Origin of the sequence: Chengkuizengella axinellae, assembly GCF_030730905.1 — a bacterium.
In the GTDB taxonomy this organism is placed as follows: Bacteria; Bacillota; Bacilli; order Paenibacillales; family KCTC-33759; genus Chengkuizengella; species Chengkuizengella axinellae.
The window spans coordinates 115,343-165,053 of record NZ_JAVAMP010000011.1 but is presented as its reverse complement, the minus strand read 5'-3'; the positions used below and the strand labels follow the sequence as shown (position 1 = coordinate 165,053).

The window sequence follows — 49,711 nt, the reverse complement described above, 5'->3', positions numbered from 1 at the left end:
GCATCTCTTACTTGTTTTGTTGTCGTTGTCTGTTTAACAGCGACTCAACCATCATAACATTTTTGATTGTTTTTTGTCAACCTTTTTTTTGCTCTCATCGTCCGTCTCAGCGGCGACTTGATTAATATACCACGGTTAAGTAGATAAAAGCAAGTACTTTTTTTAAATAAAAATATATTAAGATGACAAATTCCTTATTTCAATAAAAACTACAGCTATTGAAATGTTTGACGATATCTTCGAGAGACTCCGATAGGAGTTTTTGTTCAAAAATATAGTCTGTTTTAATATCTTATACATATTCTATGCAATATGTATTCAAAATATTTGTTTTATATTTGTTTTTTTAAAAACTCCTCAATATATAGATGTCGCTCCTGATCTAAGTTTATAATTTCTCCCCCCACATTAACCCAGGGTCTTGTTGGATTGTTTTGATCGTAAAAAACGATCTCACCAATCATATTATTATTTAATTTCACTATATTTCCGCTTTGAAATTCAGTCATTTTTTTTATGAATGTGTGTACTATACTCGGTTCTAGTTTTCCAAAAGATTGTTCTTGAATTTCCTCCAAAACTACAAATGGAGAACTCTTTTCCTTATAATTCCTACTGGATGTCATAGCATGAAATACATCTGCTACTGCTACTATTTTTGCATATAGATGAATTTGATTTTTATCTGAACCGAGTGGATAACCACTTCCATCACATCTTTCATGATGTTGCAGAGCCGCCAATTTTACACCATCATTAATTCCAGTTACTTCTTTTAACATGTTATATCCATATATAGTATGTCTTCTAACCTCTTTAAGTTCCTCTGATGATAGTTTACCTGCCTTTTGCAAAATCTCCGAATCTACTTTTGTATTTCCTATGTCATGCAATAAGCCTGCAAGGGCAACTTGGACCCAGTCTTTTTGAGGTAAGTGAATCCATTTAGCAATTAGATAAGCAGTCATACTTACCTTGATACATTTTTGAATACAGTAATCCTTGAGATCTGAAACAGGTGGGTCAAATGTTAAAATGTCATATTGATCAATTAATGAAATCACTGATTCCAAGTTAGTACGAATTTCTAACAAAGGTAGCTTGTCTAATGTAGCATTTAAGAAGACTTTCTTTATAAAAGATGCAAGTTCTTCATATGCATACATTAAATCGGTATTGATAATCTTTCTTTCTTCTTTTTCGTTTTGTTGGTCATCTTCTTTTTGTTCTGCTCCAACAACCACATTTCGAATTAAAAAAGCCTTTAGTATCTCGACCTCTCTATGACCCAAAGTAATCCCTTTATTAAATAAAGTGCCACCAAGTTCAGTCTTCACATCTTCTACTAATTGATCTCCGTTATTTATATTCGAGATAGAAACTCTTTTCAATTAAATCACCCTTTTATACCTGAATTTAAGGACAGAATATAGTTTATTCTGTCCTTTGATTTAATCATAGAAATATAAAAGTTATATCTTATTCAGTTGGCTCTGCTTCGTTTTCAGAATGTTCATCATTCGATTCATCATTTTTTTCAACTTGTGTTACTGTGGCTACTTGATCTTCTTCTCTAATATTAATTAATTTCACACCTTGCGTATTTCTACCCATCGTTGAAATTTCGGACATACTTGTACGTATAATAGTACCAAGAGAAGTAATAATCATTAGATCCTCATTATTGTGTACAATTTTCAATCCAGCAACTGAGCCATTTTTTTCTGTGACATTGATTGTTTTTATTCCTTTTCCGCCCCTAGTTTGAGAGCGATATTCAGACATTGGAGTTCTTTTTCCATAACCTTTAGCTGTAACAATCAATACATCATTATCATCATTAACAACGCCCATATCTATGACTTGATCGTTTTCAGAGATGGTGATTCCTTTCACACCTGATGCAGAACGACCCATGGTTCGCACGTCTTTTTCTGAAAATCGAATAGACATTCCTTGTTGCGTTCCCATAATAATTTCCTGGTTGCCATCTGTAAGTTTTACACCAATTAATTCGTCATCTTCACGAATTGTTATGGCAATAAGTCCACCTTTTCGAATATTTTTATATTCTTGAATATTCGTTTTCTTTACAATTCCTTTTTTCGTTGCGAACAACAGGTGGTGATCACTTTCAAAACTTTCGATAGGAAATACAGCATTCACGTACTCACCAGGTTCTATTTGCATTAAATTAATAATTGGTGTACCCTTCGATGTCCTACTTTGTTCGGGAATTTCATATCCCTTCAAACGATATACCTTTCCTTTATTAGTGAAAAACATTAAATAATGGTGGGTATTGGTTACAAACAGATGCTCAACAAAATCATCATCTTTTGTTCCCATACCTATCACACCTCTACCACCACGTTTTTGACTTCGATATGTTGTAACAGGTATACGTTTGATATAGCCAGTATGTGATATAGAAATAAGAACATCTTCTTGCGGGATTAGATCTTCATCTAAAATATCTAAATCTCCAGCTGTGATTTCGGAGCGTCTTTCATCTCCAAATTTGTTTTTAATTTCTAATAACTCATCACTTATGATATCTAGTACTAATTGCTCATCCGCTAATATAGCACGTAATTCTGCAATTTTCTTTAATAATTCCTGATACTCGTCTTCAATTTTATCTCTTTCTAAGCCTGTTAAACGCTGGAGACGCATATCTAAAATCGCTTGTGATTGTTCATGACTCAAATCAAACTGAGTCATTAACCCTTCCCTAGCTTCTTCTGTAGTTCTTGAGGCGCGAATTAATGCAATCACTTTATCTAAATGATCTAATGCAATTCTTAATCCTTCTAAAATATGAGCTCTTGCTTCTGCTTTCCTTAAATCAAATTGAGTACGTCTTTCAATTACTTCAATTTGATGTTGGATATAGTGGTGTAAAATATCTTTTATGTTCAAAACTTTTGGTTCGCCATTAACTAAGGCCAGCATATTTACACCAAAGTTGATTTGCATAGATGTTTGTTTATATAAGTTATTTAGTACGACATGAGGATTTACATCCCTGCGAAGTTCAATTACAATTCTCATTCCATTTCGATCGGATTCATCTCTAAGATCTGTAATACCTTCTATTTTTTTATCTCTAACTAACTCTGCAATTTTTTCTATTAATCTTGCTTTTATAACTTGATATGGTAATTCATTTATTATAATTTTTGCTTTATTTGTATTTTCATTCTCTTCAATTTCTGCTCTGGCCCTCATAGTAACAGAACCACGACCAGTTGCATAAGCCTGTCTAATTCCTTGTCTACCTAAAATATAACCACCTGTAGGAAAGTCAGGGCCACTTATATACTCCATTAAATCGATTGGGGTTAGATCTGGGTTTTTAATTAATTCCAAAACACCATCAATGACTTCCCCAAGATTATGAGGTGGAATATTTGTAGCCATCCCTACAGCTATTCCCGAAACTCCATTTACTAATAAATTCGGGAAACGTGCTGGTAAAACAACAGGTTCTTTCTCTTCACCATCATAATTGTCTGCATAATCAACTGTTTCTTTATTAATATCTCTTAACATTTCCATTGCTATTTTTGAAAGGCGTGCTTCTGTATAACGTTGGGCCGCAGCGGAATCTCCATCTATAGAACCAAAGTTTCCGTGTCCTTCAATTAACATATAACGAAGTGAAAAATCCTGTGCCATTCTCACCATTGTTTCATAAACAGCAGAATCTCCATGTGGATGATATTTACCTAAAACCTCACCTACAATACGTGCAGACTTTTTAAAGGGTTTGTCAGGTGACATCCCCAGCTCAGACATTGCATATAAAATTCTTCGATGTACTGGCTTTAAACCGTCCCTTACATCAGGTAATGCCCGGCTTACGATAATACTCATAGCATAATCCATAAATGAGGATTGCATTTCTGTACGAATATCCCTATTTTCTACATTTGAACGTATTTCATCAGCCATGTTCTCACCATAACTTCCTAATTTAGATATCTATATTACTAACATATTTAGCATGTTGTTGTATAAAATCTCTTCTTGGTTCCACATTATCTCCCATTAATGTATCAAAAATAGCATCAGCATCCATTGCATCTTCAATGGTTACTTGCAATAATGTACGACTTTCAGGATCCATGGTTGTTTCCCACAGTTGTCCAGCATCCATTTCCCCAAGACCTTTGTAACGTTGAATGTTTACTTTTCCACTTAATTTTTCTATGACCTCATTCTTCTGGTCATCATTATAAGCGTATTGAATAACTTTCCCTTTTTCAATTTTATATAAAGGTGGTTGTGCGATATAAATATACCCTGATTCTATAACAGGTCTCATGTATCTATATAAAAAGGTCAATAGTAAAGTTCTAATATGTGCACCATCTACGTCGGCATCAGTCATAATAATAATTTTATGATACCTAGCTTTTTCTATATTAAATTCTTCACCGATCCCTGTTCCTAGCGCTGTAATAATAGCACGTATTTCAGCGTTGCCTAATATTCTATCTAATCTTGCCTTTTCAACATTAAGTATTTTCCCTCTTAAAGGCAGTATCGCTTGAAAATGTCTGTCTCTTCCTTGTTTTGCTGATCCTCCCGCTGAATCTCCCTCGACGATATACAATTCACTAATGGAAGCATCTTTAGAAGAACAATCCGCTAACTTACCCGGTAAGGAACTGACTTCTAATGCACTCTTTCGTCTCGTAGCTTCTCTTGCTTTGCGAGCAGCTTCTCTAGCTCTAGCAGCTTGTAATGATTTTTCAATAATTTGTTTAGCAATTGAAGGATTTTCTTCTAGAAATTCAGATAACTTTTCAGAGAAAACAGACTCAACAATACTTCTTGCTTCACCATTACCTAGCTTCGTTTTGGTTTGACCTTCAAACTGAGGCTCAGGAATTTTCACAGAAATGATAGCAGTAATTCCTTCACGAACATCATCACCAGAGAAATTAGCATCATTATTTTTCAACAATTGATTTTTTTTAGCATAATTATTTAAAATTCTCGTTAACGCACTTTTAAATCCGGACTCATGTGTCCCACCTTCATGAGTATTGATATTGTTGGCAAAAGAATAAATATTTTCACTATAACCATCGTTATATTGCAAAGATACTTCCACGTTAATGTGATCTTTTCCACCTTCAACATAAATAGGAGGTTCATGTATAGGCTCACGATGTCTATTTAGATATTCTACAAATGAAATGATCCCACCATCATATTTATAAGAAGTTTCTTTGTCGGTTCGCTTATCTATTAAGTTAATTTCGATTCCTTTATTTAAAAATGCTAGTTCTCTAAGTCTAGATTGTAACGTATCATAATCATATATTGTGGTTTCTTTGAAAATTTCATCATCAGGTGCAAATGTAGTTTGAGTTCCAGTTTCCTCAGTTTCACCAACTACTTTAAGATCATATTGTGGAGCACCGTAACGATATTCTTGTTGATATATGGTTCCGTCTCTTCTAACTTGAACTACAACTGATTTTGAAAGTGCATTAACAACGGATACACCTACTCCGTGCAATCCTCCAGAAACCTTGTATCCATCTCCACCAAATTTACCTCCAGCATGTAATACCGTCATAACGACCTCTAATGCTGGGCGTTTCATTTTTGGATGTTCACCGACTGGGATACCACGACCATTATCCTTTACCGTTATACTATTATCTTCGTTAACAATAACGTCTATTGATGTACAATATCCGGCCATAGCTTCATCAATACTGTTATCCACTACTTCCCATACTAGATGGTGAAGGCCTTTCACTCCTGTTGATCCGATATACATCCCAGGTCTTTTCCTTACAGCTTCAAGTCCTTCTAGTACCTGAATCTGATTTTCATCATACGTATTTTGTTGTTGATTCAATGACATTTTTGCTTCACCTACTTGTGTAGAATAAAAAACAGATAAAACTTAAAACTTAAATATGTAATAAACTCGCTCTTTTTTTTAATGTAGCTGACGAGATGGGTGAATAGTATATTTTCGTTGTTGAAATAATCAGTGATTTTGGTTTTTCAACAGAGATCATCTCAACCCTGTTATTTTCTTTAGCATGATCAATAAATGGTTCTAAAACAAGAAAAGATTTATCAATGGATAAATCAAATATAGCAACTAATTCGGATGCTTTTAAAATTTTATCTCCTCCAAGGTGAATAAACAACCCCATCACTCCAATCCTAAACCGTTACAGTACCTTCTAAAACATGAAATAGTTTGGCTTCTTTTAATTTAGACAAATTTACACTTTCAACACCTGTAGTAGTTATAAAGGTCTGTACTTTGTTTTGAAAGGTTTCAATAAGCTGAGTTTGACGATATTGGTCAAGCTCTGATAACACATCATCTAATAGAAGAAGAGGATATTCCCCAACTTCTTCATGTATGAGCTCAATTTCTGCAAGTTTTATGGATAGTGCTGTGGTTCTTTGTTGACCTTGGGATCCGAATGTTTGAACCTCTTTATCATTAATTAAAAAAAGAAGATCATCACGATGTGGTCCAATTAAGGTGACTCCTCTTTTTATCTCCTGTTCTCGCATCTTTGTTAACTTTAACATAAATTGATTAAATAAAACAGTTTCATCATCAAATTGATCAATTTCAAAGGAAGGTTTGTAAATCACTTTTAAATGTTCTTTTTCATTTGTAATACCTGAATGAATTTGTTCAGCCCATAATTGTAATTTTCTTATAAAGTGTTGACGTTTTTTTATAATTTTAATACCAAACTCAGCTAATTGCTGATCCCAGATAGTTAATAATTCAATTAAATGCTTATCCTTAGCTGTATGATGCTGTTTTAATAAATTATTTCTTTGATTCAATATTTTTTGATATTGCTGCAAATCATAAATATAGCTGGGTTGAACCTGTCCTAATTCCATATCAATAAATCGACGGCGAATTCTTGGAGATCCTTTTACAATTTCTAAATCTTCAGGCGCAAACATAACAACATTCAATCCACCAATAAAATCGCTAAGCTTGCGTTGTTCAAGCCCATTGATTTTTACTTTTTTCCCTTTTTGGGAAAGATGAATCTCCAATTTATTACTTCCATATTTTCTTTCAACTTCACTGTATAAAACCGTTTCGTCTTTTCCCCAACAAATTAATTCTTTGTCTGTGTTTGTGCGATGAGACTTTGTTAATGCCATAACGTAAATTGCTTCGAGTAAGTTCGTTTTTCCCTGTGCATTGGGACCAATGAATATATTGATGTTATGATCGAGTTTCATTTCAACCGTTGAATAGTTACGATAATTTTTTAATGTTAGTTTTTTTAAAAACAAAATGATTCCCCCAGCGTTACGAATTCACCACTTTGTAAACCTCGTCGCTAATTTTAACTTCATCTCCTGGTACGATTTTTTTTCCTCTTCGATTATCTAAAACCCCATTGATATAAATATCATTTTCTTGTAAAAAAGGTTTGGCTTGCCCGCCAGTGGAGATATGGTTTGTTAGTTTTAAAAATTGTCCTAGTGTAATATATTCGTCTTTAATTTTTACAATTTCCATTTGTGATTTCCTTTCAGTTATTTCTTTAGTTAGTTTGTAGTACGATAAGGTAAAATTAAATGGAGCATATTAGTATCTTCACTAGGTTTAATGATGATAGGACTCATAGTACCTGTGATACCGATTTGAATATTTTCACTATCAATGACTTTTAATGCATCAAGCATGTATTTAGAATTAAATGATATTTGAATTAATTCCCCATCTATCCGTTCCGCTTTTACTTGCTCCGTTATTTTACCAAGGGAAGTTAAACTAGATGTAATTTCTATTTCTTCATGATCTCTAATAATCATTTTTACTATGTTTGTTTGATTTTCTCTAGATAACAAATACGCTCGATCAATTGCTTCTAAAAATAGCTTTGTAGGTACAATAATTTCTGTTTTAAACGTTTGTGGGATAATTTTAGACGTATCAGGATAGATTCCATCTAATATTCGTGTGTAAAAAAGAATGGAATCTATTTTAAACAACACTTGATTATTTGCAAAAACGATGTGAATCATTTGATTTTGATCTGGTAATAATTTATTTAACTCATTTAATGTTTTTCCTGAGATTACAATATTCCCAAGATTTAAATCTTCACTTACTTCTATATTTGAAATTTCTCTACTAGCTAAACGATGGCGATCAGTAGCTACAAATTTTAAATTTTTATTTGATAAATTCCAAAGAATGCCTGTTAATATAGGCGTGCTCTCGTTTGTTGAAATAGAGAATGATGTTTGTTTAATCATGGATTTTAATAAATCACTGGCTAACATAATAGAATTGTTTTCTTCGATAGAAGGTAACACTGGGTATTCTTCGGGATCAAGTCCTATAATTTGAAGTTCTGATGTTCCTGATTTAATGGTTGTTTGAAAGGAGGAATCCACTTTAATTTCCACATATTCTCCTGGTAGTTTTCTAATAATTTCTACAAAAAACTTGGCAGGTAGGACAACATTTCCTTCTCTTATGATTTCAATAACTGGATTGTCTTCTATTTCTTTAGGGATAAAACTTTGGATTGATATTTCAGTATCGCTTGCTGTTAATATGACTTCTTGATCATAAGCATCAATTTTAATACCGCTTAAGATTGGAATTGTTGTTCTGTTTGTTATTGCTTTTGAGACATGCTGAATGGACTCATGCAGTTTATTTTTTAAGATTTTAAATTCCATATTCCCATCTCCATTATTTTCTTAAATATAATATTATATTTCGGTTTTTTGATTCATTTTTGTTAAAGGTTTTAGTATTTTTTGAGGTTATCTATTTATAATATTATTTATTATATTTTATTTAGTATAAGTAGTAGGGGCACTGAATATGTGGATAACCTTATTAGTTGTATAACACACCAGCCTATCCACATGTGAGTAATTTGTGCATAGGCTGGTGATATTATGAAGGGTTTTTAATTTTACTAGTAATATTGTGGACAACTTTATATAATTCCTGATCATTTTTTAGAGATTTAGAAATTTTGTCGTAAGCATGTATGACGGTTGTATGATCTCTGCCACCAAAAGCTTCACCAATTTTAGGAAGAGATAAATCTGTCAACTCTCTAGACAAATACATTGCTATTTGTCTTGGAAATGCTACTGATTTTGTTCTTTTTCTAGCTTTTAGATCCTCAATATTAAGTCCATAATGTGCGCCTGTTACTTTTTGTATATCTTCAACGGTAATTACTCTAGGTCTACTTGATGGAATAATATCTTTTAGGGCATTTCGTGCCAATTCAGCAGAAATATCTTCATTAATTAGCGATGAATATGCCACTACTCTTATTAATGCACCTTCAAGTTCTCTAATATTCGTATCAATCTGATTGGCTATATAAACCATCGCTTCATTTGGTACATCTAAATTTTCTGCTTTAGCTTTTTTTCTTAGAATTGCTATTCTTGTTTCTAGATCTGGCGGCTGAATGTCAGTGATTAACCCCCATTCAAATCTTGATCTAAGTCTTTCTTCTAGTGTAGGTATTTCTTTAGGCGGTCTATCACTAGAAATTATAATTTGTTTGGATTCCTCATGAAGTGCATTAAATGTATGGAAAAATTCTTCTTGTGTTTGTTCTTTTCCCGCTAAGAATTGGATATCATCTATAAGTAAAATATCAATATTCCTATATTTATTTCTAAAGTATTCACCACGATTGTCTCGAATTGCATTAATAAATTCATTCGTAAATTTTTCTGAAGAAATATATAATACTTTCGTTTGTGGATGATGCTCTATAATATAGTGCCCAATTGCATGCATTAAATGAGTTTTTCCTAAGCCCACTCCACCATATAAAAATAATGGGTTATAAGCTTTTGCTGGCGCTTCAGCTACAGCTAATGATGCAGCATGTGCAAAACGATTACCAGAACCGATGACAAACGTGTCAAAAGTATACTTAGCATTTAACATCGGTGGTAAAGACTCTTCACTTGTTGTAATATTTTGCTTTGTCTTTTTTTTAGGAGCTGGAACGATTTCAGGTATGACTTCCTCGTCTTCAATCACTATTTTAACCTCTACTTTTCGGCCTGTACTTTCAAAAACCGCATTACTGATTAACTTTATGTAGCGATTTTCCAGCCACTCCTTTGCAAACATATTTGGTGCGCAAACCATTAATAAGGAATGATTAAATACCTTAACTTTTGTTGATTTCAACCAAGTATCATAACTCGGTTTGCTCACTTTTGTTTGTAATATGGATAAAATTTTCTGCCAAAGCTGATCAGGATAATCTTCCATGAATGTGTTCACTCCTTTAATCCTAAAAAATCTCTGATGGAAGAGCTGTTAGAAAATATATGTTATATCTCATATAATCTTAATTTATTTAAATTATAGTTATTTCAATACTGATTCCCTCTCAAAACAACAAAAGAGTTGTGGATAAAGAATCATCACTTTATTTATAGTAAAACAAGTCATTTCATGTCGAAAAATGCTATTTTACCCACAAAAAAATCATTCTAGGGATAAAATATTCACACTTATATAAGTTGTTCACAACTATATCCACAGAATGTTGATAAATATGATGGTTTTTAATACATATCCACAAGATAGAGCATTTACATCATAGCAAATAAATCTGTTTATTTCAATTGGTTTTTGAACATTATCCACAAGTGCACATCTTGTGTATATTTTTTTATATACAATCCGACATTTTGTGCTTTGGTTGTTGATGAGTCGACATATTTCAAAATTTACATTATTTTTATCCACAATGGCTGTTAGAAAAGAGGGAGAACATTTTCTTTGGATCTGGAATCGTCGCTATTATGCTTATTCACATGTTAGTAAATAAGCAGGGGGAGTATACGAAAATAAAATAAAGATATTGAAGTTGACTTTTGTAATACAAAATGCTTTAATGTATAAGGATTATTATGCGAAATGCAATTCCTTAAGGGGGTGCTATAAATGAAACCAACTTTTCAACCTAACACTAGAAAACGTAAAAAAGTGCATGGATTCCGTAAAAGAATGCACTCAAAAAATGGACGCAAAGTTTTAGCTGCTCGTCGTAGAAAGGGTAGAAAAATTTTAAGTGCGTAAAAAGAACTTTACTAAGTGAAGTGTCCTTTTTGAAGAAGGAGACAATGTAAAGTGTATGAGATGACCACTTACTGTGGTCTTTTTTCTTTTTTATTGTTTAAATTGCTTATGAAGTGTGAACGATATTAACATTTAGAATATATATCTAAATTGAAATGATGCAACATATGGAGCGTTTATTGTGGAGAATAAATTTCGATTAAAAAAGAGGGAAGATTTTAATTTCATTTATCGCTATGGAAAATCAACTGCAAATCATCAATTTGTAGTTTATTACAAACAAAACTCAATTCATCATTTTCGATTAGGTATATCTGTAAGTAAAAAAACAGGAAATGCTGTAGTTAGAAATCGAATGCGCAGAGTAATTAAGGAAATTGCAAGACATCATGAAGATAAAATAAAAGGTGGTTACGATCTAATTATTATTGTGAGAAAACCGGCAGTAATAATGGATTACCATCAGATAGAAAAAAGTATATTACATGTATTGCGTAAAGCCTCGTTAATTAGGAAAAAAAATAGAGGAACTTAGTAGGAAGTAAAAGATTTAACTTATTTATATTTAAACAATAAATAGGGATGGAAAAGGTAACTTTCTATTTAATATAGTTGGAAAGAAAAAGATTTTTTCTAATTAATTGGCATTGTTTATTTGTTGTTTAAACTATGATATAGTTTATATTATTGTGATACTTATTAAGATGTGGATAGTAGGTTAGGAGGAATTTAATTTTGTCTCGTCGTTTGCCATTACTTCTTGTATTATTATCTTTAACAGTTTTACTAGCTGGGTGCAGTATGGAGGACCCCATTGATCCTGAAAACGGATTCTGGGATAAATATTTTGTAAATCCTCTTTCGGTTTCTTTAGATTGGTTTGCTGATCTACCTTATAGCAATTATGGTATATCTATTTTAATTGTAACTATTATTATACGATTATTGATATTGCCACTTACGTTGAAGCAAATTAAAAGCTCTAAACAAATGCAAGAAATTCAACCTGAAATTAAGAAATTGAAGGAAAAATATAAAACAGATCCAAAAAAACAGCAAGAAGAAACCATGAGATTGTTCCAAAAAAATGGGATTAATCCTCTGGCAGGTTGTTTGCCGCTTATTGTTCAAATGCCAATACTTATAGCGCTATATAACGCGATTATGCGTAATGATCTAATATCTAACAGTACATTTTTATGGTTGCAGTTGGGTGAAAGAGATCCATATATATTACCGATTTTAGCTGCGTTTACGACTTATCTTCAGAGTAAGATGATGTCCTCTCAAATGAGTAATCAAATGCAGGGTATGCAAGGGATTATGATGATATTCCCTGTACTAATCTTTGTAATGGCACTAACATTCCCATCCGCCTTACCTTTATACTGGGTGTATGGTAACATCTTTACAATTATTCAATCTTATTTTATATACGGAAACAAAAAAAGTGAGGCTCCAAAAGAGGGAGGTCTTTCTAAGTGAAAAAAATTTCTGTAACTGGTAAAACAATTGAAGATGCTGTTCAATCTGGTTTGGCACAATTAAATACAACTGAAGAGAGAGTTAAAGTGCATATTATTGAAGAGCCTACTAAGGGGTTTTTAGGTATTATAGGTTCTAAGGAAGCGAAGGTTGAGTTAGAGTATATTTCTGATGTAATTGATGAAGCCTTTGAATTTTTAAAAGATATTGTGGACAAGATGAAACTTGATGTCAGCGTAGAAATTGGGCAAAAGAAAGATAATGAAAAATTTCTTAATCTTACTGGACCAGAGGTCGGTATTTTGATTGGTAGAAGAGGACAAACATTGGATTCTTTGCAGTATTTAGTGAATATTGCAGCAAATCGATATGCTAATTCATACCAAAGAGTTTTACTAGATGCAGAAAATTTTCGTGAAAAACGAAAAAAAACACTTGAACAATTGGCTGGTAGAATTGCTGCCCGAGTGATTAGATACAAACGAGAAGTTTCTCTTGAACCGATGCCACCGCAAGATCGGAAAATTATTCATACCTATTTACAAGATCATTCCAAACTAGATACGAAAAGTGAAGGCAATGAACCCAATCGGTATGTCGTTATTACTTTAAAATAAGATGTATTCTTTTTAAAGTTTGTTCAAAGTTAACATAAAACTTGGGATTAGTTTCTGCAATGGCTTATTATTTCATGTAATGAGCCATTGCTTTTTTCCATATAGACTTTATTTTGTCAAGGTGATTATGTTCTTGGTGATCAAAGAGATGAATGTATAGATTAATTGTTGATTGTTGTAGTTTGGTTATAAATATGAGAATGTTAATTAAATAAATAAGGAATAATACGCGATAAAGAGGTGTATTCATGATTTCCGATACGATTGCCGCCATTTCAACTCCACTTGGTGAAGGTGGCATAGCAATGATACGTATTAGTGGACCTGAAGCAGTATCAATAACAGACACTATTTTTTTTGCTAAAAAGAAGTGTTCCGAGATGCAAACTCATACTGTTCAATATGGTTTCATAAAGGAGCCTGATTCAGGCTTAAAAGTAGATGAGGTCTTACTGACAGTAATGCTTGCTCCAAAATCTTTTACAAAAGAAAATGTAGTTGAAATCAGCTGTCATGGTGGGTTAATATCCGTTAAGAAAATATTGGAGTTGTTATTACGATATGGTGCTCGTTTGGCAGAACCAGGGGAGTTTACTAAGAGAGCTTTTCTAAATGGCAGAATAGATTTAACACAAGCAGAGGCAGTTATTGATCTAATTCGCTCTAAATCAGATCGAGCTTATTCTGTTGCTATGAAGCAGGTAGAAGGTTCTTTGTCGGAAAAAATCATCAGTTTAAGAAATATATTGATCGAACTAATGGCTCATATAGAAGTAAACATTGATTATCCTGAACATGATGTTGAGGATCTTACTTATGCTTATATTGCGGATAAATGTAAACAATCAATTCAACTTATCGATGATTTATTGAAGAATGCAAATCAAGGTAAGATATTAAGGGAAGGAATTGTCACAGCAATTGTTGGCAGACCTAATGTTGGGAAATCCTCTTTGCTAAATTTGTTGGCTAGAGAGAATAAAGCGATTGTTACGGATATTCCAGGAACAACGAGAGACGTCATTGAAGAGTTTGTAACAGTTGGTGGAGTTCCTTTAAAATTATTAGATACTGCAGGCTTAAGAGAAACTAGCGATATTGTTGAAAAAATTGGAGTAGAGCGATCTAGAAAATCACTTCTAGAGGCTGAATTAGTATTATTTGTATTGAATCAAAATGAACCTTTGCATTTGGATGAATTCAATTTATTTAAAGAAGTTGAGAATAAACAAGTTATTGTTATTTTAAATAAAACGGATTTACCTGCTCAAATTGAAGTAGAGCAAATAACGAAGCAATTTTCAGAGGAACAAGTTGTAAAAATGTCTATTAAAAATGACAAAGGTCAGTTGGAATTAGAAAAAGTCATTGCAAACATGTTCTTTGAAGGAAAGATAGAGTCAACAGATTCATCCTATGTTAGTAATGTCAGGCATATTCATCTGTTAAATAAAGCGAAAAGGTCATTGGAAGAAGCTCTTAATGGAACACACCATGTTCCAATTGATATGCTTCAGATCGATATTAGGAATGCTTGGGAGGACCTAGGTGAGGTAATAGGTGATTCAGTAAGTGAATCATTGATTGATCAAATCTTTTCACAGTTTTGTTTGGGTAAATAATTTTTTTGTCGTAAAGGAGGTAATATGAAATATGGGATATCAAGCTGGTGAATATGACGTCATTGTCATCGGGGCAGGTCATGCAGGGTGTGAAGCTGCACTAGCTGCTGCTAGAATGGGTTGTCAAACATTACTTGTAACCATTAATTTGGATATGGTTGCATTTATGCCTTGTAATCCTTCCATTGGTGGTCCTGCCAAAGGGCATGTAGTAAGAGAAATAGATGCTCTAGGTGGGGAAATGGGGCGGAATATCGATAAAACCTATATTCAGTTAAGAATGTTGAATACGGGTAAAGGACCTGCTGTTCACGCTTTACGTGCTCAAGCGGATAAGTTTTTTTATCAAAATGCGCTTAAGGAAACGATTGAAAAACAAGAAAATTTAACACTCCAACAAGGAATGGTTGAGGAATTAATCGTTAAAGATGGAGTTTGTCAAGGTGTCATCACAAAAACAGGGGCAGAAATCAAGGGTAAGACCGTAGTTTTAACTACAGGTACTTATTTGAGGGGCAAAGTCATCATGGGTGAGGTGATTTATGAAAGTGGACCAAATAACCAACAACCTTCAATTAAGCTTTCAGACTGTCTTAAATCTTTGGGTTTCGACTTAGTACGGTTTAAAACAGGAACTCCACCTAGAGTTCATAAAGATTCTATTGATTTTTCGAAAACTGAAGAACAGCCTGGGGATGTAAACCCAAAACACTTTTCGTTTGAAACAACAAAAGGAATTGATGAAGAACAATTGCCTTGTTGGTTAACTTATACTTCTGGTGAAACACATAAAACAATTAATAATAACCTGTCAAGAGCACCTATGTATTCTGGTGTCATAGAAGGAACAGGACCTAGATATTGCCCTTCAATAGAGGATAAAATTGTGCGATTTAGTGATAAGCCAAAACATCAAATATTTTTAGAACCGGAAGGAAGATATACTTCTGAGTATTATGTACAAGGATTGTCTACAAGTATGCCTGAGGATGTACAACTGAAAATATTACAATCCATTCCTGGTTTAGAAAAAGTACAAATGATGCGTACTGGATATGCTATTGAGTATGATGCTATTGTTCCGACTCAGCTTTGGCCTACATTAGAAACAAAAAAAATTGCAAACTTATATACTGCAGGTCAAATTAATGGAACTTCCGGATATGAAGAAGCTGCAGGACAAGGAATTATGGCTGGAATTAATGCTGCAAGAAAAGTCCAGGACAAAGAACCTGTCATTATTGATAGATCTCAAGGTTATATTGGTGTGCTTATTGATGATTTAGTTACTAAAGGAACAAATGAACCTTATCGATTATTAACATCACGAGCAGAATACCGATTATTATTAAGACATGATAATGCAGATCTGCGCTTAACACCAACTGGATATGAAATTGGGTTAATTACAGAAGAACGATATGGTAATTTCATTAATAAAAGGAATAATATAGAGAATGAAATACAACGTTTAAAAACTATAAAAATCAGACCTGAACCTCAAGTGCAAGATGTTTTAACTGAGTTAAATACAGCACTTCTAAATAATTCTGTAGATGCTGCTTCTTTATTGAAAAGACCTGAGATTGTATATAAACATATAGAGATGTTTTCTCCTTCTGAATTGGAGTTAACTGTTGAAGAGAAAGAACAGGTTGAAATTCAAATTAAATACTCTGGTTACATTGAAAAACAACTTCTTCAAGTTCAACGTTTAAAGAAAATGGAAAACAAAAAGATTCCATCTGACATTGAATATGATGATGTTCAAGGTATAGCAATGGAGGCAAAACAAAAACTTTCAAATATACGACCAATCTCGATTGGGCAAGCATCAAGAATATCAGGAGTTACTCCTGCAGATATTTCAATCTTGTTAGTTTATTTAGAGCATTATAATAAAGTTGTGGCTGCGAGAGGTTAATATGAATTATGAACATTTTTCTTTATTGTTAAATAACAAAAGCATTAAGATTTCTTCTATTCAGTGGGAAATGCTTGAAATATATTTTGAAACTCTTGTTGAATGGAATAAAAAAATGAATTTGACTGCAATTACAGATAAAGAGCAGGTATTCATTAAACACTTTTATGATTCTATTTCTTTATCTTTTTATCAATCTATATCAGATATTGAGTCTATTGCTGATATTGGTTCTGGAGCTGGCTTTCCGAGTATTCCTTTAAAAATAATGTTTCCTCATTTAAAGGTAACCATTATAGACTCTTTGAAAAAAAGGATTCATTTTTTGGAACATTTAACAAATGAGTTAAAGCTCAGTAATGTTTCTTGTGTTCATGGAAGAGCAGAGGAGCTTGGCAGGAAGCCTCAATATAGGGATCAGTTTGATCTCGTAACCGCTAGAGCTGTTGCTAGATTAAATGTATTAAATGAATACTGTCTTCCTTTTGTGAAAAAGAGTGGTTTTTTTGTTGCGATGAAGGGTGTTAATCCTACTGATGAAGTCAATGAGGCGAAATACAGTTTGATTGAGTTAAAAGGTTCTCTATCTAATGTTGTTTCATGTCAGTTGCCAGATCTTTCAGATAGAAATTTCATATTCATTCAAAAAACTGATCATACACCCAAAAAGTATCCGAGAAAAGCAGGTACTCCTTTAAAGAAGCCTTTGTTTTAGTTTATAGTATTAAGTGATCCAATAGATGATTTGTATCTGTGTATGTTTCACGTGAAACATACACAGTGTAAATTTTGAACATAGTGGCGAATAGTTTAACCACTTTTAGCAAAAACCTAATTTTAATCCTAGTCATACATTTCTTTCAGTTGTTTGTTATGATCATTGTATTAAGACTTGAATATTACATTATCTTTGTTATTAAAGTATTTTTAGTTTTTTTTACGGCAGGAAAATCAAGCTGAATGGAGAAGTTAGTATTATAAATATTTCTTACATAAGAAGTGATTCTTATTCATTGGTTCTCTTATTTGATATTTGATCATTTGTCAGAGAATCACTTCATCTTGTTCTTATATATGAATTAGTTAAGTATCTAATTCGTATTTTATTTAACATCATAGATTATTGAAAATTAGTTATAGTTTTTTGGAGAGATAGGTGGTAATTAACGATGAAAGATCAGTTTTCAAAGTTGCTTGGTATATCAGATCGAAATGGCAGCGAAGAGGTTAAGGAAATTTCAGTTGAGGAAATTGTTCCTAGTCCATATCAACCAAGAGAAGTATTTGATGATGATAAAATTGATGAATTGTGCCAAACCATTAAAACACATGGTGTAATTCAACCTATTGTAGTTCGAGTCAGAAATAGTAAATTTGAAATTATTGCTGGCGAGCGAAGATTTAGAGCCGTAAAAAAATTAGAACTCGATACAATACCAGCTATTGTTAAAGAGTACAATGATTCTCAAGCAGCTTCTATTGCACTAATAGAGAACTTACAACGTGAGGGTCTAACATCTATTGAAGAAGCATCTGCATATCAGAAGTTGATAGAATTACATGAATTAACACAAGAAAGCTTGGCACAAAGAATTGGAAAAAGCCAGTCTACTATTGCTAATAAGCTACGTTTATTGAACCTTTCAGAACCTGTAAAAACAGCTTTGTTAACTAGAGCAATAACCGAGAGACATGCAAGAGCTCTTCTTTCATTAGATAGTGAAGAGTTGCAACAAAAGTTGTTAGAAGAAATATTAAAAAAAGACCTGAATGTAAAACAGACAGAAGCTAGAGTTAATCTTTACAAAGAAATTTCTAAATCAAAAAAATCAAAACGAATTTCTTTCTCAAAAGATATTCGATTGGCGTTAAATACGATTCGTCAATCTTTTGACATGGTTGTTGATTCTGGTTTAAAAATTACTAAAGATGAAAAAGATCATGATGACTTCTATGAGATATCATTTAAAATTCCAAAAAAATAATGTATTCAATTAACAGATTTTATTTGTTTTTATAACATATAGCAAAAAGCTTCCATTTCACTCAAGAGTGGGAGCTTAATTTTTTGCTCACACATGATTTCCACAATAAATTGTTCTCCAAATCAACTACAATCAAAAAAACTGCAGACGAATACACTCATTTTTGTAATTGTTTAAATATTTGAAAATTAATTGTTTTTAATACAGTAAGTTCTAATATATAATATAACTGTAGTAGTTTTTAATAGTATAATAGAGTTAGCCCATATTATTTCAAGAACTTTTATAAAGTTGTGATTATTAATTTATATTTTTTTTTCTTTTTTATAACTTAAGAATTTATTTAAATTCAAGTTTTAAGAAAATCTTTATCTGAAGGATTAGACGACTTTTTCGAAGGTCAATGATAAACGATGTTCTTATCACTTAAGGATAATTAAAATTTTAAATTCTAAGTTTCAACAAAAACTACCTTTAAAGAAGGATTCGACGACCTCTCTGAGAGGGCTCTTATAGGAGTTTTTGTTCATATTGTAATCAAATATTTTGTAATTATACTAATGATTGAAGAGTTTTGTTCACTCATAAGAAAGATTTTGAGTTTTTCAGTAAGATATATTCAATTATTTCTTTGATTGATCATTGATGAGTAATATGGGGAAAAGTGTTTGTTAATTTTTTTATGAGGTGAAAGAGCATTGTCAAAAATAATTGCAATTACAAATCAAAAGGGTGGGGTTGGAAAAACAACAACCTCCATTAATTTAGGTGCCTCTTTAGCTACATTAGGGAAAAAGGTCTTATTAGTAGACATAGATCCTCAGGGGAATACTACAAGTGGTGTAGGTATTAATAAAGCGGATGTAGTCCATTGTATTTACGATGTCATTATTAATGATGTACATCCTAAAGATGCGATCTGCAAATCTGAAATTGAAAACCTAGATATTATCCCAGCAACTATTCAATTGGCAGGTGCTGAAATTGAATTGGTTCCTACTATTTCTAGGGAGATTAGATTAAAAAAATCGATACAACTGGTTAAGCATTTATATGATTATGTATTAATAGATTGCCCGCCTTCATTGGGTATTTTAACAGTTAACTCATTAACTGCTGCTGATTCAGTGATAATACCTATTCAGTGTGAATATTATGCTTTGGAAGGATTGAGTCAACTTTTAAACACGGTTCGTTTAGTACAGAAACATTTAAATACTAACTTACAAATCGAAGGTGTACTACTGACAATGTTAGATGCAAGAACAAACCTTGGAATTCAAGTGATTGAAGAGGTTAAAAAATATTTTCAGGAAAAGGTTTATCAAACGATCATTCCAAGAAATGTTAGACTTAGCGAAGCACCAAGTCATGGAAAACCTATCATTACATATGATGCAAAATCAAAAGGAGCAGAAGTGTATCTGGATCTTGCTAAGGAAGTGATTACAGTTGACTAAACGTTTAGGGAGAGGATTAGATGCTTTAATCCCAGCTCTTGATGTAAAAGAAGATGACAAGGTTATTCAGATTGGTTTAACTAACTTAAGACCAAATCCGTATCAGCCAAGAAAAAACTTTCAGGATGATAAAATAGATGAACTAGCTGCTTCAATTAAAGAACATGGTGTCATTCAACCGATAATAGTAAGACAAGTTTTAAAAGGTTATGAGATTATAGCTGGTGAAAGAAGATGGAGAGCATCAAAAAAAAGCGGATTAAAAACGATACCTGCAGTCGTTCGATCATTTTCAGATCAACAAGTTACTGAAATTGCATTAATCGAAAACTTACAACGTGAAGATTTGAATCCAATGGAAGTTGCTGTTGCTTATCAAACTTTAATTGATCAATTTCAATTAACTCAGGAAGAATTATCTGTTAAGGTCGGTAAATCCAGGTCTCATATAGCGAATTTCTTGCGTTTAATTCAACTACCAAGTGAAATTAAACAATATGTTTCACGTGGAACAATTTCAATGGGTCATGCAAGGGCAATTGTGGGACTGAAAGATAATGATTTAAAAAAAGAGATGACGAACTTAACCATTAAAAACGAGTGGAGTGTAAGAGAGTTAGAAAAAGCAATTCAGAACAGTCAGGAAATACAACCTAAGAAGAAGAAATCGAAAAAAACAAACAATCCATTTATTATACAGGTTGAAGATGAATTGAGAAATAAATATAAAACAACAGTGAAAATAAAAAACAATCAAAATGATAAGGGAATTATAGAACTTTCATATTTTTCTAAAGATGACTTGCAAAGGTTACTAGATTTATTGTAAAAAAAACAACATATAAAAACATACCATTTCATTCTGAAAAATCTTAGGTTTGTAATGAAAAATGGTATGTTTTTTTATACCATTATAATTGGTCCACTTCAATATTATAATAAAGGTGATTGGAAAGTATTTGATTACATCAGAAACTCTAAACGGAGTTTTTTCTAAAATAGGGAAGTTTAAAACAGATGTAACTTTTATTTTAAATAGAATTAGCAGTTAGATGATTATGAAAGGGTATAGATATTTAGAGAAAGTGAAATATTCCTTTGATTATATTATGATAAAAAATAATGAAAAATGAGAGGGGACTCGATATATGATCTCATTGAAATATTTTGATAATGCAGCATCGTCCTGGCCTAAACCTAAACAAGTTGTTGAGGCAATGACTGAAGCTGTTATGCTATATGCAGCTAATCCAGGAAGAGGTAGCCATCAAATGGCTGTACAAGCTAGTAGAATAATTTTTCAAACTCGTGTGAATTTAGCCAGTTTGTTTCAAATTGATGATCCTAATCACATTTCGTTTTGTTTAAATACTACGGAAGCCCTAAACTTAGCCATCAAGGGAATATTAAAACCAAAAGATCATGTGGTTTGTACGAGTGTAGAACATAACTCTGTTAGAAGACCCTTAGAATATTTAAAGAAAAATTCAGATATCGAAGTTACATATGTGAAAACTAATAAATTAGGAGAAATCAATCTAGAGGAAATCGAAAATGCCATTCAAACAAATACGAAATTAATGATTTGCAATCATAGCTCAAATCTTATTGGTAGTATTTTACCTATTGATCAAATCAATAAGATTGCAAAGAAACATGGATTAATTACTTTAGTAGATGCTGCTCAATCAGCTGGTCTTATCCCGATAGATGTAGATGGAATGGGAATAGATATATTGGCATTTCCAGGACATAAAGGTTTATTAGGCCCACAGGGGACAGGAGGTATATATATTCATCCAGATATAGATGTGGAACCTTTAATGCATGGAGGTACAGGTAGTCAGTCTGAAAAGATAGAGCAACCTACAATTAGACCTGATCGATATGAATCAGGAACACAGAACACACCTGGAATAGCTGGATTGAATGAAGGGGTTAAGTTTGTATTAAATGAAACAGTAGAGAAGATTCATGCAAAGGAATGGGAACTTACCCAACGATTGATGCTAGGGTTATTAAACATACCACAAGTGAAAATATTAGGCCCAAAATTAGGGGATAATAAAACTGGAATCACTTCATTCAATGTTGAAACTATAGAAGCTTCTCAAGTAGCCTTTCGTTTAGATCGAAAGTATAATATTGCTGTAAGATCTGGATATCACTGTACTCCTTTGGCTCATGAGACCGTTGGAACTGTAAAACTTGGAGCCGTCAGAGCTAGTGTAGGTTATTTTACTACCACAGATGAAGTCGATGAATTCATAGATGCAGTCCAAAATATTGCAAATAGATGAAAAAAAGATCATATTGTAAAGCATATATTATTAATGTATATCATAATAACAAGAGTTCAAAATTAAAAAATACATAATGGTGATTCTAATGTGATAATTAAATTAGAAAATAGGTTCATTTATTGTGGTTTTTTTCTTTAAACTGTATGGTTAACTGACTGATGTCCAAAATAACGAGTGGAAAGTTGGATAGAATCTGCAATGATTTTTGACATGTTTACAACTAAATTTAATCGAGTGTTTTGCAATACAAAATACTCCATAAATCCGCTAACATTCACTATACCAGTTACATGTATATCACCTACTGCAGGTAAATTTTTATTTACTCCTGCACCAGGTTTTAAAGGACCATCTCCAATTTGGATATGACCAACACTTGTTACTTTCCCAAGACATGCATCCACTGCAATGATGAAAGGATTGTGATATTGATTTTTAATTTCAGTTATTTTATCATTTAGATTTACAGCATGAACAGGCTCATCTAAGGTTCCAAAAATTTTGAAACTACTGTTTTTAAATTGGCTGAGATGATAACCAACTAAAGGACCCAAAGAATCTCCAGTAGATCGATCAGATCCAATACATAATACGATTATTTTTCGGTTTGAAACGTTGGATAACATCTGGTATAAGCCATTGGTAAGATATTTAGTATGATTTGGATCATTGTGGGCAATCTTATAATACTTTGTATCAACTTTAGTGTGTTTAGAGCCTAATCTCATAATAGTCCTCCTAAAATATAAAGATAAAGCAAACTGTTACCTATGAAACTGAAATGTAGTTACTTTACTAGTATATGAATGTAATCTATGATTTATACTACTTATTTAAAAAATGAGGTTGTTTTTAATGGATATGTTGATTGCGTTTGATTCAACTCAACAAGCTTTAAGAGCAGAAATGCTTTTAGAATATGCAGATATTGATATTGATACTTGTCCAACTCCAAAAGAAATTACAGCAGGATGCGCCCTATCAATAGAATTTAGTAGGGAAGAATTGCAAGAAGTGAAAGAGATAATTATTTCTCAAAAGGTAGAAATAAAAGGTATATTTGAAAGAAAAGAAAAACATTATGTAGAAGTGAAATAGATTAATGAGAGAGGTAGGGGAAAAAAGGATGGATAATAACACTGAATTTCAACTTGGTGATGTAGTACAAATGAAAAAACAACATCCTTGTGGAACCAATGAAATGGAAATTATCAGGATGGGGATGGATATTCGAATTAAATGTTTAGGGTGTCAGCATAGTGTACTCATGCCAAGAAGCAAGTTTGTAAAAAGAATGAAAAAAATTTTACGGTCTAAGGATGAGGCGTGAATCTCTGAAAAAAGAAAATCCAATATTAAGAAAATAAAAACTCCTACGACCTTGATAAATTAGTAGGAGTTTTAGTTATTAAACAGGTTTGAATTTTACGGGGGAAGATAAGTTAACTAAGGTAGAAGGTTGGCCAAACTCCATAGATGCATCAATAAATGATTCAAGATGATTTACAGACTCGGTTATTATTTTAACCAAATAACTATATTGTCCTGCAAGGCGGTGACATTCAACAACAATAGGCTGTTCTTTACAAAATTCTCTGAATTGATCACATTTATTTGATTCAAAAAGGATAAAAGCAGTCAAGGTTTTATTTATATTCTCCGGATTAATAATTGCTCTATACCCTAATTATGAGTATGAAACAAGTCAGATGATGAATTTTATTCGACCACTTAAACATGAGATTATCATTTCAAAACAAACAAATAGTGCATTCATTGGCACCAACTTAGAAGAAACTTTACATAAAATAAATTGCGAAAATATAGTGATAACAGGTTTGACAACGAATCATTGTGTAGAAACAACAACACGAATGGCTGGAAATTTAGGGTTCGATACGACCCTTGTATCTGATGCAACAGCAGCATTTGATCGAATGGGAATATATGGAGGACACATTATTCAGCAGATTTAATCCATAAAATATCTCTTGCCAATTTGCAAGATGAGTTTGCTGAAATATCAAACACCAACTCTATTATGGAAAGAATGAATTCTATTATTTCAGAGAAAAAGATATAAATAAAGTAAGTATAATAAGTAGGGGGAATGATAATATGGCATTAGAAATGAGAACAAAATGTGAGAAGTGTGAGGCTGATATTCAAAAGGACGGTTTAGCATTTATATGTACACATGAATGTACATTCTGTGAAAAATGTGCTGAAGAAACAGAACATGTATGTCCAAATTGCAGTGGAGAATTAGTAAGGAGGCCGAGACCTAATAAGGCATTTCCGCTTAGTTAATATATATCACTATAATTTAAATAAACAAATTATTGGGTGTTTAGAAGTACAAAATATTATTCTTATTATACATTTACTGTAATTGAATAAAGAAGTAGTTTTAATAAATAGAGAGAATCTATTAATTGATCCCTGAAGAAGATATCCAAAAGATTCGTAAATGGTGGGTATAATAATGAATTGTTGTCTTTCTATCACCCGGAGAGGGATTTAAGGTTAGGAATTTTACTTTAAATGAAGCTCATAAAAATGTTTTTTCTTGCCTAGTTCAATTATAGATTGGTTGTACAAGATGAAAATTGTTGTTTCCTGTGGTTATTCGATTTGAAGATGAGCCTGTCGGGTCTTTTTCAGGGTAAACACGAAGGAAAAAATTGGAAGGGTTGGAGTTGAATTAGTTATGAGTTTGCTTAGCGGAGAACAAATAATATGATGCTAAAGAATTAAACAACGTTTGAGAGGAAATTAAATTTTCATGTTTTCTCACTCAATTGTAAATCTTTGAATAACATTAAAAGTAAGAATATGATTGAGGGAGAACCAGATGAAAAATCCAGAAAATAATAAAACAAAGAAAGTTCCGAAAATTCACATCTTAGCATATATGGCAGGGGTAATTTTGGGATACGTCGTAGGGTATTTACAACATTCTTAGCATGAGGTTAAAAAACCGATAAAAAGGATATCGGTTTTTTAATGGGTTTTAACTATTTTTTGAAGCTCGGCTCCATTTTCGATTATCATTTTTCGTACCTGGAAAATGATCTCCTTTTTGTAAATTTACAATCTTGGGGTCAGTGATTCCCATATGAAAGGATTTCTCGCCTATTTCAATATATTTTCCGTCATTAGGGACTTTATCCCCTGGTTCAAATTCGGTTTTTTCTCCCATCGTTTAATCCCTCCAATATTTAAGATCATTTATAATTTTCCCATTCTTTTTAAATTTATAAATAACTAAAATATCCATATTAAAAAAACATGAAATGATGAAATTAATTAATCATATGAAGTGAGTATTTAAACTAAAGCTGGATGAAGCAATCAAATAGGTTGAAATTTCTATGGAGTTTGAGAAAAGATTTAAACTTGTTGAATTAAATTGTTATTTTTGATATATTAGTCTAAGTGCGAGTATTTAAGCTAGTCTCGCTCCTTGCTCCTTTATATAAGGGGCCGTTAGTCCAAGAGGAGGTGAAATAAACATGCGCAAGTATGAATTAATGTACATTATCCGTCCTGACATTGAACAGGAAGCAGTAGATGCAACGGTAGAAAAGTTCCAAGGTATCATTAATAATGGTGGCGGTGAAATCTCTAAACATGATGTGATGGGAAAACGTCGTTTAGCGTATGAGATCGATAAATTCCGTGATGGATTCTATGTTCTTGTAAACTTTACTGCTGAATCAGCAGTTGTAGATGAACTAGATCGCGTGATGAGAATTTCGGATGAAACTGTCCGTCATTTGGTCGTTAATGATGTTGTTGAGTAAATTTTACGTGAAATCTGAGAGGGGGTTACGCTGATGAATCGTTCTATTCTAATAGGTAGATTAACAAAGGATCCTGAACTTCGTTACACACCATCTGGTGTTGCAGTGACACAGTTTACTTTAGCAGTGGATCGTCCTTTTACAAATGGTCAAGGTCAGCGAGAAGCGGACTTTATCAATATTGTAACTTGGAGGAAGTTGGCGGAAACATGTGCAAATTATTTGCGAAAAGGCCGTTTAACAGCAATTGAAGGAAGAATTCAGGTTCGAAATTATGAAAACAATGAAGGAAGACGTGTTTATGTCACTGAAATTGTTGCAGATAATGTTAGATTCCTTGAATCCGGAAATACACCACGCGATGATCAGTATAATCAAGATCCTGGAATGCCAGTTGAACCTTCTAGAAAACCAATGAATCAAGATCCTTTTTCAGATGATAGTAAACCTATCGACATATCGGATGATGACCTACCATTTTAATTAAAAGAACATACCTTGGAAGGAGATGAAAAAGAATGAGCGAAAACAAAACTGAAGAACGTAATGAACAACGATCCGAACGTCCTGAGCGTCCTGAACGCAGAGAGCGCAAATTTGGCGGTCGTAGAGGTGGAAGAGGCAAGCGCCGTAAAGTTTGTTATTTCACAGTAAATAAAATTAAACACATTGATTATAAAGATATAGATACATTAAAGAAATTTATCAGTGAAAGAGGCAAAATTTTACCTCGCAGAGTAACTGGTACTTCTGCTAAGTATCAACGCGAATTAACAATTGCGATCAAACGTGCTCGTCAAATCGCATTGTTGCCATACACAACTGAATAAGTTAGTGGTTATAAAAAAGACAATAAGGATATCCTTACTGTCTTTTTTTATAACTTAAGCATAATGGCAAGTCGTTGATTCAACGAGATCTCAGAGAGGCTTACACAGTAGTTTTTGTATAGCTAGTCAAGCAAAATACCATATTTATGATATAATATAATAATCCATCCTGGTACACTAGATGGTTCAAAAAGAGAAACTGCATGAGGTGAAGTGTTTTGTCAAAGTACAGCTGGAAATCATTAATATGGAGTATAGCCTTCATTTTAATATTAATATCCTTAATAACACCTTTAAGTATTTTTACATTCAGTATGATGTTAGTTCCAGCCATTGTCTTATTTGTTATCCTAGAACGAAAACATTTTGTTATTCAATATATCGTCAGCATAATTGGAACTTGTTTATTGTTCCCAGATCTATCTATTGGGATCGTGCTTTTATCATTATTTATAAGTATTCCTTCTGTTATTATGGGGAGTTCTTATAAAAAAGGCTCTGCCGGAACTGCCTTATTTATGGGGATAATCAGCGTATTGGTTTTATTTATTTCAACTTTGTTTTTAGGTTCTTTACTAGGATTTAATGCCGTAAAAGCTATGGAAGTAATCGTTATAGAGGTTACGAACGAATATCCCGAATTCAGTCAAATTGCAACAGAAGAAACATTGTTGTTATTGAAAAATATGCTACCATTTTATCTAATTATGAGTGCCAGTTTAATTGTAGCTGCATCTCACTTCATAAGTCGATTGATTCTTCAAAAAATGGATATACATATCCCTAAACTGAAGTCGATCAAAGATTGGAAATTACCAAAATCGTTAGTGTGGTACTATTTTGCTGCATTGCTTTTGCAATTAATTATGAATCCAGAAGACGGTTCTTATGCGTTATTAATCACGGTTAATTTAATACCGTTATTATCGTTTGTTTTTTGTTTGCAAGCTTTTTCATTTTTGTTTTTTATTGCTGATAAAAAAGGTTGGAAGTTTCTCCCTTATCTAGGTATCATCTTGTCACCATTTCTAACACCTATTTTTAGTTTTATTGGAATGTTAGACATTGCATTCGATATAAGAAAAGGAATGACCTCGAGATAACAGACAGAAATATTTGAAAAAAACACGAGGAGCGATATTACTATGCCTAAGTTTCTTATGAATCGATGGCAAAACCTTCATACCATATTTAGTTACATTTTATTTTTTGCACTCATCATTGTTATGTTTGTTTATGAATGGATCATTGCTGTCGTAGCTTTAGTAATTGGATGTGTACTGTTACTCTTGTCAATAAGAGCAGATAAAACATTTCATAAGGATCTACATGATTATGTAATGACACTTTCACATCGAGTAAAAAAAGCTGGTAACGAGGTCATACATGAATTGCCAATCGGAATGGTTTTATATGATGAGGAAAAAAAGATTGAATGGCACAACCCTTACATTGCTCAAATGTTAAACAAGGAATCTGTCATCGGCGAGTCAGTAAACGATATATTTCCTGTGTTTGAAGAAGAAGATGAAAATGCAGAATATGATGTTTTCATTCATGATCAGCACTATCAAGTATTGAAAAAGAATGAGGAAAGATTAATTTATTTTACAAACATTACAGATTATAAAAATCTAATCGTAAAACATGAAGAAGAAAAACCAGCTATGGGTATCATTATGATGGATAATGTTGATGAAGCAACACAAGGAATGGATGATAAAACTAGAAGTTTAATTTTAGCTAAAGTCATCAGTGAACTGACAGAATGGTCCAATCAATATGGGTTATACATGCGAAGAATATCTTCAGACAAGTTTTTAATGATGATGAACCAAAAAATATTAGAGGCTTTAGAAGGTTCACGATTTGATATATTAGATACGGTTCGCGATATGACAGCTGATCTTAAAATTCCTCTAACATTAAGTATTGGAATCTCATCTGGAGAAGACCATTTAGTTGAGCTTGGTTCCATTATGCAAACCAGTTTAGATATCGCGCTAGGTAGAGGTGGAGATCAGGCTGCAATTAAATCAGGCCAAAATCTTAAGTTTTATGGTGGAAGGTCAAATGCAGTTGAGAAGGGAACTAGGGTTAGAGCAAGGGTCATTTCTCATGCACTTAGGGAATTAATAAGAGAAAGTGAAAATGTAATGATCATGGGACACATTTATCCTGACATGGATTCTATAGGTGCTGCTATTGGATTGCTTAAAGCAGCAAGACTTAGTGATAAACAAGGTTATATAGTGTTGGAGGATGTGAATCCTGCCATTCAGTCGTTAATGGATGAAGTAGAAAACCATGAATTATTGAAGCAAAGCTTTATTTCACCTGAACAAGCTTTGCAATTGATAGATAAACAAACTTTAGTTTGTGTAGTTGATACTCATAAAGCTTCGATGGTTCCAGAACCAAGATTATTGCAAATTGCTCAACGTATTTTTGTAGTTGACCATCATAGAAGAAGTGAAGAATTCATTAATGAACCTACTTTAGTTTATATCGAGCATTATGCTTCATCTACTTGTGAATTAATTACTGAAATTCTACAATATTTCCATGATAAAATCTCGCTTGATAAATTAGAAGCGACTGCAATGTTAGCGGGGATAGTTGTAGATACTAAAAGCTTTTCTCTTCGCACTGGAGCAAGAACATTTGAAGCGGCATCATTTTTACGTAGAAATGGAGCCAACTCCTCCACTGTACAGAGAATGCTAAAGGAAGATTTACACGAGTATTTACAGCAAATCGAAATTATAAAAAATGCAAAAATTGTATATGATCATATTGCTATAGCGGTTGCAAAACCAAATCACAAAAATTCACAGTTGATCATTGCAAAGGTTGCTGATACATTGTTAAATATGACAGATGTAATGGCTTCTTTAGTTATAAGTGAGCGACCAGATGGAAAAGTGGGATTAAGTGCCAGATCCTTAGGAGAAGTTAACGTTCAAATCTTGATGGAGCGAATGGGTGGCGGTGGTCATTTTTCCAATTCAGGAGCTCAAATTGAAGGTAGTGTAGAGGAAGTCAAAGAACGGTTGGAACAAGTATTGTCAGAAACAATTAAGGAAGAGGGGTTATTAAAATGAAAGTAATCTTTTTACAAGATGTCAAAGGTCAAGGGAAAAAAGGTGAGGTTAAAAATGTATCAGAAGGTTATGCTAGAAACTTTTTAATCCCTAAAGGATTAGTGAAAGAAGCTACAGGATCTAATGTAAAACAATTGGAGCAAAAGAAGAAGTCAGAACAGAAAAAGAAAGATCAACAGAAAGCAGATGCAGAATTATTAGCTAAAAAAATAGAATCAACTACAATAGAGATGAAAACAAAAGCCGGTGAAGGTGGACGTTTATTTGGTTCCATTACGAACAAACAAATTGCAGAGGAACTTAAAAAACATAAAATTGTAGTAGATAAAAGAAAGATTGAATTAGATTCTCCTATTCGCAACCTAGGCGTTACAAAAGTACCGATTAAATTACATCCAGAAGTAACAGCAGTCGCTAAAGTACAAGTGACAGAAGAATAATCGAAATAGACTAAAGGGGAAGTTCAAGATGAGTGGTGAAGCGTTTTTTGATCGTATACCTCCACAAAATATTGAAGCAGAACAAGCAGTCATCGGAGCTATTTTATTAGATAGTGAAGCACTGATCACAGCTTTGGAGATCATAAAAGAAGATGATTTTTATAAAACCTCCCATCAGAGGATTTTTGAAGTAATCGTATCCTTAGGGGAGGAACAAGAACCAATAGACTTAGTTACTGTCACAGCCAGATTACAGGATAAGCAGTGGCTAGAAGATATTGGAGGCGTCAGTTATTTATCAGAACTTGCAAATGCAGTTCCTACCTCAGCAAATGTTGATTATTATGCAAAAATCATAGAGGAAAAATCGATCTTACGCAGATTGATTCGAACAGCAACTCAAATCGTGAGCAATGGTTATACTAGCTCAGAGGATATTAGTAATTTGCTAGGTGAGGCAGAGCAAAAAATACTGGAAATTTCAAATCGAAGACAGAACAATGGATTTATTGCCATAAAAGATGTGTTAATGGATGTGTTTGAACAGGTCGAGTTTCTATATAATCACAAAGGAGGACTCTCAGGTGTTCCTTCTGGATTTACGGATTTAGATAAGATGACAACAGGGTTTAAACCAAATGATTTGATCATCGTAGCCGCAAGGCCTTCAGTAGGTAAAACGGCCTTTGCCTTGAATATTGCTCAAAATGTTGGTGTTCGATCAAAAGAGACTGTCGCTATTTTTAGTCTTGAGATGTCAGCCAGCCAGCTAGTCCAACGTATTATTTGTGCCGAGTCAAATGTTGATGCAGGTCGTTTAAGAACAGGTGCTTTAGAAGAAGATGACTGGGAAAAAATGACCATGGCCATTGGAGCTTTATCTGAAGCAAAAATCTTTATTGATGATTCACCTGGTTTAACGGTTTCTGAGATACGCTCTAAATGCCGCAAGCTAAAAAAAGAACATGGTTTAGGCATTATTCTTATTGATTATTTGCAATTAATTCACGGAAGAGGGAATGGAGATAATCGACAACAGGAGGTTTCAGAAATCTCTCGAAACTTGAAGGCTTTAGCTAGAGAGTTAGAGGTGCCTGTCATTGCATTATCTCAGTTAAGCCGTGGTGTAGAGCAGAGACAAGATAAGAGACCTATGATGTCTGATTTACGTGAATCGGGATCTATAGAGCAGGATGCAGATATCGTGGCCTTTTTATATAGAGATGATTATTATGATAAAGAATCAGAGAAGAAAAATATTATTGAAATTATTATTGCAAAACAACGTAACGGTCCAGTTGGGACGGTAGAGCTTGTATTTATGAAACATTATAATAAATTTGTTAATTTGGATCGATCTCACGAATTACCAGATGCTGTAGGCCAGTAACTCATAAATGAATAGATTTTCACATTTCCGAACAATTTTATTTTATCATATAGAATTGTTCGTTTTTTTATTGACTTTAATAGCTTACATTGCTAAACTTAGGTTGCTGATTAATCAAAATCATAAATTTTTCTAGATTAGTAGTAAGTTTTACTCTATATGAGTAACTTAAATATATTGGTATATCATCTACTGGGAGGTAGTTATTTATGTCTACTGTAGTTGTTGTTGGAACGCAATGGGGAGATGAAGGAAAAGGTAAAATAACGGACTATTTAGCTGAAAGTGCTGAGGTCGTTTCTAGATATCAAGGTGGTAATAACGCAGGGCATACGATTATTATTAATGATCATAAATATAAACTGCATCTTATACCTTCTGGAATTTTTTACAATGATAAAATTTGTGTAATTGGAAATGGAATGGTTATTCATCCTGAGGCTTTAATTGAGGAAATCAACTATATACATGAAAATGGATTTAAGACGGATAATTTAAAAATTAGTGATCGTGCACATGTGATTATGCCGTATCACATCGTTTTAGATAAACTAGAGGAAAAACGTAAAGGCGATAATAAAATCGGTACTACAGGTAAAGGAATAGGCCCTTGTTACATGGATAAAGCAGCTCGAAATGGGATTCGTATTTCCGATTTAATGGATGATCAACTTTTTGAAGAGAAGTTAAGAAGACTGGTAGTGGAGAAGAATCAAGTGATCCAAAGTGTTTATGGAGACCAACCTTTAGATGTTGAATCCATTTTGACACAGTATAAAGATTTTGCAGATAAAATTCGCCCTTATGTTACGGACACTTCCGTTGTACTGAATGATTTGATTGATGAGGATAAAAAAGTACTGTTTGAAGGTGCCCAAGGTGTAATGTTAGATATTGATCAAGGAACCTATCCGTTTGTTACTTCCTCAAATCCTAGCGCAGGTGGTGTCTGTATAGGTTCAGGAGTTGGACCTACAAAAATCAATCAAGTGATTGGAGTAGCTAAAGCTTATACTACTAGAGTAGGGGATGGACCTTTTCCAACTGAATTAAACAATGAAATCGGGGATTTGATTCGTGAAACAGGTAAAGAGTACGGAACGACTACCGGAAGAGCAAGAAGAGTAGGATGGTTTGACAGCGTAGTAGTTCGGCATGCAAAAAGAGTAAGTGGAATTACTGGTTTATCATTAAACTCAATAGATGTTTTAACGGGATTAAAAACATTAAAAATCTGTACAGGTTACAAATATAACGGTGAAATCATCAAACATTATCCTGCAAATTTAAATATGTTGGCTGAATGTGAAGCGGTATATGAAGAATTACCAGGATGGGATGAAGATATCACAGGAGCCAAATCATTGGAGGACTTGCCAAAAGAAGCTAGACAGTACCTGGAAAGAATAGAATCTTTAACAGGAATATCTATTGCTATTTTCTCTGTAGGACCTAATCGAGAGCAAACTAATCAAATTAAAGATATTTATTAAATCTAATTAAAATGAAGTTCGGCGTATGCCGAACTTTTTTTATGATATGGAATTTACCTCTGAAAGATCACCGCTAGATGATTTTCTTATAACTTATGAATTTATAAATTAATGTTATGTTGTTTATAGAAATTGTAAACAGAGAAGCTTTTTTAGATTATTGAAGAACGCCGATAGGCGTTTTTATTATGAAACAGAATAAAATATAATGAAATAAACTAGATTATAGAGGATGAACGAAGTAGGTGGATTGATTTGATAATGAAAAATAAATATGTCATTGGATTAGATATCGGCACAACAAGTGTAAAGGCGGTTTTATTCGATTTAATAGGACAGGTTATTTCAGAAAAGGAGATAGAATATCCATTGCATACACCAAGAGAGGGTTGGGCAGAGCAAGATCCTTTGGAAATAGAAAAAGCCACAATACAAGTTATATATAAAGTTATACATGAAAAAAATATAGACAAGTATCAAATATTAACCGTTGGATTATCATGTGCCATGCATTCATTGATTTGTATGGATGAAGAAGGTGATCCACTATCTCCATCTATTACTTGGGCGGATGGTCGAAGTATGGATCAGGCAGAAAGGCTGCGAAATGAGAGACTTGGTATAGACCTCTACAAAAAAACGGGTACGCCAATCCATCCAATGTCTCCACTTATGAAGTTAATGTGGATGAAGGAAAACCAATATACTCCATATCAAAAAGCATCTAAGTTTGTATCGATCAAAGAATTTTTGCTGTATCGTTGGTTTGGGCAAGAGGTTGTTGATTATTCCGTTGCTGCTGCAACAGGTTTATTTAACTTTTCAGAATTAACATGGGATCAAACTGCATTAAAGTTAGCAGGTATTACAGAAGAGCAGTTATTTTTTCCCAAACCCCCATCACATGTTTTGTATGGAATGAAAAAATCCATTTCCGAAAAGATAGGATTTGGTAAAGATATACCTTTTGTCATAGGAGCCACTGATGGACCTTTAGCTAATTTGGGCATTGGTGCTATTGAACCGGGTGAGATGGCCATTACAATTGGGACTAGTGGAGCCATTCGTCAAATGACACAACAACCAAAAATAGACTCAAAACAAAAAACATTTTGTTATGCATTTACTGACCAGTTATCACTCGTAGGGGGGCCAGTCAACAATGGAGGTATTGTATTAAAGTGGTTAAAGGATTTATTAGGTTCAAATACTGATTATGATCAATTAACACAATTATGCAGCAACGTACAGCCTGGAGCAGAAGGTATTATTTTTTTACCTTATTTAAATGGGGAAAGAGCACCGATTTGGAATCCACAAGCAAAAGGAAACTTATTTGGATTAACAATAAGACATGGAAAAGAGCATATTATTCGGGCAGGATTGGAGGGTGTTGTTTTTAGTATTTATCATGTGAGTGAAGCATTAGAAAAAATAGTTGGTCAAGGAACTAAGCTTTATGCAAGCGGTGGGTTTGCCAGATCGGATCTTTGGATTCAAATATTAGCGGATATGTTTAATCAAGAAATTCATGTTCCGCAAAGTTATCAAAGCTCTGCTTGGGGTGCAGCTTGGATGGGTCTTTATAGTATAGGAGAAGTTTCTAGTCTATCAGAAATCAAACCATATATTCCGATGAAATCAAGTTGTCTACCGAATCAAAAACACCATGAGATTTATAAAGAAAGATTTGCTGTTTATAAGCGTTTAAATGAAACTCTATCCCCCTTATATATAATGTAGGAATTAATCAGTTAATAAATTTCTTACTTTAACCAAAACGATCGTATTTTTATTTCATAGATTCTCTTCCTTATAAAAAAATGTTTCATCGTTCATGACAATTAAAAGAAAAAGTTTTAAAAATATAGGAATGAAAATGACTCAATATAGTCAATACTGTCAATTATATAGTTTTAAATACAGCATTGGCAGGAGGATGAATATGAAGTTCATAGTTTGGATAAGTAAGACATTGTTTCAAACCGTTTTAATTAGTAGTTTAACTTTGTTTATCGTATGGTTTATGGTTAATTTATATGTTGATCGGCTCATGGGTCAATTTGATGGAGAAAACACATTGCCAAAAGTACAAATATCGGATGTCCTTTCCTATTTTGTGAATCAAGAGAATCTTACAAATATAAATTCTGAGGATAAGGGTAACTCTTCATTGGAAGAATTCATCAACGAGCATGAAAAGCAGAACTCAGAACCAACTCAAGATAACATATATGATGATTATACTGATGTAGAAGAGAGTGATGATATAGATGCTGTAGAAGTGTGGAATCAGCAAGAATATTCTATAGAGGAGCAGGGATTGGCACCAGAAGAGGTTTTATTTACAGCAGAAGCGTTTACAAGCACAAAAGACTTGCTTTCTGATGAGGATAAGATGACTATTTTTTCACTCATCATATCCAACTTACCTTCAGGAGAGCTTCAAAAACTATCTACTATAATGGAAGAAGGGGTAACTGTAAATGAACTATTAGAAATAGAAGCAACGATGAAAGAGCATTTAAGTGAGGAAGAATATCAACAAATGCTCACAATATTGGAAAAATATTAAACTAGCAATAAGTTGAAAAAGAAAGGTAAGCTATGGTAAAGTAGAAAGAAAATGATATGAGGGGACTTATGTATGAAGTTAAAATTGGGGCGAAATAAAGAATCAGGCCCAGAGTTAGACAGAAAGTCGAATCATAGAATTCAAGATGTTGTATCGATTGCAAAAAATGAAGTGAACAATTTACACTTTTGGTTGATTGCAATCGTTGTCGCAGCTCTTCTTATTTCTATAAGCATAGCTTCTATTTATTTTTATATACATAAAAATACGAATCAAATCTATCATGTTTACTTTGGGGAAGAAAAAGTAGGTACGGTTGTGGATCAGCAAAAAATTAAAGATTTGATAGCTGATACACAAGACAAACTGAATCAGCAAAATCCCGATTTTGAAGTGAAGTTAAATGACGAGCAATTTAGCTTTAAACGTGAAAGTGGGTATAAACTCGAAAGTAATGACGAGGAAGCGTTAGCACAAGTTTCAAGGAGATTGGAATCTCACATTGTAGGTATTGAATTGGTAGTAAATGGTGAGATAATTGCAATTGTGAAGGACGAAGAAACAGCACAACAAATATTAGATAAAATTAAGAATAAATATGTACCTGAAGAAAGAGTTGAAGGTGAAGCAGCTATTTTATCTGATGATGCGAAATCTGCGGATGAAACAAAACAAGAGTCTACTTTAAAAGAAGTTAACTTTAATGAAGAGGTTGAACTTAAACAAGTTGAAACTCAACCAGAAGAGATTGCAAAGCCAGAATCAGTTGTTACTTCATTGGAAACAGGCGATGTGGTGTTGGATAAGTATATCGTAGAAGAAGGAGATTGTATCACTTGTATCGCACAAAAGTTAGATATTCCTTCTTATGTAATCTATGAAAATAACCAATTGAGTGAAGATAGTATATTGAATATCGGTGATGAGCTGAACGTGACAGTATTAAAGCCTACACTTTCTGTTGAAACAATAGAGGAAGTAGTAGAAGAGAGAGATATTCATTTTGATACAGAATATATAGTTGATGATACACTTAAGTTAGGTAAAAATGAGGTTATTACACCAGGTAAACCAGGAAGAATAGAAGTGGTTTATGAAGTTGTTAAATTAGATGGTAGGGTTCAAGAAGAAAGAAAAAAAGTAATTAGTGAAACTATATTACTTGAACCTGTTACTAAAGTAGTTAAAAAAGGAAGTAAAGTCGTTCCAGGTGAAGGAACTGGTAACTTTAGATGGCCGTTAGTAAGTCCTTCAATTACTAGTTATTATGGATACAGATGGGGAAGTTTGCATGCTGCACTAGATATGGTTTCTGGAAATCGTAAAATTCTAGCATCGGATACAGGAAAAGTGATTTATGCGGGTTATAGTGGATCATATGGCAATAATATCATTATAGATCATCAAAATGGATATAAAACACTTTATGCTCATTTACAATCGATTCATGTGTCAGTTGGTATGAATGTTGAAAGAGGAGAACAAATCGGTGTAATGGGTAGCACAGGAAATTCTACTGGACCTCATCTACACTTTGAAATCATTAAAAACGGTGTTCAACAGAACCCATTAGTTTATTTAAATTAATATGAATTAAGATATAATTAAAGGTAGTGAGGAGCATATATGTTTTCGCACTATCTTTTTTTTATACATTGGAACAAAGGCAGGTGTCTCATATGTTTGGAAAAATATTGGTTGTTGATGATGAACAGCCGATCGCAGATATTTTAAAATTTAATTTGGAAAAAGAAGGATATCAAGTAATATGTGCTTTTGACGGTAATGCAGCAGTGAAAATGGCATATGAAGAAAATCCAGACCTTGTATTGTTGGATTTGATGCTGCCAGGAAAAGATGGAATGGATGTATGTCGTGAAATTAGAATGAAATTGAACACACCCATTATTATGCTTACAGCAAAGGATACAGAACTAGATAAAGTGTTAGGTCTTGAATTGGGAGCAGATGATTACGTAACTAAACCTTTTAGTACAAGAGAGCTGTTAGCTAGAGTAAAAGCCCATCTAAGGAGACAATCTAAATCTGTTAACCAAGAGAGCAATCAAAAGCAAGGGTTAAAAATTAACGATTTATTTATTGATACAGAAATGTATGTTGTATATAAAGATTCTTCACCTTTGGATTTAACTCACAGAGAGTTTGAGCTTATTCATTATTTAGCTAAAAATAAAGGTAAGGTCATGACTAGAGAACATTTATTACAAGCCGTATGGGGTTATGAATATTTAGGGGAAGTTCGAACGGTAGACGTTACAATTCGTCGACTAAGAGAAAAAATTGAAGATGATCCCAGTAAACCAGAATACATCATTACTAGAAGAGGTTTAGGATATATTATGCTTAATCCCCAAACAGGAGGTTCCTAATGAATGAAAGGAACACGTTTCTTTCAAACGATCCAAGTTAAATTAATTATTATCTATGCACTGCTAATTTTAATTGCAATGCAGTTGATTGGTATTTATTTTATTCGAACGATGGAAAACACCTTTATCAACAACTTTACTGATTCATTAATCAGTCAGGTGAACTTGTTATCTAATACGGTTCAAACTTATTTAGAGTCGGGTAATGATGATACAGGACTAAATGAAGAGGATCTCCATACGATAGTTAAGAATATAAGTACACTCAATGGATCCGAAATTCAAATCATTAATGATGAGGGCATTGTTATGAGCTCTTCTAACCAGCCTAATATCATTGGACAAAAGATTACGCAATCTGAGGTTATTCAGTCTATAAATGGTATTCAGGTCCCGTTATGGGATGTTACGGACAGTAGCAACATTCAGAAGAAGGCGATTGCTAAGCCTGTCAAAAATGATGATAATAAAGTCATTGGTGCTATTTATATTAAGGCTTCTACTAAGGAGTTATTTGAGACAATTAATAACATTAAACAAATTTTTATAGCAGGTACGATTATAGCGCTTGTATTAACGGTTATGCTAAGTATTGTATTGTCAAATACCATCACACATCCTATTAAAATGATAACAAAAAAAGCAAAGGCAATGGCAGACGGGAAGTATAATCAACAGGTGGAAATCCGCAGCAGTGATGAGATAGGACAGCTAGGTTATGCGTTTAATTATATGGTGGAGCGGTTAAAGGATGCTCTTTCTTCAAATGAAGAGGAAAAAAACAAAATAGCCTCCATTCTTTCTAATATGAGTGATGGTGTGATAGCGACAGATGATATGGGAAAAGTTATAGTTATTAATTTAAGAGCTGAGCAAATGCTGGATATTCGAGAAGAGGATGTAGTTGGAAGAGAAATAGCAGAAATATTGGGTACTTCTAAAGAACAAATTGGACGTTATGTTCTGGGAGAACAAAACTCTGCCATGATTGAATTGCCACGAATGGATGGAGGGGAGTCTCTTCAGGTTAAGGTGACTTTTACTCCTATCCAGCGAAGAGGTAAAGGAGTCACAGGTACAATCATCGTCTTGCAGGATGTTACGGAGCAGGAAAAGCTTAATCAGAGTAGGAGAGAGTTTGTGGCTAATGTATCGCACGAATTGAGGACTCCTCTGACAACCATCAAAAGTTATTTGGAGGCATTAGAGGATGGGGCTCTAAGTGATGCTGATCTAGCGAAACGCTTCGTAGGTGTAACTCGCAATGAAGCGGATCGAATGATTAGACTTGTTAGTGATTTGCTCCATTTATCACGATATGATTCGAATCAAACGGTTGTTATGAAAAGAGAAACTGAAATTAAACAAATGTTAGAGGATGTAGTGGATCGGTTTTCTTTTCAATTAAATCAAAGAGAAATTGAAATGAAGCTAACCGTGGATAAATCTATAAAAACGATGATGGTTGATCCGGACAAGTTGGATCAAGTATTAGACAATTTAGTATCCAATGCAATTAAGTATACTCCAGATAAAGGAATTATCATGATTAACTGTAATAAAAAACAGCAGGATTGGATTAAGATTTCTATAGAGGATAACGGTGTAGGTATTCCTAAAAGAGATATTCATCGCATATTTGAACGATTCTATAGAGTGGATAAAGCTAGATCGCGTAATATGGGAGGAACTGGTCTAGGTCTTTCTATTGCTAAAGAAATCATTAATGCGCACGGTGGGGAGATTATGTTAGAATCAGAGCTTCATAAAGGAACAAAAGTGACCTTTATCTTGCCTGCATTTCATCAGGAAGGTGAACCGCAATGATGGAAAAAATAAAATCGGTCATACTCACTTTATTGGTTTTTGGCAGTTTGTTTCAAAGCTATTTATTGGTATACAGCAAACCCGATTTTAATCCAGCCGTTCAGGATGAATACATTGATACAAGGTTAAATGGAAATCATGAAAATGTTGAAAATATGATTTTTCCAAAACATATTGTTTTACATTTTGGTGAAGACAAACATACGATGCTGTATCCTAACTTTAAGTTCTATAATGACATTTATGAAAAAATAACTCAAAGAACCTTTGAAAATTTTAGACCTGTAACCATACCTTCTCTTGAAAGAATAAAATTAAAAGAATATCAAGGAATTGAGTTAGAATTTATGGACGGAATTCCAATACAATGGTTGCAAAACACGATGCAAGTAAAACCTGAGAATATCAATCTAGATGTAAGTGTAGATAAAATATGGATATATGTGACGGAAACTCAAGAGATCAGAGCCTTATTTTTTGTTGATTCTGGATTACAAGTATTTGAAGCAACTAAGGTAGACTTAAAGGTAGAGGATTTATACGAGTTTGTGGGTTATGGTGAGTTTCTGTCAACGTATCATACAACCAATAACGGAAAATATTATTTACCTGATGAGCCTATAGAAGTCGTTAGATTGACCGTAAATTATAATGATTTTGAAAGAGACCAGTTGGTTGCAAGCCTATTTGTAGATCCAAGTATTACAAGTACTGCGGTAGACAATGATGGGAAAGAAATTATATTAGATGGTGCTTCTGTATTGGAGATGAACCATAAGCAATTTTGGATGAGTTATAATGACTATGAAACGCCTGTAGAAAGTTCTTCAGAGCTACTAGATGATTTATTAACCTCTATTCAGTTTGCAAATCAACATGGGGGCTGGAGCAGGACTAATTTAATAAGCAAGATTCCTGAACAGACTGAACAGCAAATTTTCAGGTTTCAACAATATGTGAAGCCTGCACCTAATGTTGTAGCATTACCAATACTTCCTACTGACAGTTTTAAACTAGGTTATACTGAGATTACAATGAAAGAAGGAGTAGTCACGAACTATGATCGTTCATTGATTAATCTGAGTAGCGTTACAGTAAATAGAGAACCTTATACGCTGCAGGGTGGGGAAGCTCTCGAACAGCTCGTTCTAGAGAAAGAGAAAAACCTTAACATTATTAATATTTTTCCTGCTTATTATCCTATAATTGATGAGTATATTTTACTAATTCCAAGCTGGGCATATGAATTATCAGATGGAACGTTAGGTTTTCTTAAATAATTTTCTTAAAAGAAGTTTTTGTTGTAAGGGGTGAATCCATATGGAATGGGGAAGAGCAAAATCAATCTTAATCATTACATTTTTATTATTGAATCTACTATTAGGTTATCAATTATGGATCAGTAATATTAATTTGTTAAACCCATTCTTTGGTGGAAATGAAATGATTCAGGAAACACGAAAACTCCTAGAAGAAAAAGGGATTGAAATCAGGGGTGAAATTCCAACAGAGAAGTTAAATCTGAATCAAATTACAATCGATTTCGATGAAAAGGTACAAAAGGATATAAGTTTTGAATTAATCTCACCTGTTGATGTTGATGAGATTATCTCAGGAGAAGTAAATAAAACGTTTTTAGATGAAATTGAAGATTTTGATCAATATCAATATGATGAGGTCGTCAGTGATGAGAATCAGCAAGTCTTTAATCAATTGTATGAAAATTTACCGCTATTTGATGTACAATTAAAATTATATGGAAGTGAAGGACAACTTACTCATTATGATCAACAGGTTGCTATAGTTACACCTGATATTACAGAAGAAGAACAGGAAGTATTATCTGCTCCTTTAGTAATTCATCTTTTAGCAGAAGACTACCTGAAACAGGGAGAGGTCATAGAAGATATTCAACTAGGGTATCAAGGTTTTGAAAGCAATCCACAAGCATTATTTCCAAAGTGGAGAATTGCATTAGGGAGTGGAGATATTTATTATGTGCATGCTTTCACTGGGAAAGTGGAGGTTATACAATCAATATAATCATCAATAATGACAGCAGGTAGAAGGAGCAGTAAATTAATATGGGGATCAAATTCAGTGTACTTGCAAGTGGTTCAACTGGTAATGCCATGGTTGTACAATCAAATGAAACACAAATTCTTATAGATGCAGGTTTAAGTGCCAAAAAAATTGAAAGTTTGATGCAGGAAAGAGGGGCAACCTGTGCAGACTTAGAAGGTGTTTTGGTAACACATGAGCACTCTGACCACATTAAGGGTTTGGGGGCTTTATCTAGAAAATATAAGCTACCGATCTATGCGAATCAGAAAACTTGGGACGCATTAAATAAGTCCGTTGGAAAGATTGAAGAACATCATCGGAAAGTGATACAAACAGAAAGTCAGGTTGATTTCGGTTCGTTAAAGGTAGACTCCTACTCGATATCTCATGATGCAGCTGAGCCCGTAGGTTATTGTTTTTGTGAGGATGATCAAAAGTTAAGCTTAGTCACTGATATCGGTTATATGAGTCAAAATGTGAAAGATAAAGTAGTAGAATCAGATGTGATTATTATTGAATCCAATCATGATATTGAGATGTTGAGAATGGGCAGATATCCATGGAATATAAAAAGAAGAATTCTAGGAGATTTAGGGCACCTCTCCAACGAAGCGGCAGGAGAGGCTTTATGTGAAATAATGTCTACAAGAACAAAGCGAGTTTATCTAGCTCATTTAAGCAGAGATCATAACCTTATGGATTTAGCTAGGTTAACCGTGGAAAATGTATTAAATGAAAATGAAATTAGCTTAAAGGAACGCAAGATCAAATTGAAAGATACTTATTTTGATCGAGCTACCGAATGGGATGACTTAAGTACAGGTTAAATTCTTTGAGGATGTTGTTCCTCTTCATCTAATTGCTTCATTTTCAAAATAATTTCATCATAAGATAAAATGTCCTTCTCCAATAGCAGCTCCATCATTGAATTAATAAGCAATGTATTTTTATAATGTTCTTCTTTTAAATCTGCTAATTTGCCAATCATGTCTATTTCATCTAAGGGGGAAAGCGTTTTATTCATAAAATAAACTCCTCTCTTTAATCGGATCGAGGTGTGTAATGAATATACACGTTTCGATCCATTTAACATTCCTATATAAGTACTATAGTTATATTTTAGACTCAAATTTTGGAAATTATTCCTACCGGGTAAACTGAATTAAACTCATGAATGAGCAGGTGTATTATTAAAGATACACGAACAAACATTCTTAGTCAATCATTACCTTTTGATATTTACATTACTCCATCCATATCCTTTTTTCCTGCTTACAGATGAAAAATAATGTGGGAGTAGACGAGAAATGATATATGTAGTGAGATATTATTATATTGTTAAAAAAGAAGATTGATGGGCTTGTCCATACATTATACATACGAAAGAAAGGTTGAAATTAGAACATGCAAATTCAAATTGTGACCGTAGGGAAATTAAAGGAAAAATATTTTGTACAAGGGATTTCAGAATATACGAAGCGGTTACAGGCTTATGCAAAAATCAAGATTATGGAAGTTCCAGATGAAAAAGCACCTGAACAATTAAGTGAATCGGAAGGAAGGCAAGTAAAAGAAAAAGAAGGTAAGCGAATCCTAGCACAAATTAAACCTGACCACTATGTATTTGCTTTGGCAATCAATGGACAAATGTGGTCGTCAGAGCAACTGGCTGAGAACATTGAAAAACTAGCTACATATGGTCGAAGTCAGCTCACCTTTGTTATTGGAGGGTCTCTAGGGTTGTCTGATGAAGTGTTGAGTAGGGCGGATCAGAAAATTTCATTTGGGAAAATAACTTATCCTCATCAGTTGATGAGATTGATATTGGTGGAGCAGGTTTATCGGGCGTTTAAGATTAATCGGGGGGAACCTTACCACAAATAAGTGAGTTTTTTGACAGGGGTAGTGTGAGCCTCGCCTCTGCTCTCCAAAATACACCACTTTTCGGAAGAGAAGATGGTGGGTTTTATTGTACAAAAAATGTTATGTACCGAGTAAAGGGGCTTTTGTGATGAAATGTACTTGATTTAAAGACCATCCCTTAATGAGATGGTCTTTGATCTACATGAGTTTGTTAGAAAGTTGGATTGCTATTTTTTATACTTCCTCCTGTCATTAAGAACAACAGTCTTGAGAAAGTATCAATTGGTTGGATTGCGTCCCAGTGCTCTACCAGTTTTCCATCTTTTAATCGAAATGTATCGGTAATAATGAATCCTTTTTTCTCATTGCCCCTGTGCTTCGCCATCAATGTGGTATGGCTATGCAATAGAATGAAATCACTATCAGCATATATTCGCTTCACATCAAAAGAATACTCAGGGAATCTCTTGGTCATTGTTTTCACATAGCCAACAAGTCCTGATATTTCATTTGGTATAGCTCTGTTGTGTTGTGTGTACGAACCATTCCCATATTTTTTCATTGTGTAGTCAAAGTCATGTTCATTCATTAAATGTTGAAAAAAGTCCACGACGATCTTTGCATTTTCTGTTTCTTGTTCAGTCCAATTATCTTGCAAATGTTTATCTATGTCTATTATTGGATATTTCTGCGATTGACTCATTATAAGCCTCCCATTTTTATTTATTTTTTTTAGATTAATATAGTAACCTTTTTCTATTACTAGACCAGTCTACTTATATCATGGCAAAAATATAACTACTTCAACTTATTATAAGTAAAACTAGACCAGTTTACTTTTAATTTATTTTAATTTATTTATTATTCATTGTCAATGAGAATTGTATAGAGTTTCATTGACAATTAGCGAAAGAATAAGTAGTGTTAAGTAAACTGGTCTAATATTTATTTAGGAGGAAATATGTCAAAATACAATAGAGAGGAAATTTTGCAATCTGGTGTTGAAATTCTAATGATGAAGGGGTTTTCAGGGTTAGGCGTTCAGCACGTATTAAAAGCTTGCGGGATTCCCAAAGGATCCTTTTACAATTTCTTTGAAAACAAAGATGCCTTTGTTATCGAAGCAATAAAGCTTTACAACAGAAAAGTAAAATTTACTTTGGAACAGATAGATAATGATAGCACTCAGAATCCGATTGAGAAGATTACGAAGTACTATTCTATTTCGAATGATTTCTTTTTCAATAACGGCAATCTTAGAACATGTCCATTGATGAATATTGTTTCAGATGATGTTGAAAATGAGGCCATTATCGAGTTAATTCATATCAGTATGAATATGCACAAAGGTTTCATAGCAAAATGGATTGAGAGCGCAACGACCTTGGAACTCATCTCAAATCAAATAGATCCTGTTCGATTGACACATATGATTTATGATAACTATCATGGTGCAGTATTGAGGATGAAATATGAGAATTCAGAGTTGCCACTCAACAACTTCATTAGTAATGTACTACCATTTTACTTAAAGTAAAGTGGTTATATTTTCTGAAATTTAAGTAAATCGGTCTAAATAATGTTGAAATTAGATTTTTATTTGTCACTAATATTCTAATTGAAAAGATATTGACATCGAATAATATCTTTGATATTATTTGTTCGTAACCGAACGAATGTAAAAGAGGTATTTGTATGAGACACGAAAGTCTACTTGGTAAGATAAATGAGATAAATTCGTCATCAAGTTCTTATATAAGTAAGAGACTAAAAGAAGAGAACTTTCCTTTGTTGAGAAATCATTTACCATTATTTTTTATTCTTCCTCATAATGGTGAGATGATGCAATTTAATGAAATTGCATCAAATTGGAATATTTCTAAATCATCTTTATCAGATGTTTTGGCAAAATATGAGGAGTTAGGATTCATAAAAAAGTCTCAATGTGATTCAGATAAAAGAATTACTAATATTGGTTTAACGCAAGAAGCTTATCCAATATTAGATAAATTGAAAAAAATTGGAACCGACTTAATTAACATTTTATTATCTGATTTTGAAACAGAAGATCGTGAGATCTTTGAAACTTACATCAACAAGGTTATATCAAATATAGATAAAGCGCTATAAGTGCTTTTTTTTACCAATATAGTTCGGTCGCGAACGAACTATATTGGTGGAAGTTCACTTATATTGAATATCTCAAAATAAAAAAGATAGATGACCTAGTGGAAAGTCAATAAATTAATGCTAATAAAATTGAATCAGGAATGAGTCAGAATGAAGTCAGTGTATAGGAATACCTATAAAAAGAAAAGGAGTAAACTTATGAAGTTACTAAAATTAAAAGGGTTATTTAAAAAAACATTTTTGGAGGTTGCATCAGTAGTTAACCCTTACGACGACTACTATTTAATTAAATTAAAATTAAAAGAGAATACAAAATGGATACCTGGTGAGCATGCAATTTTTACTTTACCTGATAGAGTAGTCGATGGTAAGAAGTGGAGATCGTTCAGTATTGCTTCAATTGAAAAAGAAGGTCACATGTTAATTGGTATACGAACAGGTCGAAAAGCTAGCAGTTTTAAAAAGAATCTAATTGAGATGAAAGAGGGAGAACGTGTTGGTGTGAGAGGTCCATTTGGCGGATTTAAGATTTCAGATACTTCTTCACCATTGGTGCTAATAGCAAGTCGTGTAGGGGTAACACCTATAAGAAGTTTACTTAAGGAAATTGAAAATAAAACCAAACGTCAGGTTAATATTGTCTATACATCAACAAATTATCACTTGTTTAGAGAAGAATTAAACGAGATTGCAGAGAAAAATTCAAATATTAATCTGTATATGATGGATGGTAAGAAACCTACTCAAACTAAAATTAAACATTTAGCAAAACAATTTGGTAGTGACGCTTATTACTATATATCTGGTAGTATGCCTATAATTAAATCAGTAAAATCGCTGCTAAAAGAAGAAGGTATTAAAAAGAATAAAATTATTAATGATCCATTTTATGGATATTAAAACAATGTTAATTAGCTACTGACTGTATGATTTGAATATAGGTTAGAGTAGTATTGATTATTTAAACATGTGAGCTGTGTTTAACAAGATAATAAAAATCGAATGAACAGAGTAGGAGGAGATATATCTTACTCTAGTTCAGTACGATTACCGTATCATAAGTAATGGTAGTTTTTGGTAGAATGTTTGAGTGAGAAAATAACAAAGACCGATGAGATTAACCGGTCTTATAATGGCGCAGATTCAATTTTGATTATAACATTAGTGACGTATATAACTTAAGACCGCTTTTCTAGCATTATCCTGAAATGTTTTATTATTAAAAACATCAAATATCATGCCTTGATCCCCGACATCACCAGTAACACCTTTTTTGCTGGCATAAAAAACGGCACTTTTATAACGTAAATCAGTTAACCCATCAATGTAACGTCTGGCTCCAACGTCAACTCTATGCATTTTACCTAACAAGACACTGACTTCAAATAAGGACTTTGTAAACATTCTTTTAAAGGTTGGCATACTGCTTGTGCCTTCAGTACCGGCCGTTCCACCAGGACTCATTGACAGAAGACGTACTTTGGGATATTTTCTAGCCAAGGATGACATCCACATAACGCCCATAAGTTTGACATACCCATAAGGTATCATTGCATCTGTAATATCTTTTTCCCAGAATGTCCCATTAGCAATGGAGGTAAACTCTCCAACAGAACCCTGCTTAAGCTCAGGTCTCTTAGCCATTCCCTTAACGCCTCTAGACACCTCCGTACCAACAAAAATACCTACGGAGGTTAATTTACTTTGTTCCAGTAATCTTTCCAAAAGCATAGCGTGGCCCAATACATTTACCGCATATATACGTGTTGTACCTTCAGGCGTAAGACTCATAAAATCTGAACCACCAAATCCCCCAGCATTCATTACAATGCCATCAATCGGTTCTTTCATATGATCTACAACATGACGAACGGAGTCTAAGTTTGAAACATCTATCATTATAATTTCAAAGATTTTTCTTCCTGTGACAGACTCTAGTTCTTTTTTGGCTTCCATTGCTTTCTTTTTATTTCTACAACCAAGATAGATCTTCTCAATAGTTGGATCCTCGGCTAATTGTCTTGCACTTTCTTTACCTAATCCACTATTGGCACCAGTTATTAATACTTTCTTTAACATCAAATCACTCCTAATCTGATTTATGAAATCTTTCAATTAATGATATATAAACTGTATCATGGTTTATTTCATTAAGACTTCTCAGATTAGCTCAATCATTTCTCAAAAAAGGTTTAAATGGTTAATTCACGTTCATTCTTCTTTTGTTTTCTAAATTCTGAAGGCGTTAGCTTATAGTGTGACTTAAAGTTTCGATTAAAGGTACCTAGTGAGTTGAAGCCGCTTTCTAAAGCGATATCCATAATGCTTCGATCAGTTTGAACCAATAATTCACAGGATCTTTCAAGTTTACGTTCAGTCAAGTATTTCATAGGGGATGAGCCATATATTTCTTTGAAAATCCGTTTAAAAGTAGCCAAACTTACCCCTGTTAAATGAGCCCATTCTTCAAGGGACAAATCAGAGTATAGATTGGCAACGATGGTTTTCTTAAAATCAAGCGTATGACTTTTAAATAGAGCAGATAAAAACTCATTTAGGTTAGGTGCTTGTCCCGAGTAGACCATTAATAGAACAAATTCTATGAGTTTCGTTTTGATCATAAGCTCATTTGCCAGTCTTGGATTGTCAAAAAGATATTGCAGACTTTCTTTAAAGTTTGTAATTATATTATCTATAGGAACACCAGAACCATAAAAATTCTCAACAAATTCTGATTCAATCGTTTCAAATTTCATGACCTCTTGAATCATCTCAGGATAAAGAAATACACCAACTAATTCAATGGATGAGTTCATATGTTGCTTGCTAGGGCTTTCAAGGAAGTAGTCCATACATTTAAGAAGTACCCCTTGGCTCTTATTGACTTCATACAGGTGATATGGTGACCTTAAATTGAAAGCACCCTGTTCAGCAAAAATAAAACATGCTTCGTCTTGAAAATAACCTTTGGGAAAACGGTGAAAGCGATCAAAAGTGAATCGACTAAAAACGGTATAGCCTTTGTAGTTCAAAAAAGACGGTTCACCGATGATTGCAGGCTTATTTTTCTTCAGTGATTCGTTTATTGGAATCAACTCCTTTGGGCATCTCCTAAGTATACAATATCATTTATGGTTGATTACATCCAAAGGCAGTGCAAGATATAAGGGATTGACATTGACGTAAAGTTCAAGTGATATACTAATTATATAAATCTAGTTAGGAGGCGCTGTAGATTTTAAAGGGAAAGAAGGGAGATATGTAAATAAGTTCTCAAAATATTGAAA

At 33.2% G+C, this 49,711-nt stretch carries 49 protein-coding genes and 1 pseudogene; 35 read left to right on the top strand and 15 right to left on the bottom strand.

Going from position 1 to position 49,711, the window contains the following annotated elements:
* Nucleotides 1-332: 332 nt before the first annotated feature.
* The 8 genes from Q5Y73_RS18475 to dnaA form a co-directional block, all read right to left on the bottom strand.
* The gene (locus tag Q5Y73_RS18475; protein ID WP_305993391.1) at nucleotides 333-1,391 is read right to left on the bottom strand and encodes an HD-GYP domain-containing protein; all 1,059 of its coding nucleotides are present in this window, start codon (nucleotides 1,389-1,391) and stop codon (nucleotides 333-335) included.
* A gap of 88 nt (nucleotides 1,392-1,479) precedes the next feature.
* Nucleotides 1,480-3,957: a DNA gyrase subunit A gene (gyrA, locus tag Q5Y73_RS18470; protein WP_305993390.1), complete on the bottom strand. Its 2,478-nt coding sequence runs from the start codon at nucleotides 3,955-3,957 to the stop codon at nucleotides 1,480-1,482.
* 22 nt (nucleotides 3,958-3,979) lie between these two features.
* Complete coding sequence (gyrB, locus tag Q5Y73_RS18465) at nucleotides 3,980-5,884, bottom strand: DNA topoisomerase (ATP-hydrolyzing) subunit B (protein ID WP_305993400.1); 1,905 nt, start codon at nucleotides 5,882-5,884, stop codon at nucleotides 3,980-3,982.
* Between the two features lie 55 nt (nucleotides 5,885-5,939).
* Nucleotides 5,940-6,185: an extracellular matrix regulator RemB gene (gene remB / locus Q5Y73_RS18460; RefSeq protein ID WP_305993399.1), complete on the bottom strand. Its 246-nt coding sequence runs from the start codon at nucleotides 6,183-6,185 to the stop codon at nucleotides 5,940-5,942.
* Between the two features lie 16 nt (nucleotides 6,186-6,201).
* Complete coding sequence (recF, locus tag Q5Y73_RS18455) at nucleotides 6,202-7,317, bottom strand: DNA replication/repair protein RecF (protein ID WP_305993389.1); 1,116 nt, start codon at nucleotides 7,315-7,317, stop codon at nucleotides 6,202-6,204.
* 16 nt (nucleotides 7,318-7,333) lie between these two features.
* On the bottom strand, nucleotides 7,334-7,546 hold the full coding sequence (gene yaaA / locus Q5Y73_RS18450; RefSeq protein ID WP_305993388.1) for a S4 domain-containing protein YaaA: 213 nt from the start codon (nucleotides 7,544-7,546) through the stop codon (nucleotides 7,334-7,336).
* A gap of 29 nt (nucleotides 7,547-7,575) precedes the next feature.
* A complete protein-coding gene (dnaN, locus tag Q5Y73_RS18445) occupies nucleotides 7,576-8,721 on the bottom strand; it encodes a DNA polymerase III subunit beta (protein WP_305993387.1) in 1,146 nt (381 codons plus the stop codon).
* A gap of 223 nt (nucleotides 8,722-8,944) precedes the next feature.
* Nucleotides 8,945-10,300, bottom strand: a complete 1,356-nt coding sequence (gene dnaA / locus Q5Y73_RS18440; protein ID WP_305993386.1) for a chromosomal replication initiator protein DnaA — start codon at nucleotides 10,298-10,300, stop codon at nucleotides 8,945-8,947.
* A gap of 681 nt (nucleotides 10,301-10,981) precedes the next feature.
* Between dnaA and rpmH the strand changes: the two genes are divergently transcribed.
* The 11 genes from rpmH (at nucleotide 10,982) to Q5Y73_RS18385 (ending at nucleotide 22,509) form a co-directional block, all read left to right on the top strand.
* Nucleotides 10,982-11,116, top strand: coding sequence for a 50S ribosomal protein L34 (gene rpmH, locus Q5Y73_RS18435; RefSeq protein WP_305993385.1), 135 nt, complete (start codon nucleotides 10,982-10,984; stop codon nucleotides 11,114-11,116).
* A gap of 181 nt (nucleotides 11,117-11,297) precedes the next feature.
* A complete protein-coding gene (rnpA, locus tag Q5Y73_RS18430; protein ID WP_305993384.1) occupies nucleotides 11,298-11,651 on the top strand; it encodes a ribonuclease P protein component in 354 nt (117 codons plus the stop codon).
* 200 nt (nucleotides 11,652-11,851) lie between these two features.
* A complete protein-coding gene (locus Q5Y73_RS18425) occupies nucleotides 11,852-12,601 on the top strand; it encodes a YidC/Oxa1 family membrane protein insertase (protein WP_305993383.1) in 750 nt (249 codons plus the stop codon).
* Nucleotides 12,598-13,218 carry an RNA-binding cell elongation regulator Jag/EloR gene (gene jag, locus Q5Y73_RS18420; RefSeq protein ID WP_305993382.1) on the top strand — a complete coding sequence of 207 codons (621 nt, stop codon included), beginning with the start codon at nucleotides 12,598-12,600 and terminating at the stop codon, nucleotides 13,216-13,218. The genes Q5Y73_RS18425 and jag overlap by 4 nt, the downstream gene beginning before the upstream one ends.
* A gap of 248 nt (nucleotides 13,219-13,466) precedes the next feature.
* Entirely contained in the window at nucleotides 13,467-14,840 is a 1,374-nt protein-coding gene (gene mnmE / locus Q5Y73_RS18415; protein ID WP_305993381.1) for a tRNA uridine-5-carboxymethylaminomethyl(34) synthesis GTPase MnmE, read from the top strand.
* Nucleotides 14,841-14,871: 31 nt separating this feature from the next.
* Entirely contained in the window at nucleotides 14,872-16,764 is a 1,893-nt protein-coding gene (gene mnmG / locus Q5Y73_RS18410) for a tRNA uridine-5-carboxymethylaminomethyl(34) synthesis enzyme MnmG (RefSeq protein WP_305993380.1), read from the top strand.
* Between the two features lies 1 nt (nucleotide 16,765).
* Nucleotides 16,766-17,479: a 16S rRNA (guanine(527)-N(7))-methyltransferase RsmG gene (gene rsmG, locus Q5Y73_RS18405; RefSeq protein ID WP_305993379.1), complete on the top strand. Its 714-nt coding sequence runs from the start codon at nucleotides 16,766-16,768 to the stop codon at nucleotides 17,477-17,479.
* Between the two features lie 454 nt (nucleotides 17,480-17,933).
* Entirely contained in the window at nucleotides 17,934-18,749 is an 816-nt protein-coding gene (gene noc / locus Q5Y73_RS18400; protein ID WP_305993378.1) for a nucleoid occlusion protein, read from the top strand.
* Between the two features lie 698 nt (nucleotides 18,750-19,447).
* Nucleotides 19,448-20,209 (top strand): ParA family protein, encoded by a 762-nt coding sequence (locus Q5Y73_RS18395; protein ID WP_305993377.1) that lies wholly within the window; start codon nucleotides 19,448-19,450, stop codon nucleotides 20,207-20,209.
* Nucleotides 20,202-21,038, top strand: coding sequence for a ParB/RepB/Spo0J family partition protein (locus tag Q5Y73_RS18390; protein WP_305993376.1), 837 nt, complete (start codon nucleotides 20,202-20,204; stop codon nucleotides 21,036-21,038). Before Q5Y73_RS18395 ends, Q5Y73_RS18390 begins: the two co-directional genes overlap by 8 nt.
* Nucleotides 21,039-21,357: 319 nt before the next feature.
* Nucleotides 21,358-22,509, top strand: a complete 1,152-nt coding sequence (locus Q5Y73_RS18385) for an aminotransferase class V-fold PLP-dependent enzyme (protein ID WP_305993375.1) — start codon at nucleotides 21,358-21,360, stop codon at nucleotides 22,507-22,509.
* Between the two features lie 137 nt (nucleotides 22,510-22,646).
* Here the strand turns inward: Q5Y73_RS18385 and yyaC are convergent, their stop codons facing one another.
* Nucleotides 22,647-23,240 (bottom strand): spore protease YyaC, encoded by a 594-nt coding sequence (gene yyaC, locus Q5Y73_RS18380; RefSeq protein ID WP_305993374.1) that lies wholly within the window; start codon nucleotides 23,238-23,240, stop codon nucleotides 22,647-22,649.
* A 133-nt stretch (nucleotides 23,241-23,373) separates the two neighbouring features.
* On the opposite strand from yyaC, the gene Q5Y73_RS18375 reads away from it, so the two are divergent.
* Nucleotides 23,374-23,610, top strand: coding sequence for a putative Se/S carrier protein (locus tag Q5Y73_RS18375; protein ID WP_371320236.1), 237 nt, complete (start codon nucleotides 23,374-23,376; stop codon nucleotides 23,608-23,610).
* A 28-nt stretch (nucleotides 23,611-23,638) separates the two neighbouring features.
* Nucleotides 23,639-23,842, top strand: a complete 204-nt coding sequence (locus tag Q5Y73_RS18370) for a DUF951 domain-containing protein (protein ID WP_305993372.1) — start codon at nucleotides 23,639-23,641, stop codon at nucleotides 23,840-23,842.
* A 78-nt stretch (nucleotides 23,843-23,920) separates the two neighbouring features.
* On the opposite strand, the pseudogene Q5Y73_RS18365 reads toward Q5Y73_RS18370, so the two are convergent.
* Nucleotides 23,921-24,193 (bottom strand): annotated as a pseudogene (locus Q5Y73_RS18365) (Lrp/AsnC family transcriptional regulator); the annotation flags it as partial.
* 28 nt (nucleotides 24,194-24,221) lie between these two features.
* On the opposite strand from Q5Y73_RS18365, the gene Q5Y73_RS18360 reads away from it, so the two are divergent.
* Together Q5Y73_RS18360 and Q5Y73_RS18355 are read left to right on the top strand one after the other, a co-directional pair.
* Entirely contained in the window at nucleotides 24,222-24,488 is a 267-nt protein-coding gene (locus Q5Y73_RS18360) for an isochorismatase family protein (RefSeq protein WP_371320233.1), read from the top strand.
* A 142-nt stretch (nucleotides 24,489-24,630) separates the two neighbouring features.
* Complete coding sequence (locus tag Q5Y73_RS18355; RefSeq protein ID WP_305993371.1) at nucleotides 24,631-24,822, top strand: DUF1272 domain-containing protein; 192 nt, start codon at nucleotides 24,631-24,633, stop codon at nucleotides 24,820-24,822.
* 703 nt (nucleotides 24,823-25,525) lie between these two features.
* Here the strand turns inward: Q5Y73_RS18355 and Q5Y73_RS18350 are convergent.
* Nucleotides 25,526-25,714: a YjzC family protein gene (locus tag Q5Y73_RS18350; RefSeq protein ID WP_305993370.1), complete on the bottom strand. Its 189-nt coding sequence runs from the start codon at nucleotides 25,712-25,714 to the stop codon at nucleotides 25,526-25,528.
* Between the two features lie 313 nt (nucleotides 25,715-26,027).
* On the opposite strand from Q5Y73_RS18350, the gene rpsF reads away from it, so the two are divergent.
* From rpsF to Q5Y73_RS18270, 16 genes are all read left to right on the top strand, one after another.
* A complete protein-coding gene (rpsF, locus tag Q5Y73_RS18345; RefSeq protein ID WP_305993369.1) occupies nucleotides 26,028-26,318 on the top strand; it encodes a 30S ribosomal protein S6 in 291 nt (96 codons plus the stop codon).
* Between the two features lie 30 nt (nucleotides 26,319-26,348).
* Nucleotides 26,349-26,801, top strand: coding sequence for a single-stranded DNA-binding protein (gene ssb / locus Q5Y73_RS18340; protein ID WP_305993398.1), 453 nt, complete (start codon nucleotides 26,349-26,351; stop codon nucleotides 26,799-26,801).
* A gap of 35 nt (nucleotides 26,802-26,836) precedes the next feature.
* On the top strand, nucleotides 26,837-27,148 hold the full coding sequence (gene rpsR, locus Q5Y73_RS18335) for a 30S ribosomal protein S18 (RefSeq protein ID WP_305993368.1): 312 nt from the start codon (nucleotides 26,837-26,839) through the stop codon (nucleotides 27,146-27,148).
* A 218-nt stretch (nucleotides 27,149-27,366) separates the two neighbouring features.
* A complete protein-coding gene (locus tag Q5Y73_RS18330) occupies nucleotides 27,367-28,251 on the top strand; it encodes a DUF2232 domain-containing protein (protein ID WP_305993367.1) in 885 nt (294 codons plus the stop codon).
* A 42-nt stretch (nucleotides 28,252-28,293) separates the two neighbouring features.
* A complete protein-coding gene (locus Q5Y73_RS18325; protein ID WP_305993366.1) occupies nucleotides 28,294-30,252 on the top strand; it encodes a DHH family phosphoesterase in 1,959 nt (652 codons plus the stop codon).
* The gene (gene rplI, locus Q5Y73_RS18320) at nucleotides 30,249-30,692 is read left to right on the top strand and encodes a 50S ribosomal protein L9 (protein ID WP_305993365.1); all 444 of its coding nucleotides are present in this window, start codon (nucleotides 30,249-30,251) and stop codon (nucleotides 30,690-30,692) included. Before Q5Y73_RS18325 ends, rplI begins: the two co-directional genes overlap by 4 nt.
* Before the next feature lie 28 nt (nucleotides 30,693-30,720).
* Nucleotides 30,721-32,082, top strand: a complete 1,362-nt coding sequence (gene dnaB, locus Q5Y73_RS18315; RefSeq protein ID WP_305993364.1) for a replicative DNA helicase — start codon at nucleotides 30,721-30,723, stop codon at nucleotides 32,080-32,082.
* Between the two features lie 209 nt (nucleotides 32,083-32,291).
* On the top strand, nucleotides 32,292-33,575 hold the full coding sequence (locus Q5Y73_RS18310; protein ID WP_305993363.1) for an adenylosuccinate synthase: 1,284 nt from the start codon (nucleotides 32,292-32,294) through the stop codon (nucleotides 33,573-33,575).
* A 261-nt stretch (nucleotides 33,576-33,836) separates the two neighbouring features.
* Nucleotides 33,837-35,318, top strand: a complete 1,482-nt coding sequence (locus Q5Y73_RS18305; protein ID WP_305993362.1) for a gluconokinase — start codon at nucleotides 33,837-33,839, stop codon at nucleotides 35,316-35,318.
* 202 nt (nucleotides 35,319-35,520) lie between these two features.
* Nucleotides 35,521-36,150 carry a hypothetical protein gene (locus Q5Y73_RS18300; RefSeq protein ID WP_305993361.1) on the top strand — a complete coding sequence of 210 codons (630 nt, stop codon included), beginning with the start codon at nucleotides 35,521-35,523 and terminating at the stop codon, nucleotides 36,148-36,150.
* A 72-nt stretch (nucleotides 36,151-36,222) separates the two neighbouring features.
* A complete protein-coding gene (locus tag Q5Y73_RS18295; protein WP_305993360.1) occupies nucleotides 36,223-37,737 on the top strand; it encodes a peptidoglycan DD-metalloendopeptidase family protein in 1,515 nt (504 codons plus the stop codon).
* A 92-nt stretch (nucleotides 37,738-37,829) separates the two neighbouring features.
* Nucleotides 37,830-38,540, top strand: a complete 711-nt coding sequence (yycF, locus tag Q5Y73_RS18290; protein WP_305993359.1) for a response regulator YycF — start codon at nucleotides 37,830-37,832, stop codon at nucleotides 38,538-38,540.
* Nucleotides 38,541-38,543: 3 nt separating this feature from the next.
* Nucleotides 38,544-40,367, top strand: a complete 1,824-nt coding sequence (gene walK, locus Q5Y73_RS18285; protein ID WP_305993358.1) for a cell wall metabolism sensor histidine kinase WalK — start codon at nucleotides 38,544-38,546, stop codon at nucleotides 40,365-40,367.
* Nucleotides 40,367-41,647, top strand: coding sequence for a YycH family regulatory protein (locus Q5Y73_RS18280; RefSeq protein ID WP_305993357.1), 1,281 nt, complete (start codon nucleotides 40,367-40,369; stop codon nucleotides 41,645-41,647). Before walK ends, Q5Y73_RS18280 begins: the two co-directional genes overlap by 1 nt.
* Before the next feature lie 40 nt (nucleotides 41,648-41,687).
* The gene (gene yycI, locus Q5Y73_RS18275) at nucleotides 41,688-42,410 is read left to right on the top strand and encodes a two-component system regulatory protein YycI (RefSeq protein ID WP_305993356.1); all 723 of its coding nucleotides are present in this window, start codon (nucleotides 41,688-41,690) and stop codon (nucleotides 42,408-42,410) included.
* 41 nt (nucleotides 42,411-42,451) lie between these two features.
* The gene (locus Q5Y73_RS18270; protein WP_305993355.1) at nucleotides 42,452-43,258 is read left to right on the top strand and encodes an MBL fold metallo-hydrolase; all 807 of its coding nucleotides are present in this window, start codon (nucleotides 42,452-42,454) and stop codon (nucleotides 43,256-43,258) included.
* Here Q5Y73_RS18270 and Q5Y73_RS18265 read toward each other — a convergent pair.
* Nucleotides 43,255-43,455, bottom strand: a complete 201-nt coding sequence (locus Q5Y73_RS18265) for a hypothetical protein (RefSeq protein WP_305993354.1) — start codon at nucleotides 43,453-43,455, stop codon at nucleotides 43,255-43,257. The two genes, Q5Y73_RS18270 and Q5Y73_RS18265, sit on opposite strands and share 4 nt — an antisense overlap.
* 380 nt (nucleotides 43,456-43,835) lie before the next feature.
* Here Q5Y73_RS18265 and rlmH point away from each other — a divergent pair, with 380 nt between their 5' ends.
* Nucleotides 43,836-44,315 carry a 23S rRNA (pseudouridine(1915)-N(3))-methyltransferase RlmH gene (rlmH, locus tag Q5Y73_RS18260; RefSeq protein WP_305993353.1) on the top strand — a complete coding sequence of 160 codons (480 nt, stop codon included), beginning with the start codon at nucleotides 43,836-43,838 and terminating at the stop codon, nucleotides 44,313-44,315.
* Nucleotides 44,316-44,505: 190 nt separating this feature from the next.
* Here the strand turns inward: rlmH and Q5Y73_RS18255 are convergent, their stop codons facing one another.
* Nucleotides 44,506-44,997, bottom strand: a complete 492-nt coding sequence (locus tag Q5Y73_RS18255; RefSeq protein ID WP_305993352.1) for a nuclear transport factor 2 family protein — start codon at nucleotides 44,995-44,997, stop codon at nucleotides 44,506-44,508.
* A gap of 258 nt (nucleotides 44,998-45,255) precedes the next feature.
* Between Q5Y73_RS18255 and Q5Y73_RS18250 the strand changes: the two genes are divergently transcribed.
* The 3 genes from Q5Y73_RS18250 to Q5Y73_RS18240 all read left to right on the top strand — a co-directional run bounded on the left by Q5Y73_RS18250 (nucleotide 45,256) and on the right by Q5Y73_RS18240 (nucleotide 47,324).
* Nucleotides 45,256-45,831 carry a TetR/AcrR family transcriptional regulator gene (locus tag Q5Y73_RS18250; RefSeq protein ID WP_305993351.1) on the top strand — a complete coding sequence of 192 codons (576 nt, stop codon included), beginning with the start codon at nucleotides 45,256-45,258 and terminating at the stop codon, nucleotides 45,829-45,831.
* A gap of 158 nt (nucleotides 45,832-45,989) precedes the next feature.
* Nucleotides 45,990-46,424, top strand: a complete 435-nt coding sequence (locus tag Q5Y73_RS18245; protein WP_305993350.1) for a MarR family winged helix-turn-helix transcriptional regulator — start codon at nucleotides 45,990-45,992, stop codon at nucleotides 46,422-46,424.
* A 198-nt stretch (nucleotides 46,425-46,622) separates the two neighbouring features.
* Nucleotides 46,623-47,324 carry an FAD-dependent oxidoreductase gene (locus tag Q5Y73_RS18240; protein ID WP_305993349.1) on the top strand — a complete coding sequence of 234 codons (702 nt, stop codon included), beginning with the start codon at nucleotides 46,623-46,625 and terminating at the stop codon, nucleotides 47,322-47,324.
* 261 nt (nucleotides 47,325-47,585) lie between these two features.
* On the opposite strand, the gene Q5Y73_RS18235 is transcribed toward Q5Y73_RS18240, so the two are convergent.
* Both Q5Y73_RS18235 and Q5Y73_RS18230 read right to left on the bottom strand, forming a co-directional pair.
* Nucleotides 47,586-48,503 carry an SDR family NAD(P)-dependent oxidoreductase gene (locus Q5Y73_RS18235; protein WP_305993348.1) on the bottom strand — a complete coding sequence of 306 codons (918 nt, stop codon included), beginning with the start codon at nucleotides 48,501-48,503 and terminating at the stop codon, nucleotides 47,586-47,588.
* Between the two features lie 113 nt (nucleotides 48,504-48,616).
* Nucleotides 48,617-49,519 (bottom strand): helix-turn-helix domain-containing protein, encoded by a 903-nt coding sequence (locus tag Q5Y73_RS18230; protein WP_305993347.1) that lies wholly within the window; start codon nucleotides 49,517-49,519, stop codon nucleotides 48,617-48,619.
* Between the last annotated feature and the right edge of the window lie 192 nt (nucleotides 49,520-49,711).

What these genes read in the sequence shown, in the direction of transcription:
- Q5Y73_RS18325 (WP_305993366.1), top strand. Translation starts at nt 28,294, where the DNA reads ATGCCTAAGTTTCTTATGAATCGATGGCAAAACCTTCATACCATATTT.
- Q5Y73_RS18305 (WP_305993362.1), top strand. Translation starts at nt 33,837, where the DNA reads ATGAAAAATAAATATGTCATTGGATTAGATATCGGCACAACAAGTGTA.
- Q5Y73_RS18360 (WP_371320233.1), top strand. Translation starts at nt 24,222, where the DNA reads ATGATGAATTTTATTCGACCACTTAAACATGAGATTATCATTTCAAAA.
- mnmE (WP_305993381.1), top strand. Translation starts at nt 13,467, where the DNA reads ATGATTTCCGATACGATTGCCGCCATTTCAACTCCACTTGGTGAAGGT.
- rlmH (WP_305993353.1), top strand. Translation starts at nt 43,836, where the DNA reads ATGCAAATTCAAATTGTGACCGTAGGGAAATTAAAGGAAAAATATTTT.
- Q5Y73_RS18270 (WP_305993355.1), top strand. Translation starts at nt 42,452, where the DNA reads ATGGGGATCAAATTCAGTGTACTTGCAAGTGGTTCAACTGGTAATGCC.
- Q5Y73_RS18250 (WP_305993351.1), top strand. Translation starts at nt 45,256, where the DNA reads ATGTCAAAATACAATAGAGAGGAAATTTTGCAATCTGGTGTTGAAATT.
- dnaA (WP_305993386.1), bottom strand. Translation starts at nt 10,300, where the DNA reads ATGGAAGATTATCCTGATCAGCTTTGGCAGAAAATTTTATCCATATTA.
- Q5Y73_RS18255 (WP_305993352.1), bottom strand. Translation starts at nt 44,997, where the DNA reads ATGAGTCAATCGCAGAAATATCCAATAATAGACATAGATAAACATTTG.
- rpmH (WP_305993385.1), top strand. Translation starts at nt 10,982, where the DNA reads ATGAAACCAACTTTTCAACCTAACACTAGAAAACGTAAAAAAGTGCAT.
- Q5Y73_RS18385 (WP_305993375.1), top strand. Translation starts at nt 21,358, where the DNA reads ATGATCTCATTGAAATATTTTGATAATGCAGCATCGTCCTGGCCTAAA.
- yycF (WP_305993359.1), top strand. Translation starts at nt 37,830, where the DNA reads ATGTTTGGAAAAATATTGGTTGTTGATGATGAACAGCCGATCGCAGAT.
- Q5Y73_RS18245 (WP_305993350.1), top strand. Translation starts at nt 45,990, where the DNA reads ATGAGACACGAAAGTCTACTTGGTAAGATAAATGAGATAAATTCGTCA.
- rpsF (WP_305993369.1), top strand. Translation starts at nt 26,028, where the DNA reads ATGCGCAAGTATGAATTAATGTACATTATCCGTCCTGACATTGAACAG.
- noc (WP_305993378.1), top strand. Translation starts at nt 17,934, where the DNA reads ATGAAAGATCAGTTTTCAAAGTTGCTTGGTATATCAGATCGAAATGGC.
- Q5Y73_RS18265 (WP_305993354.1), bottom strand. Translation starts at nt 43,455, where the DNA reads ATGAATAAAACGCTTTCCCCCTTAGATGAAATAGACATGATTGGCAAA.
- Q5Y73_RS18240 (WP_305993349.1), top strand. Translation starts at nt 46,623, where the DNA reads ATGAAGTTACTAAAATTAAAAGGGTTATTTAAAAAAACATTTTTGGAG.
- dnaN (WP_305993387.1), bottom strand. Translation starts at nt 8,721, where the DNA reads ATGGAATTTAAAATCTTAAAAAATAAACTGCATGAGTCCATTCAGCAT.
- Q5Y73_RS18280 (WP_305993357.1), top strand. Translation starts at nt 40,367, where the DNA reads ATGGAAAAAATAAAATCGGTCATACTCACTTTATTGGTTTTTGGCAGT.
- Q5Y73_RS18235 (WP_305993348.1), bottom strand. Translation starts at nt 48,503, where the DNA reads ATGTTAAAGAAAGTATTAATAACTGGTGCCAATAGTGGATTAGGTAAA.
- yycI (WP_305993356.1), top strand. Translation starts at nt 41,688, where the DNA reads ATGGAATGGGGAAGAGCAAAATCAATCTTAATCATTACATTTTTATTA.
- rpsR (WP_305993368.1), top strand. Translation starts at nt 26,837, where the DNA reads ATGAGCGAAAACAAAACTGAAGAACGTAATGAACAACGATCCGAACGT.
- dnaB (WP_305993364.1), top strand. Translation starts at nt 30,721, where the DNA reads ATGAGTGGTGAAGCGTTTTTTGATCGTATACCTCCACAAAATATTGAA.
- gyrA (WP_305993390.1), bottom strand. Translation starts at nt 3,957, where the DNA reads ATGGCTGATGAAATACGTTCAAATGTAGAAAATAGGGATATTCGTACA.
- Q5Y73_RS18370 (WP_305993372.1), top strand. Translation starts at nt 23,639, where the DNA reads ATGGATAATAACACTGAATTTCAACTTGGTGATGTAGTACAAATGAAA.
- rsmG (WP_305993379.1), top strand. Translation starts at nt 16,766, where the DNA reads ATGAATTATGAACATTTTTCTTTATTGTTAAATAACAAAAGCATTAAG.
- Q5Y73_RS18310 (WP_305993363.1), top strand. Translation starts at nt 32,292, where the DNA reads ATGTCTACTGTAGTTGTTGTTGGAACGCAATGGGGAGATGAAGGAAAA.
- yyaC (WP_305993374.1), bottom strand. Translation starts at nt 23,240, where the DNA reads ATGAGATTAGGCTCTAAACACACTAAAGTTGATACAAAGTATTATAAG.
- yaaA (WP_305993388.1), bottom strand. Translation starts at nt 7,546, where the DNA reads ATGGAAATTGTAAAAATTAAAGACGAATATATTACACTAGGACAATTT.
- walK (WP_305993358.1), top strand. Translation starts at nt 38,544, where the DNA reads ATGAAAGGAACACGTTTCTTTCAAACGATCCAAGTTAAATTAATTATT.
- rplI (WP_305993365.1), top strand. Translation starts at nt 30,249, where the DNA reads ATGAAAGTAATCTTTTTACAAGATGTCAAAGGTCAAGGGAAAAAAGGT.
- mnmG (WP_305993380.1), top strand. Translation starts at nt 14,872, where the DNA reads ATGGGATATCAAGCTGGTGAATATGACGTCATTGTCATCGGGGCAGGT.
- Q5Y73_RS18355 (WP_305993371.1), top strand. Translation starts at nt 24,631, where the DNA reads ATGGCATTAGAAATGAGAACAAAATGTGAGAAGTGTGAGGCTGATATT.
- Q5Y73_RS18350 (WP_305993370.1), bottom strand. Translation starts at nt 25,714, where the DNA reads ATGGGAGAAAAAACCGAATTTGAACCAGGGGATAAAGTCCCTAATGAC.
- Q5Y73_RS18300 (WP_305993361.1), top strand. Translation starts at nt 35,521, where the DNA reads ATGAAGTTCATAGTTTGGATAAGTAAGACATTGTTTCAAACCGTTTTA.
- Q5Y73_RS18375 (WP_371320236.1), top strand. Translation starts at nt 23,374, where the DNA reads ATGTTGATTGCGTTTGATTCAACTCAACAAGCTTTAAGAGCAGAAATG.
- Q5Y73_RS18295 (WP_305993360.1), top strand. Translation starts at nt 36,223, where the DNA reads ATGAAGTTAAAATTGGGGCGAAATAAAGAATCAGGCCCAGAGTTAGAC.